Source organism: Amycolatopsis sp. lyj-90 (genome assembly GCF_046549035.1).
Classification (GTDB): domain Bacteria; phylum Actinomycetota; class Actinomycetes; order Mycobacteriales; family Pseudonocardiaceae; genus Amycolatopsis.
This window is the reverse complement of the sequence record NZ_JAJPWP010000006.1, coordinates 1-56,409: the sequence shown is the minus strand read 5'-3', so window position 1 is coordinate 56,409 and position 56,409 is coordinate 1. Positions and strand designations below refer to the sequence as shown.

Below are 56,409 nucleotides of genomic sequence, written 5' to 3'. Positions count from 1 at the left end.
CACGGCGAAGAGCAGGGCGCGAGCCGCGTTGCGCAGTGCCGGGCTTCCGGTTCGCCGGATTTCGCGCAGTTCGGGAAAATCGTCCGGCCCGGCATCTCGCAGCTCCCAGGTGTTGACGTGGTCCCCGGCGATGAGGGACTCGGCCACGGCTCTCATGTCCATGCCGCGGAGGTTAGCGACTGAGCACGACAGAAAACTCGTTGCCGTCGGGATCCGCCATTTCCACCTGTCCGCTTTCCTTGATGCCGAGGTGGGTCGCGCCGAGCGACACGAGCCGATCGATTTCCACCTGCGGGCCGAGGAGGTCGAACCGGACCCGGCTCCTCCCGGTCTTGGCGTCGAACGGCGGGCCGCCCCAGGTGATCTTCGGACCGCCGTGCGGCGAACGGATCGCGGTCTCCTGATCCCGGTCCCAGACCAGCGGCCAGTCGAGCGCCTTGCTCCAGAAATAGCCGACTTCCTGCGAACCGTCGCAGGCGAGCGCGCCGACGAAACCACATTCGGCGAGGAAGGTGTTCCCGGGCTCGATGACACAGAACTCGTTGCCCTCGGGGTCGGCGAGCACGACGTGTTCTTCCTCGGGGCCCTGGCCGATGTCGATATGACGGCCGCCGAGTTCGAGCGCCTTCGCCACGATCCGCCGCTGGTCTTCCAGGGATTCGCTCGTCAGGTCGAAATGCGCGTGGTTCTTGCGGGACTTCGTTTCCGCGGTCGCGGCGAAACGGATCCGGAAACCGGTGTCGTCGTCCGGGACCAGCGTGTCGCCGTCGGTTTCCCAGCCGAGAAGTGCGGCCCAGAAACGCGCGAGACCGCGCGGGTCGTTCGCGTCGAAACAAAGCGCGTGCAAGGTAGCGGTCATACGCGACTCTAACTCGTGAGTGGTAAGGACGGTTCTAACCGTCCTTACCACTCACGAGGGCGTCAGCAGGAGACGCCGGACCGCCCGTTCTCCACGCGTGCCGTCAGCGTCCGCAGGAACGACGGATCCCCGTCCGCGGTCACCTTCACGTCGTACCAGCCACCCGAAACCGGCCAGTCCACAGTGACCGAACGCCCGGCGCCGACCCGCACCACCCGCGTGAACCGCGAAGACGACAGCCGCAGCGTCAGCGCAGACGAGCCCGAGTTGGACAGTTTGAACTCGACACCCGAACGCCAGGTCAGGAACCGCGTCCGCACGTCGACGCCCGCGGCTGACCCGGACCGGTTCCCGCGCAGTTCCCACCACGACCGGTTCGGCCCCTGGACGACCACGCGGTAGTCGTCACCGGCCAGCTTCACGTTTTCCGAAGCCTCGCCGCGGACGTCGCGATGCGCGGGTTCGGGGAATTCGCCCTTGTACGGGTACAGCGTGAAATGCGCCGAAGACGAGCCACTGTTCGCCAGCGACAGCGCGAGGGAACCGGACTTCACGACGCCGGACACCGAGACCTGGTACGGCAGCGGGCGCGACGGCCGGTTGCCGGGCTCGGCCACGGGCAGGCTCTGCTTCGCCGGCGCGGACGGCCGCCACCGGCCGATCGGCGCGGGCACCGGGCCCGGCCGCGTCACGCGCGGCTGACGTCCGGCGCGCGAGAAGTCGAAGGCACCGGTGAGGTCGCCCGCCACGGTCCGCCGCCACTTGCTGATGTTCGGCTCGCCGATGCCGGTCCAGCGCTCCAGGAACCGCAGGACCGACGTGTGGTCGTACACCGTCGAGTCGACGTTGCCGCCGATCGACCACGGCGAGACGACCGTCATCGGGACGCGCGGGCCGAAACCGAGCGGCTGGCCGTTGAAGTGGTCCGCGTCGTTGGCGGCGTTGCCGGGCGGCATCGGCGGCGGGACGTGGTCGAAGTAGCCGTCGTTCTCGTCGAAGTTGATCAGCAGCACCGTTTTCGACCACGTGTCGCGGTCGGACGCGAGCGCGTCCAGCACCCGGTAGATCAGGTTCGCGCTGCCGACCGGGGTGGACGCGCCGGGGTGCTCCGAGTCCACCGCCGACGGCACCAGCCACGACACCGCGGGCAGGCGGCGCGCCTGGATGTCCGCCTTCAGCCGGGTCACCAGCGTCTCCGGCTCGCTGCGGTACATGGCCTTCTTGAACAGGTTCCGCTCGGCGGGCGTCAGCGTGGCGACACCGGCGTCGAACTGCTTCAGCAGCTTCGCGCGCTCCTCGGGTGTCTTCTTGAGCAGCGCGTCGTAGAACTCCTCGGTGGTGCGGAACTTCTCCTCGACCGAGGCGAGGATCTTCGTGCCGACCTTCTTGAACGGCACGAAGTACTCGACCGCGTTGTCGGTGAAGTTGTCCCACTCCTGGTAGATCTGCCACGGCACCCCGGCGGCCTCGAGGCGCTCCGGGTAGGTCGTCCAGTCGTAGCCCTTGTGGTCGTAGGAGTACGCCGCGTTCGTGACCGCGCGATTCGTCGTGCTGCCCGGTTCGAAGCCCGTGGTCCCGGTCCAGAGGAAGTTCCGGTTCGGGTTGGTCGAGCCGAAGATCGAGCAGTGGTAGGCGTCGCAGATGGTGAACGTGTCCGCGAGTTCGTACTGCAGCGCGATGTCGCGGCGCTCGTAGTACGTCATGGTGGCGGGGGTCTTCGCCGCGATCCAGCCGTTGTTCCAGCCGCGCGCCCACGCCTTGCCGCTGCCGTTCCAGCTGTGGTCGAGGTCGCCGAGGTACTGGATGTCGTCCGGTTTCCGACCGGCGAGCTCGGCCGCCTTGCGCAGGGAGAAGGGCAGCACCGTGCCGCCCGCGGGATTCGGCTGCTCGAACACCGACTTCCCCGTCGGCAATTCCAGCGGGTGGGTGTCGGAGAAGCCCCGGACGCCGCGCAGGCTGCCGTAGTAGTGGTCGAACGACCGGTTCTCCTGCATCAGCACGATCACGTGCTCGATGGCGCCGAGTCCGCCGCGGCGCATGGGTTCGGCCATGGCGGCGTGCACGGACGGCGGGAGGAGCGTGGTGGCGGCCGCGGCGCCGGTGGCGCCCAGCAACGTACGGCGTGACAGTTCAGGCATGCGCGCGACCTTTGCCGAGCAAGGTGAACGGCACAAGAACCGAACAGGTCGGGTGTGCGGCGAACAGCGTTCGCCACGCTCTCCGTCCCGCTTCACTGCGCTGAGTGACCGTCCGGCGGGGTGACACCGCTGAACGGGCGGCGGGGCGGTAACCTCACGGGCACCAAGACCGCAGACCCTTGAGGAGGGCCCGTGTCGGCAGGGCAGATCGCCGCGCTGATCGCCGCAGGAGCATTCGTCGTACTCGTCGTGCTGCTGGCGATCGTGCTGTTCAAGCTCGGCCGGACCCTGGACGAGGCCACGATCGCGATCCGCAAGGCGCACGAGAACACCGACCCGTTGTTGATCGGCGCGAACGAGACGATCACGCACGTCAACACCCAGCTCGAGCGGGTCGACGGGATCACGGCCAACGCGCAGGCCGTGTCCGGCAACGTGTCCGCGCTGACGTCGGTGTTCACCGCGACCCTCGGTGGACCGCTGGTGAAGACGGCCGCGCTGTCCTACGGCCTCAGCAAGGCCATCAAGGCCCGCCGGAAGAAGGCGGAAGCGAAGGCCGCGCGCCCGGCGAAGCGGGGCCGCAAGTGAAGCGCCTGTTCTGGCTCGGCGTCGGCGTGGTCGCCGGCGTCGCCCTGTCACGCAAAGCGACGGAAACCGCTCGCCAGGCCACGCCCGCGGGGTTAGCCTCGAACCTGGGCGACGCCGTGCGGGAACTCGCGGGCGCCGTCGGTTCGTTCGGCGCGGAGGTCCGCGCCGGGATGAGCGAACGCGAACAGGAGCTGCACGACATGGTGTCCGAACGATCCGGCTTGAGCACGGCCTCCGAAGGCCCTGCGGGCAGGCACGCGGCGTCGCCGCGGCGCCCGGCCCGGCGAGCTCGCCGGGCGGAGGGCTGATCGGGTCGCGTCCGCGACCCGAAGAGCCCGAGCCCTCCGCCGTTCCCGCCTGTCCGCATTCCTCCAGCGCCTTCGCGCGAGCCCGTACACAAGGACGATCCCGTGGAAACACACGAAATCACCCAGCGCTTCCTGAGCCATTTCGAGAACAAGGGACATACGCGCGTGCCGAGCGCGCCCCTGATCCTCGACGACCCGAACCTGCTGTTCGTCAACGCCGGCATGGTCCAGTTCAAGCCGTACTTCCTCGGTGAGGCCCCGCCGCCGTACCCGCGCGCGACCAGTGTCCAGAAATGCGTCCGCACCCCGGACATCGACGAGGTCGGCAAGACCACCCGGCACAACACGTTCTTCCAGATGGCCGGGAACTTCTCCTTCGGCGACTACTTCAAGGAAGGCGCCATCGAGGCGGCCTGGGAGCTGATCACCAAGTCCCAGGACGAGGGCGGCTACGGCCTCGACCCGAACCGCATCTGGGCGACCGTCTACGAGGACGACTCCGAGGCGGCGGGCCTGTGGAAGAAGCTCACCGGCCTGCCCGGCGAGCGCATCCAGTCCCGTGACGGCAAGGACAACTACTGGGACATGGGCGTACCCGGTCCCGGTGGCCCGTGCTCGGAGATCTACTACGACCGCGGTCCCGACTACGGTCGCGAGGGCGGCCCCGTCGCCGACGAGGACCGCTACATCGAGATCTGGAACCTCGTCTTCATGCAGGACGTGCGGGGCGAGAAGAGCCCGAAGCACGGCCACAAGCCGATCGGCGAGCTGCCGAAGAAGAACATCGACACCGGCATGGGCGTCGAGCGCGTGGCGACGATCCTGCAGGGCGTCGAGAACGTCTACGAGACCGACCTCGTCCGCCCGGTGATCGGCCGCGCCGAGGAGTTCTCCGGCCGCCGCTACGGCTCCGACCACACCGACGACGTCCGCTTCCGCGTCATCGCCGACCACGCCCGCACCGGGGTGCTGCTCATCGGCGACGGCGTCACCCCCGGCAACGACGGCCGCGGCTACGTGCTGCGCCGCCTGCTGCGCCGCATCGTCCGGTCCGCGCGCCTGCTCGGCGTGCACGAGCCGGTGCTGCCCGCCTTCGCCGCGGTCGTCCGCGACACGATGGGCCCGACGTACCCCGAGCTGCTGTCCGGTTTCGACCGCATCGAGGACGTCGTGCGCGTCGAGGAAGAGGCCTTCCTCTCGACGCTGACCAGCGGTTCGCGCATCTTCGACCTCGCGGCCGAGGAGACCAAGCGCGAAGGTGGCTCGCTGCTGGCCGGCGACAAGGCGTTCCAGCTGCACGACACCTACGGCTTCCCGATCGACCTGACCCTGGAGATGGCGTCCGAGCAGGGCCTGACCGTCGACGAAGAGGGCTTCCGCACGCTCATGAACGAGCAGCGGCAGCGGGCGAAGGCCGACGCGGCGTCGCGCAAGACCGGCCATGGTGACCTGTCCGAGTACCGCAAGGTGCTGGAGCAGCACGGCGAGACCGAGTTCCTCGGCTACCGCGATCTGCAGGCCGAAGCGAAGGTCGTCGCGCTGCTGGAAGACGGCGTCCCGGTGCGCAGCGTCGGCGCGGGCAAGAAGGCGGAGCTGGTCCTGGACCGCACGCCGTTCTACGCCGAGAGCGGTGGCCAGGTCGCCGACACCGGTGTCCTGCTCGGCGACGGCGTCGAGCTCAAGGTCCACGACGTGCAGAAGATCGTGCCGGGCCTGTTCGTGCACCGCGTCGAGGTCGTCGACGGCGAGGTCGGCATCGGCAGCGCGCTGACCGGTTCGGTCGACCAGCACCGCCGTCTGTCGATCGAGCGGTCGCACTCCGCGACGCACCTGGTCCACGCGGCCGTGCGCGGCGCGTACGGCAAGCGCGCGGCGCAGGCCGGTTCGCTCAACTCGCCCGGCCGGATGCGGTTCGACTTCACCACCTCCGGCGGGGTGTCGGCCGATGTGCTGACCGAGGTCGAGGAGGAGGTCAACGACTACCTCCAGACCAACGTCGAGGTGAACACCTTCGTCACCACGAAGGACAAGGCCCTCGAACTGGGCGCGGTCGCGCTGTTCGGCGAGAAGTACGGCAACGACGTCCGCGTCGTCGACATGGGCGAGTACTCCCGCGAGCTCTGCGGTGGCACCCACGTCGATCGCATCGGCCAGCTCGGCCTGGTGAAGCTGGTGGGCGACTCGTCCATCGGTTCCGGCGTGCACCGCGTCGAGGCGCTGGTCGGCACGGACGCGCTCAAGTACGTCCGCAAGGAGCAGTTGCTCGTCTCGCAGCTCGCGAGCACCTTCAAGGTGCCGTCGGAGCAGCTGCCGTCGCGCATCGACGACGTGCTCACCCGGCTCAAGAACGCCGAGAAGGAGATCGAGCAGCTGCGCACCCAGCAGGTGCTCGGTTCGGCGGGCTCGCTCGCGGACAAGGCCGAGGACATCGGCGGGGTCGCGGTCGTCGCGGAGAAGCTCGGTGACGGCGTCGACTCGAACGGTCTGCGCGCGCTGGCCCAGGACATCCGCGGCAGGCTCGGCAACCGCCCCGGCATCGTCGCGCTGTTCGCGCCGCAGGGCGAGAAGATCGCCTTCGTCGTCGCGACCACCAAGGCGGCCCAGGAGAAGGGCATCGCCGCGGGCAAGCTCGTCCCGTCGTTCGCCGAGGCGATCGGCGGCCGTGGCGGCGGCAAGCCGGACATGGCCCAGGGCGGTGGCACCAACCCGGCCGGTGCCGAACAGGCCATCGCCTCACTGCGCGCGGCGGTCGCCCAAGTTGGCTGACGACGCCTCTCAGCGGCGCCCGGATCGGCCTGGGGAGTCCGATCCGGGGCGCGGCAGGCGGCTTGGCGTGGATGTCGGATCCGTCCGGGTCGGGATCGCACTGAGCGATCCCGACCCCATCCTCGCCAGCCCGCTCGTTACCCTCACTCGCGACGCGGTGGCCGACAAGGACGTCGGCCAGCTCGTCGAACTCGTCACGGAACACGACGTGGTCGAAGTCGTCGTCGGCTTGCCGAGGACGCTCAAGGACCGTCACGGCCCGGCGGCCGAAGCGGCGCTGGACTACGCCGACAAGGTCGCCGCGAGGATCGCTCCGGTACCGGTGCGGCTGGCCGACGAGCGGTTGACCACGGTGACGGCATCCAGGATGCTGTCGCAGCGTGGGGTGAAGGGACGTAAGCAACGTGCCGTCGTCGATCAGGCGGCCGCGGTCGAGATCCTGCAGGCTTGGATCGACGCGGTAGCGGCACATCGCGCACGGAAGGGCGACAAATGACCGAGCCCCACGGCCGGCCCGAACGCCGTCAGGGCGGTAGACGACGGTTGCGGGAGGAACCCGAGGAGGCCCCCCGGCCCCCGGCCCCGCCGCGTCGGCGGCCCGAACCTCAGCCACCCGCGGAGCCCGTCGCCGGTCGACGGCACGTCCGGCAGGAGCCCGACGAGCTTCCCCCGCCGCCGCCGCGCCGTCGCCGGGCCGCTCCCGAGGAACCACCGCCTCCTCCGCCCCGTGTGCAGCGTCCGGCCCCGCCGAGGCGGGCTCCGGAACCCGCGGCCCCGCCGCCTCCCGCACCGCCCAGGCGGTCCCCCCAGCCGGGTGACCGGAGTCTTGGCATGCCCGCCTACGCCCAGGACGAGCCACCCCGTCCCGGCCGCCGCAGGCGCCGTGAGGACGACGGTCCGCTCCCGGACGAGCGGCCGACCGACATCATCCCCGCGATCCAGGAAGCGCCGATGGCGCGGCGTCCCGGCGCTGCCCCTCCGCCGTCCCAGGGCAGCGAAGAGGAATACAACGAGATCTTCGGCGAGGACACGTACGACGAGTACGAGGACTACGACGAGTACGACGAATACGAAGACGCGCAGGACTTCGAGGACGAAGACCGCGCCGAGCCCGAACGCATCGCGGACGAGCGCCCGGAACGCAAGGGACCGCCGCCCAAGAAGCGCAAGAAGAAGCGCGCCCTGGGCTGGGTCGCGGCGCTGGCCGTGCTCGTCCTGCTCGCCGGTGGCGCCTACTACGGCTTCACCGAGATCTTCGGCTACGAGGACTACGAAGGCGCCGGCGAGAGCGATGTCCTCGTCCAGGTGGAGAAGGGCGACTCGACGTCGGCGATCGGCAACCGGCTGCAGGCGGCCGGGGTGGTCGCCAGCGGCAAGGCGTTCGTGAAGGCGGGCGAGGACAACACCGCCGTCTCACGGCTCCAGCAGGGCTACTACGTCATGAAGACGAAGATGTCCGGCGCCAGCGCGGTCGAGAAGATGACCGCCGCCGCGTCGAAGGTGGGCCAGGTCGAAATCCGGCCGTACACCCAGTTCCACGACATCACCCAGCCCGACGGCAAGGTGACGCCCGGCGTGTACACGTTGCTGTCCAAGGCCTCTTGCGCGGAACTGAACGGCGAGAGCACCTGTATCCCGGTCGAGGAACTGAAGAAGACGATCGAGAACGCGGATCTGGCGAAGCTGGGCGTGCCGTCCTGGGCGGTCGAGTCCGCCACCAAGGCCGAGCACAAGGACCGGCGGCTCGAAGGGCTGATCGCCCCGGGCATCTTCAACGTCAAACCCGGCTGGACGGCGGAGGAACTGCTCACCGACGTCGTGAAGACCTCGGCGGGGCGCATCCTCAACGCGGGGCTGAGCGACCAGTCGAAGGGCGAGGGCAAGACGCCGTACGAGACGCTCGTCATCGCGTCGATCATCGAACGCGAGGCGGTGAAGGCCGACTTCGAGAAGATCTCGCGGGTCATCTACAACCGTGTCGACGAGAAGATGCGGCTCGAGATGGACTCGACGGTCAACTACGTCCTCGACCGGCCGACGCTGCTCACCAAACCCGAAGATCGAGAGAAGGCGGGCGCGTACAACACCTACAAATTCGTCGGCCTGCCCCCGACGCCGATCGCGGTCCCGAGCGCGGAGGCGATCCAGGCCGCGCTGAAGCCGGTGGCGGGGGAGTGGCTGTTCTTCGTCAAATGCGAGAAGAACGGGCTCTCCTGTTTCGCGGTGAACTTCGACGAACACCGGAAGAACCGAGATGACGCAGTGAGGCGAGGTGTCATCTGACCGCAAGGCGGCGATCCTCGGAAAACCGGTCGAGCACTCGCTTTCGCCCGTCCTGCACGGCGCCGCGTTCCGCGCGCTGGGCCTGGACGGCTGGACCTACGAACGCGTCGAGATGGACGGTCCCGGGCTGCCCGCGTTCGTCGGCGGTCTCGGTCCGGAATGGACCGGGCTCTCGGTGACCATGCCCGGGAAACGGGCGGCGCTGGAGTACGCCGACGAGGTCACGCCGCGCGCGGCCGCGGTCGGCGCGGCGAACACGCTGGTGCGCCGGGAAAGCGGCTGGCTGGCCGACTGCACGGACGTCGACGGCGTCACCGAGGCGCTGCGGATCGCGGGGAAGTACTCGCCCGGCGCCGACGACGCGGCCGTCGTCCTCGGGGCGGGTGGCACGGCCGCGGCGGCGGTCGTCGGGCTGGCCGCGCTCGGCGTGCGGACGGTCCGGCTGGTCGTGCGGGATCCCGCACGGGCGGCGGAAACGGTGGAGGCGGCTCAGCGGGCCGGTCTCGATGTCGAAGTCCTTCGCTGGGCCGACGCGGATTTCGGGAAGCTGGCGGCGGATTCGGCGGTGCTGGTGAACACCGTGCCCCCGGACGCCGTCCGGCCCCATCTGGCCGACCTGGCAGGCATCGGCTGCGTCCTCGACGTCATCTACCACCCCTGGCCGACCGCGCTCGCCGAAGCCGTCGCCGACCAGGGCGGACGGCTGGCCACCGGGCTGGACATGTTGCTGCACCAGGCTTTCGGGCAGTCCGAGTACTTCACCGGGCAGCCCGCTCCGCGCGCGGAAATGCGGGACGCTCTTCGGGAAGCGACCGGTGGGATCCTTTCTCTGCCGATCGGGTGACAAGATCGTCCGGATTCGATAATCTGGCCGACTGCCTCGAGGGTGGCAGCGCGGCAATCAGGTGACCTGCCGCGCGCGCCCCGGCCGCATGGCCCCGCTATCGCGGCGGCAGGGCGCCCTGAATGGGGGACGGGACGTCTGATTCCTGCCTGCGCCCTGGCGACGCGATAGCGGTCGCGCGCAGACTCGCGAGGAGTGCTGAGAAAGGAACAAGGGGTCGATGCCTAAACCCGATCGAGACGACTACACCGAAGAAGACGTCAACACCGCGTGGGTCGGCCAGGCTCCGGTGCTGAATTCCACCGTCACCCTGGCCGACTACGACCCGCGGTGGCCCGGACTGTTCGACCGGGAAGCCAAGCGCATCAGGGGGATCCTGGGGGATCGTGCGCTGGTCCTGGAGCACGTCGGCTCCACGTCGGTGCCCGGGCTCTGCGCGAAACCGATCATCGACATCATGCTCATCGTCGCCGATTCGAACGACGAGGACGCGTACGTGCCGCAGTTGGAGGCCGAGGGCTACAAGCTCGTCATCCGCGAGCCGGAGTGGGAGAAGCACCGCAGCTTCAAGGGCCCGGACACCAACATCAACCTGCACGTCTATTCGCCGGACAACGGCCAGACCGAGCGCTACCGCCTCTTCCGCGACCGGTTGATCGCGCACGAAGACGAGCTGAAGCTCTACGAGGCCAAGAAACGCGAACTGGCCGGGCGCACCTGGAAGTACATCCAGAACTACGCCGACGCCAAGACCGAGGTGATCGACGAGATCATCGAACGGGCGCGAGCAGCCCAGTATGACGGTTTCGCCCGTCTCTACGCCGCGCACGCGGAGACCAGCAGCACCAACGCTCATTACGACCGCCCGGCCATCGTCGAGCTGGCCGGGGAAGTGGCGGGCAAGCGGGTGCTCGACGTCGGCTGCGCCGCGGGTCACCTCAGCGCGCTGCTCGCGGCGAAGGGCGCGGACGTCCTCGGCGTCGATGCCAGCGAGGGCATGGTCGCCGTCGCCAGGGACAAGTTCGGAGAGGTCGCGAGGTTCGAGACGGCCGACGTTTCGCGGCCGCTGACGTTCGTCGAGGACGCTTCGATCGACGTCATCACGGCGTCACTGGTGCTGCATTACCTGAAGGAGTGGGCGCCGGCGCTCGCGGAGTTCCGGCGGATCCTGAAGCCCGGCGGACTGCTGGTGTTCTCCGTGCACCATCCCGGCGAGGACTGGCGCTGGTTCGAAAAGGACAACTACTTCCAGCTCGAACTGCTCGACGACGAATTCCCGCTGGGGGAGTACAAGCAGAAGGTCCAGTTCTACCGGCGGCCGCTGAGCTGGACGTTCGGCGCGGTGCGGGACGCCGGGTTCGCCGTCGACAGGCTGGTCGAGCCGATGCCGGAGGAGTCGATCGCCGAGTCCGATCCCCGGTGGTACGCGAACCTGCGGACGAAGCCGCGGTTCCTGTACTTCCGGACGGTGAGCGAGTAGATCGGGAGCCTGGCTCTTTGGGGAGTCCGGCGCCGTGTTATCGATACGGGCAACCGTCGAGCGGGGAAGATTCAGGACGTTCAATGTCCTGAATCTTCCCCGCTCGACCTTTGTCGGCGTGGCCAATTCCCGGTCCACTTCTCCGAAGGGCGGTGTGGGAATGGGGACGTTGGATGTCGTTATTGCCACAGCTCACCTTTAGGCATGCCGAGGGGCCCGTCGCCGGTGTGGCTGGCGGGCTCCTCGGGGTCACACATGGGTGTTGCGCCGGGATCGTCGTAGCGGGTCCAGATATTGGGGTGGGATGAACTCCGGTAGTCCATCCCCGGCCATGCGGACTTGCCAGTCGCCGTGGTGGATCAGGCGGTGGTGGAAGCCGCAGAGTAGGACGAGGTTGCGGAGGTTGGTGGGTCCGCCGTCTGCCCAGTGGTGGATGTGGTGGGCGTGGCAGTTCTTCGGTCGTCGATGACAGCCCGGGAACGCGCAGCCCCGATCACGGATGTTGAGGGCGCGGCGTTGGCCGGGGGTGACGAACCGTCTCAGTCGTCCCACGTCCAGCGGCTCACCGGCCGCGTTCATCACCACCGGCAACATGAGGCAGTCGCAGGCGGCCATGCGTGCCTCGCGGGCGGTCATGGTTCCGATGAAGTCCACGCACGCCGTACCCAGCCCCGACTTCAACTCCTCGAGGCCGATGGTGACGTGGATCAGGGTGCGGTAGCCGCTGGTCCCAGGCTGATCCGGGCACGCGATCGCCAGATCCAGCAGCTCGGCCCAGGCGTCGCCCTGGCGTTCGGCCTTCGTGCGCAGGTCGGCTTGGCCGAACTCGTCGATCGGGCGGGGTGTGGCGTGAGCTTCGAGGGCGGCGGCGGTGCGGGCCCCGGCCTCGTCGTCGAGGAGGCCGTTCAGTTTCCAGTAGCCGTCTTTGCGGCGCTCCAGGGTCAGCTCGCGGCGGGGCTGGGCGGGTTCGGGGTCTTTCGGTTCCTTGCCGTCCGGGTCGAGCCAGCCCAGCAGCTGCTCCCCGAGGTCCGATACCTGCCGAGGTCCGGCCTTCCGGGCGAGGTCGGCGAGGGTTGTCTCCGCATGTTCCCGATCCTCCACCGATACCTCGGCCGGGATTTTCCGCAGGATCTCCACGATCTGCTTGATCCGTTCCTCGCCGATCACACCCTCCGCCGCTGCCGCAGCGGTGGCGGGTGCGAAGGCCGGGATCTCGGTACCGTCCAGGGCACGCGTCGGATTCAGATCGATAGCGCGATTCACATACGGCCGGGCTTCACCCTGACTCAGCCCCGCGACATCGGCGAACCACGCCAACGTCGTCCCATAACCGTATAAGTCTTTCGCGCCACGAGAATCAATCTCCGCCAAATACCGCCCCAAACCGGCGGAGGCGACCCGCATCACCTGCAGGAACTGCTGCACGCCGTGGGCAAGCTCCAGCTTGCCAGCGCGCCACAACTCCTGCGGCAACTCGGGAAGGGTCGTCTCGGACACACCTCGATAATACCGGAATAATTCGAACAAATGTTCGTAATTTTAAGCAACATTGAATCGGCGTGTTTGCCACTGACGAGTGATTTGACGCTGAAAGACAGTGAGCCCTTTTCAGCATCCCGTCCTGGTGACATTGTGAAGGAGCGTCACGGCCTTGACGGCCCGGATTCTGGTGTGTGAGCCGGTTGGCTGCCTGCTGGCCTGCGGAGAGATTCGCCCACCGCCCCCCGCAGGGCAACAAGGTTGGGAAGTGCTCACTGCCTCCACGGGTGATGTTCCGGGCGCGATACTGGTCTCATGACTTCAGCGAACCGCCCGGACGCAGTCCACTTGAGGACGTTCACCGAGGCCGACCTCGCCTTTCTCGACCGCCTCTGCACGGATCCCGATGCGCTCGGCGAGTTCGATTGGCCCGGATTCGGTGATCCGAGGGCACGCCGCAAGCGATGGGAGATCGACGGGTATATCTCCGCCGAGTCCGCGGCGGTTGCGATCGCGCGGGCCGACGACACGGCTATCGGCATCGTCAGCTGGAAGCCCCGCGGCTTCCCCTTGGGTGTCACCTACGAGATCGGCGTGGGGGTGCTACCCGAGCATCGTGGACAGGGGGTGGGCACGGTGGCGCAGAGGCTGCTCGTGGACTACCTGTTCGGCCGCACGACTGCGAACAGAATCGAAGCCCTCACCAATGGCGGTAACCTCGGCGAGCAGAAAGCCCTCGAACGCCTGGGGTTCCGCAGGGAAGGGGTCATGCACGGCAGGTCCTTCCAGCACGGCGAGTATGTCGATGTGCTCGTCTACGGTCTGCTCCGCTCAGAGCATCGTCCCGGATCCGGCAAGGCTTCCACGCCGGCTCCAAGTACATGAAGGCCCCCATCCTTGCGCCTAAGTACAGGAAGGGGTCCTTCACGTACTCGCAGGAAACGCAACTAGAGGACTAAACGCGCCTCAGGCGGCATCGTCCCGCTTCGAAAGGTCCCGGATCAGCGAGACGATCTCCCGGCTGACCGGCCGCAGCACCCGCAGCCGCGAAAGCCCCACCAGCCGCGCGATCAACGGCACCGTCCGCTCCACCAGCACCCGGCTGCGTTTCTGCCCGGGCGACCGGTCGTGGACCCAGAACAGCACGACCCCCATCTGGTACAGCCACAGCAGATCGGGCAGGTCGTCGCGCAGGTCCGGGTCGAGTTTGGCGTCGGAGTCGGCGATGACGTCGCGCATCAGGCCGATGGAGGCGTCCCGCGCGGGCGTCGACTCCTCGCTGAACGGGCTCAGTGGCGAGTCCGGGTCGGCGGCGTTGACGAAGAACTGGGTGCCGAAGCGCTGGTACGGCTCGGCGACGTCGAGCCAGGTGAGCAGGACGGTCTTGAGTCGCGCGCTGAAGTCCCGCTCACCTTCGATCGCCTGGCGTGCCGTCGTCAGGTGCACCTTGGCGATCTCGTCGTAGAAACCCTGGATCAGCTGGTCTTTCGAGGCGAAGTAGTAGTAGGCGTTCCCGACCGACACTCCCGCTTCGGTCGCGATGGCCCGCATGGTCGTGCGGTCGTAGCCGTTCTCCGCGAACAGCCGCAACGCGGTCGCCACGATCAGCGACCTGGTTTCCTCACTCTTCGCCACCACTGCACGTTATCCGGTCAGGGCGCGGGATGCGGAGCGGGCGCCGGGTAGCCGGGGTAGGGCGGCGGCATCGGCACGGGCCGCGCGGCGCCGTTGTGCAGGTGCTTGCGCCGGATCCCGTTGAACACCAGCACGTTCCCGACGTGCATCACGCCGAGCACGAGCGCCACGGTGCCGACCTTGACCGACAGCATCTCGAAGACGTCGCGCGCGTCGAGGACGACGTCGTCGCTGGTCAGGAACAGGGTCACGAAACCCAGGCTGACCAGGTAGAAGCCGACGACGAGCAGCTGGTTGACCGAATGGGCGAGCGCCGTTTTGTCCTGGAAGACGTCCTCCAGGAACGTCTTGCCGTGCTTGCTCAGCGTCCGGGCGACCAGCACGGTCAGCGGGACGGTGATGGCCAGGTAGAGCGCGTAGGCCACGACTACGGGTTGCATGGGGACCTCCTTTTGAACGTGTTCAAGAAGGACCGTAGCCCAGATTTTGAACACGTTCAAGAGATGCTGTTCATCTGAAGCTCACCCGTGCGGCCGCCCGGGTTGCGTAAGGTCGCACCGACTCTGGGAGGTATGACCGTGAAACGCATCGCCGCCGTGCTCACCTCGGGCGCATTGCTGGCCGGGACGCTCCTGGCCGCCACCCCGGCCGAAGCCGCCGCCGGGAAGAACGTCCGCTTCGCGACGTTCAACGCCTCGCTCAACCGCGGCGCGGCGGGGCAGCTCGTGACCGACCTGTCGCAGCCGGGCAACGCGCAGGCGAACGAGGTCGCCGAGGTGATCCAGCGCAACCGGCCGGACGTGCTGCTGATCAACGAGTTCGACTACGTGCCGGAAAACCGCGCCGCGAACCTGTTCCGCGAGAACTACCTCGAGCGCGGCCAGAACGGCGCCGCGCCGATCGACTACCCGTACGCCTTCACGGCGCCGTCGAACACCGGCGTCGCGACCGGGTTCGACCTCGACCGCAACGGTCAGGTCGGCGGCGGCAACGACGCGCACGGCTTCGGTCTCTTCGAGGGCCAGTACGGCATGCTCGTGCTGTCCAAGTACCCGATCGACACCCGGAGCGTGCGGACGTTCCAGAAGTTCCTCTGGAAGGACATGCCGGGCGCGCTGCTCCCGGACGATCCAGCCACCCCGGCGCCTGCCGACTGGTATTCGCCGCAGGCACTCGACGTGCTGCGCCTGTCGTCGAAGTCCCACTGGGACGTCCCGATCCGCGTCGGCCGCTCGACCGTGCACTTCCTGGCCGCGCACCCGACGCCGCCCACCTTCGACGGTCCCGAAGACCGCAACGGCACCCGCAACAACGACGAGATCCGCTTCTGGGCCGACTACGTGACCCCGGGCAAGGGCCGCTACATCCGCGACGACCGCGGCCGTCGCGGCGGGCTGGGCGCGCACGAGAAGTTCGTCATCGCCGGAGACCACAACTCCGACCCGCTCGACGGCGACAGCGTCCCCGGCGCGATCTCCCGGCTGCTGAACGCGCCTCGCGTCATCGAGACGCGTCCGGGCAGCGAAGGCGCGGTGCGCGCCGCGCGGGACCAGGCAGGCGCCAACATCGGCCAGAAGGGCGACCCGTTCTTCGACACCGGCGACTTCAACGACAACGCGCCGGGGAATCTGCGGATCGACTACGTCCTGCCGTCGAAGGGCCTGTTCCCCTGGCGCGCCGAGGTCTTCTGGCCGCTGCCCGATTCACCGCTGGCCCGGCTCAACGACGCCTCGGACCATCACCTGGTGCGGGTCGACGTGATCGTCGGTCGCTGGTAGCCGTCAGCCGGCGCTGAGCCGTGAGGCGCCCGGGCCGGTCAAGGTGGCCAGCCCGGCGCTCCGGCCGCTCACCGCCAGGAGCAGGTCGGCGAGCGGTCCCCGCACCTCTTCGGTGCCCGCGCCGCCGGTCCACTCGGCGTCGGTGGCGATCAACCGCAGATCCTTGCAGCGTTTGCGGGCACCCCAGAACGGGCTGACGAGGAGATGCTCCAGCGCCGCGATCACCGGCTTCCCGGGCATGGGCCTGTCGATGCCCAGCGGGCGGGCGACGTCCTGACCGTGGATGAGGACGTCGGCGAGCGGGTCGATCGGCTTGGCGCCGGGGGAGCGGCGCGGCGAGGCCGCGTCGTCGCGGATCTGGGCGACGAGTTCGGCGGGGGAGAATCGCTCGGCGTAGCCGACGGCCTGGTCGACGTTCATCTTGTCCCAGTTGCCCTTGGCCTTGATGGCACCGATGAGGGTGTCCCGGAGCCGGTTCCTGGTGGACTGCGCCAGATGGGCGGCCATCGCGTGCACCGTCCACTCCGGACAAAGGGTCTTCACCGACCAGTCCTGCTCGTCCAGTCCCTCCAGCAACTCCGCGAAGCTCAGTCTTTCCGTCTCGGTCCAGGTCGAGATCTCGTCCATTTCCTGTTCCTCCCCTTCGCCGTCGACACGGCTTTCGGGCTGGACCCTAGCCGTGACCTAGCCTGGGATCCATGAAGATCGCGATTCTCGACGATTATCAGGAAGTGGCGCTCGGCTTCGGGGACTGGGACTCCCTCGGCGCCGACGTCAAGGTGTTCACCGAGCCGTTCGCGGATCCCGCGGAGGTGGTCGCCCGTCTCCGGGACTTCGACGTCGTGGTCGCGATGCGCGAACGCACCCGCTTCTCCGCCGAGGTCCTCGACCGGCTGCCCGCGCTCGAACTGCTGGTGAGCACCGGCCACCGCAACGCCGCGATCGACGTGGCCGCCGCCCGGCGCAACGGCGTGGTCGTCTGCTCCACCGGCTACATCGCGGCCCCGGCGGCCGAGCACACCTGGGCGCTGATCCTCGCCGCCGCGCGGAACGTGCCGGAAGAGTCCCGGAACATGCGTGAAGGCGGCTGGCAGACCACGGTCGGCACGATCCTGGCGGGCAAGACCCTCGGCCTGCTCGGCCTCGGCAGGCTCGGCGCCGGCGCGGCGAAGATCGGCCAGGCGTTCGGCATGGAGACCATCGCCTGGAGCCAGAACCTGACCCAGGAGAAGGCCGCACCCCACGGGGTGACGGCGGTGTCGAAGGACGAGCTGTTCGCCCGCGCCGACGTCCTGTCGGTCCACCTGGTGCTCGGCGACCGCAGCCGCGGGCTCGTCGGCGCCCCGGAACTCGCCGCGATGAAGCCGACGGCGATCCTGGTCAACACGTCGCGCGGTCCGATCGTGGACGAGGCCGCCCTGGTGGACGCCTTGCGCCGCAAGGAGATCGCGATCGCCGCGCTGGATGTCTACGACGTCGAGCCGCTGCCCTCGGAGCATCCGCTGCGGACACTGGACAACGTCGTGCTCACCCCGCACATCGGCTACGTCACCCGGGAGACCTACGAGATCTTCTACCGCGACGCGGTCGAGGACATCGCGGCCTTCCAAGCGGGTTCGCCGGTTCGCGTCATGGAGTGACGCCGCGCAGTTCCGAGAGGACGGCGTCGGTGAAGGGCGGCCACACTTCGGCCGCCCACGGACCGAAAGCGCGGTCGGTGAGCGCGACGCAGGCGGCACCGGCCTCGGGGTCGACCCAGAGGAACGTGCCGGACTGCCCGAAGTGGCCGAAGGTCCGCGGCGAGCTCGACGAGCCGGTCCAATGCGGACTCTTGTGGTCGCGGATCTCGAAGCCGAGGCCCCAGTCGTTCGGCTTCTGGTGGCCGAAGCCGGGCAGGACACCGGAAAGTCCGGGGAAGACCACGGATGTCGCCTCGCGCACCGTTTCGGCGGCGATGAGCTTCGGGGCCTGCAGTTCGGCGGCGAAGGCGACCAGATCGTCCACAGTGGACTCCGCGCCGGAGGCGGGGGAACCGGTCAGCCGGGTCGACTTCATGCCCAACGGCTGGAAAAGCGCCTCCGCCTGGTAGTCGGCGAAGGGGATACCGGAGTGCTCGGTGAGCGCGTCGGCCAGCTGCTCGAACCCGGCGTTGGAGTACAGGCGCCGGTTGCCCGGTTCGGCCATCTGCTTGTGCTCGTTGAAGGCCAACCCGGAGGTGTGCGCGAGCAGGTGCCGGATCGTCGAGCCTTCCGGCCCGGCGGGGGTGTCGAGTTCGACGACGCCCTCTTCGATGGCGATCAGCGCGGCGTAGGCCGTCAGCGGCTTCGTCACCGACGCCAGCTTGTAGACCTTCGTCGTGTCGCCGTGCGTGCCCAGCACGTCACCGGCGGCGGTCACCACGGCCGTGGCGGCGTTGTCCACCGGCCACTGTTCGATTTCGCGCACGCTTTCCATGTCCCACACCCTACGAAGCCCGGGCCGGTCGGGGCGGCCCGGGCTTCGCAGGGATGGGGATCAGGCGTCGAGGTCGGTCGCCACCAGCTCGGCGATGGCGTCGACGGCCGCCTCGGCACCTTCACCCTCGGCACTGATGATGACCTCGTCGCCGTAACCGGCGGCGAGCGTCATCAGGTTCAGCACGCTGCCGGCCGCGACCGGGTCGCCGCCCGCCTTGGCGATGGACACCGCGACGGGCTGCGCCGCGGCCGCCTTGGCGACCGTCGCCGCGGGCCTGGCGTGCAGGCCCACCTTGCTGGCCACGGTGACGCGTTTCTCCGGCATGTTCTTTCCCTTTCGTGCCTTTGTTCCTTGAAGCTGAAACTACTTGACGGGCTTCGCCGCGGTGGCTTCGAGATCGGCCTCGATCGCGTCGTCCTCACGGCCCGGGGTGCGCAGGTTCCACTTGGTGATCACGAACCGGAAGATCACGTAGTAGACGACCGCGTAGGCCAGGCCGATCGGGATGAGCAGCCAGACGTTGCTGCTCGCCGCCGGGTGGCTGAAGTTGAGCCCGAAGTCGATCGCACCGGCGGAGAAGCCGAAGCCGAGGTGGATGTCGAGCGCGTTCACCAGGGCGAGCGAGGTACCGGTCAGGACCGCGTGGATCAGGTACAGCGGCCACGCGACGTACATGAACGAGAACTCGATCGGCTCGGTGACACCGGTCAGGAACGAGGTCAGCGCACCGGCGATCATCACACCGCCGACGATCTTCTTCTGGCTGGGCTTCGCGGTCTGCCAGATCGCCAGCGCCGCGGCGGGGATGGCGAACATGAAGATCGGGAAGAACCCGGTCATGAAGGTGCCGCGGGTCGGGTCGCCCTTGAAGAACTGGGTCAGGTCGCCACCGTCGAAGATGAACCACACCGGCACGTTCAGCAGCTGGTGCAGACCGACCGGGATCAGGAGCCGGTTGAGGAAGCCGTAGATACCGCCACCGACCACGGGCGCGCCGGTGACCGCTTCACCGGCGGCCTGGATGCCGTCGTTGACCCAGTGGAAGACCAGGCCCAGCGGCACCGCGAGGACGAGCAGCACCAGGGCGGTGATGATCGGCACGAACCGGCGGCCACCGAAGAAGGCCAGGTACGGCGGCAGCTTGATGCGGTAGAACTTCTGCCACAGCAGCGCGGTGACGAGGCCGACGATCACACCGGCCAGCACGCTGTAGGGCCATTTGATCGGGTTGAGCATCAGGCCGGCGGGCTTTGCGGGGTCCCAGCCGGGAAGCTCCTCGAACGGCGCGAAGACGCGAAGGACGCTGGTGAAGACGAAGAAACCGACCACGGCGGCGAGGCCCGTGGCACCGTCGCTCTTCCGGGCGAACCCGACCGCGATACCCACCGCGAACAGGAGCGGCAGCCAGTTGAACAGCGAGTCCCCCGCGGCACCGATGGCCGCGGCGGCCTTGTCCCAGCCGAGGCCGTCCGCGCCGAGCAGGTCAGGCTGACCGAGCCTGGACAGGAGCGCTGCGGCGGGCAGGGCGGCGATGGGGAGCATGAGGCTGCGGCCGAAGCGCTGAAGGCCGGCAAGTCCCTTGCCCTTGCCTTTGCTCTTCGCCCCCTCGGCGGTGGTGGAGCTCATCGGGTACCTCCGTAGTGAGGATGGTGACCGGAATCCGGGGTGTTCCGGTCCAGCTGCATGGTGACCTGGTAGTGATCGCCCCGGTACCAGGAAGTCATGTCTTCGATCGGTTCCCCGTTGACGCTGGAGACCCGGCGGAAGACAAGAAGCGGACTGCCGGCGCGCATGCCGAGCAGGCGCGCCGTTTCGCGGTCCGCGGATTCCGCCCAGACTGTCTGCCACGCGTGGTCCGGGCGGAGGTCGTACGACTGGGCGAGTTGGACGTACAACGATCGAGTGAGATCGAGGTCGAGCAGACCGGGCATCCGCCCGGCGTGATACCAGCCGCGTTCGACCGCCAGCGGCACCCCGTCGGCACGGCGGAGCCGCACCAGCCGGTGCGCCGGGGTTCCGGCGGTCAGGCCGAGGGCGTGTGCCGAAGGGGCGGGCGGGACCTCGGTGGCGGTCTTGACGACCTCCGTGGTCGGGGTCATCCCGCGGCGGCGCATGTCCTCGGTGAAGGACATCAGGTAGAGCTGCAATTCCATCCGCCTCGCGGCGGTGAACGTCCCCTTGCCGCGCACTCGCGACAAGAGTCCTTCTTCGACCAGCTTGCCGATCGCGGACCGGACCGTGAGCCTGGACACCTGATAGGTCTCGGCCAGGTCACGTTCCGAGGGGATCGGTGAGCCGGGGGGTAGCTCACGCTCCACCGTGCGGCGCAGAATCTCCCGCAGCTGGGCGTGTTTGGGCGTCGGTCCGTTGATCACACGGTCGGACGGCGGCAGCTGCGCCGAAGCGCTCATGACGGTCACCGTCCTTTCGGTCCGTTCGGTTGGGTACCCGTACTCGCATCTGGTCCGGAAGATTGGTACGTTCCGGTCTAGACCAATGATCCGATGGGGCAGGATGCTCCGTCGCACGAGCGGGTGTCAACCACCGTTACGCGTTCGTGGCCAGGGATGGCGTGCGAGTCGGCGAACGGCGTAGTACAGCTGGTTCGCATGTGGGAAACCGACAGGGAACAGGGAGACCGCGATGGCGGATGACAGGCCGGAAAAGATCCTCGCGGCGCTCGGCGGCGCCGAGAATGTCATCGAGGTGGAAGGGTGCATCACCCGGCTGCGCTGTGAGCTCGAAGACATGAGCCTGCTCGACGAGGCGGCGCTGAAGGCCGCCGGCGCGATGGGCGTCGTGCGCATGGGTGCCGGTGTCCAGGTGATCGTGGGGCCGGAGGCCGACACGATCGCCAGCGACATCGAGGACTTGATGTGAGTCTCGAAATTCTGAGCCCGGTCAGCGGTAAGACGACCGCTATGACCGAAGTGCCCGATCCGGTCTTCGCGCAGGCGATGGTCGGCCCCGGCCTCGCGGTCCTGCCCTCGGGCGGGCGCCAGGACGCGGTCTCGCCGGTCGACGGGACGGTCGTGACCCTGCACCCGCACGCTTTCGTGGTGGCCACCGAAGACGGCCGCGGCGTGCTGGTCCACCTCGGGATCGACACGGTCAAGCAGAAGGGCGAGGGGTTCACCCTCCACGTCGTCAAGGGTGAGACCGTCCGCGCCGGGCAGCCGGTCGTCGAATGGGATCCCGAGGCCGTCGTGGCCGCGGGCTACTCGCCGATCGTGCCCGTGGTGGCGCTGGACGCGAAGGCCGAGGTCCTTTCAGGACTGCTCACCGGCGGCGATGTCGAGTCGGGCGACCCGATCTTCACCTGGGACAGCTGAAAAGTTCTACCCGAAAGGGTCCCTTTAGGACGAACCTCGTCCTGAAGGGACCCTTCTCGCGTTCGTCAGGCCGTGACGACCTGGCCGTTGGTGACCTTGACCGCGATCGAAGGCAGCGGCTGGTCCGCGGGCCCCTTTTTGACCGCGCCGGTCTTCGCGTCGAAGATCGAGTTGTGGCAAGGACACTTGAGTTCCGCGCCCTCCGGGACGACCGCGCAGCCCTGGTGCGTGCAGATCGCGCTGAACGCGGCCGCGGTGCCTTCGGCGGTCCTGGTGACGATGACGTCCTTGCCGTCGGCGGTCTTGGCGGCCTTCGCCTGGCCGACCTCGATGTCGGAGAGCGCGGTCAGGGTCTCGCCCGGCGCCGCGGCGGGTGGTGCCGCGGCCGGGCCGGCCGACGGTTTGTCGCTTCCGCAGGCCGTGAGGGCCACGGCACCGACGGCCGCGCCGGCGACGGCGGCCCCGGTGGACAGGACGGTGCGGCGGGAGTGGAGTTCGGCAGTCATGCCCATACACACGTCCGGAGCGGCCGACCGGTTCAATTTCGCCGACCATCGGGTGCCGGATTGAACCGGAAGCCCCTCTTTTCCGTGTTCAAAGGCATAGGGGAACCGAACACGCGGAAAGAGATACGGACATGATCCGGTGGTTGTTGCGGGCGGTGGTGGCGGCGGGCCTGCTCGGCTCGGCGTGGGTGCATTACGTCGTATGGCAGGACTGGGCGTCCGAAACGGCGGTGGTCGGTCCGCTCTTCCTGGTGAACGTGGTGGCCGGCGTGGTCATCGCGGTCGCCGTCCTGGTCTGGCACCACTGGCTTCCCGTGCTCGCGGCGGTCGGCTTCGGCTTGGCGACGCTGGGTGCGTACGTGCTTTCGCTGACGACAGGGTTCTTCGGCGTCTCCGAGCGCTTCACCACCCAGGCCGAGCTCTGGGGCCTGATCACCGAGGTGGCTTGCGTGGTCTTCGCCCTCCCGCTGCTCTTCAACCGCGAAAGCACGGATCGGTGAAGGAATTCGCGGAGGACCGGCTGATGCGGGCCTTGCACGAGGAGCACGCCGCGGCGCTCTGGTCCTACGCACTGCACCTGACCAGCGGAGACCGGGTCCGCGCCGAGGACGTCGTCCAGGAGACGCTGCTGCGGGCCTGGCGCAACGCCAAGGTGCTCGACCAGTCCGAGGGGTCGGCGCGGGGCTGGCTGTTCACCGTCGCGAGACGGATCGCCATCGACGACTGGCGCGCCGCCGAGGCGCATCCGGAGGTGGTGACCGGCGAACCACCCGAAACGTCGGTCACGGACGGCACGGAGCGGGCGGTCCAGGGCTGGCTGGTCGCCGAAGCCCTCGGCGAGCTTTCGCCGAGACATCGGGACGTGCTCGTCCTGTGCTATTTCCAGGGTTACTCCGTCGCCGACGCTGCGAAGCGGCTGGGTGTGGCCGAAGGGACGATCAAGTCGCGGACGCACTACGCCTTGCGGGCGTTGCGGCTGGTATTGGAGGAAAGAGGGGTGACTCAATGACCGACCCCTTCGCCACTTACGACGCGGCCTACGTGCTCGGGGCGTTGTCCCCGGAAGACCGGTTCGCGTACGAGAAACACCTTCGCGTGTGCGACCGGTGCGCCGCTTCGGTCCGCGATCTGGCCGGGATCCCCGGTCTCCTCGCGCAGGCCGGCGCCCCCGCGCTGCTGGAGGAGGAACCGGCGCCCTCGCCGGAACTGCTGCCGACCGTGCTCAAACGGGTCCGCCGGGGAAGGCGGATCCAACGGGCGATCACCACCGCGGCCACCGGGGTGGCCGTCGCGGCCAGCGTCACGCTCGCGGTCGTCCTGACCGGGCCGATCGCGGCCGCCGGGAACCCGATGACCCTGCTCGGCGACTACCCGGTGACCGCCGAGGTCGCCATGTTCGCCACGGACACCGGCACGAAGGTCGACATGACCTGCAGTTACGGCGGCAACCGCACCGGGGACTACATCCTGGTCGCCGTCGACGCCGACGGCGGCACCAGCGAACTGGCGTCCTGGCGCGCGATGCCCAAGGACACCGCACACATCGTGGTCGGCACCGCGATGCGCGCCGGCGACATCAAGGCGTTGGAGATCCGCACGCCCTCGGGTCTCCCGCTGCTGCGGATGAACCCCTGATCCCGGTGTCATGACAGGCCTTCGGTGCCGGAAGCGGGAGGGATTGGGGCTGGAGCGGAAAAGTTCCGGACGGGGTGGGAGCTGAAGGACGCTTTCCCCGCATGACATGCGGCGAAAGCTCCCATCGTCGCATCGCATGCGGCGAAGGGCCCCTTCAGCCCCCGCCCGTCCTGCCGAAAGTGCGTGAAAGTCCCTGTCACGAAAAGAAATCCTTGCCTCACCGAGTGCGACGGGCGCACTCTTGATCTTGTGTTCCTGCCGATCGCCTTCACGGTGGCGGGCGCCGGATCGGCGCTCGCCACGCGCTCCTGCCTGCGCCGGGCGGGAGCGCCGGTGACGGCGTGGGCGGCGGGCCTCACGGCCGCGCTGCTCCTCGCGGTCAGCCTGCGTCACCAAGCGGGAGCGTGGCCGTCGTGGTGGCTCGCGGTCCCGGCCGTGCTGACCGTTTTCGCGGTCCCGCTCGCGCTCGCCGACCTCAAGTACCGCCGCCTGCCCGACGTCCTGACCCTGCCCGCGTACCCGGCCCTCGCCGCCGCGCTCGCGGTCGCCGCCGCCGGGGGAGGGGCGGGCATCGCCTGGCGGGCCGTCCTCGGCGCGCTGGTCTTCGGCGGGGCGCACGCGCTCGTCCACGCGCTGTCGCCGCGCTCGCTCGGCGCCGGTGACGTGAAGCTCGCCGGCAGCCTGGGCGCGGTCCTCGCCGCGGCGGGCTGGCCGTCGGTCGTGCTCGGCGCCGTCGCCGCGGCGCTGTTGAGCGTGGCACTCGCGGTGGGCGGGCCCCGGCATCCGACCGTGCCGCACGGGCCCGGTCTCCTGGTCGCGGCGTGGGCGCTGGCCGTCTTCGCCGGACCCGGTCCGGGATAGCCCGGCCTGTCCTGGGACGGAGAGGAGGTTGTGACAGGATCTATCAGGTGTTGCGCTGGATAACCGCAGGGGAATCGCACGGACCCGCCCTCGCCGCCATCCTGGAAGGGATGCCAGCCGGGGTCGAGGTCACCACCGCCGAAGTGGGCGAGCAGCTCGCGCGACGGAGGCTCGGCTTCGGCCGCAGCCCCCGGATGGGCTTCGAGACCGACCACATCGAGTTCACCGGTGGCGTCCGGCACGGGCTGACCCAGGGTGGCCCCGTCGCGGTCCAGATCGAGAACGCCGAGTGGCCCAAGTGGGAAAAGGTCATGTCGGCCGATCCCGTGCCCGCCGAGGAACTGGACGGCCTGGCGCGCAACGAGCCGCTGACCCGTCCCCGTCCCGGCCACGCGGATCTGCCCGGCATGCAGAAGTACGGCTTCCCCGAGGCCCGTCCGGTGCTGGAGCGCGCGAGCGCCCGCGAGACAGCCTCGCGGACGGCGCTCGGCACGGTGGCCCGCGCGTACCTCAAGCAGCTGCTCGGGGTCGAGATCCTCAGCCACGTCGTGTCGATCGGCGGCGCCTCGGCGCCGGAGGGCCCGCTGCCCGTGGCGTCGGACCTGCCCGCCATCGACGAGAGCCCGGTCCGCGCCTTCGGCCAGGAGGGGACCGACGCGATGGTCGCCGAGGTCGACGCCGTGCGGAAGGCGGGTGACACCGTCGGCGGCGTGATCGAGGTGATCGCCTACGGCCTGCCGCCGGGCCTCGGCTCGCACGTGCACTGGGACCGCAGGCTCGACGCCCGCCTCGCCGGCGCGCTCATGGGCGTGCAGGCGATGAAGGGCGTGGAGGTCGGCGACGGCTTCACCACGGCCAAGCGCTGGGGCAGCCAGGCCCACGACGAGATCGACCGCGGCACCGGTCCGGTCGGGGTGACCCGCCGGTCCAACCGCGCGGGCGGGCTCGAAGGCGGTATCACCAACGGCGAGCCGCTGCGCGTGCGCGTCGCGATGAAGCCGATCTCGACCGTCCCCAAAGCACTGTCCACTGTGGATGTCACCACCGGCGAGCCCGCGGTCGCCATCCACCAGCGTTCCGACGTCTGCGCGGTACCCCGCGCCGGTGTCGTGCTGGAGTCGGTGGTCGCGCTGGTCCTCGCGGACGCCGCGCTGGAGAAGTTCGGCGGGGACTCGCTGGCCGAGGGCAAGCGCAACGTCGAGGGCTACCTGAAGGCGCTCGAGGAGCGCTGGTGACCCCTCGCGTGGTGATCATCGGGCCGCCGGGTTCGGGCAAGAGCACGGTCGGCCCGGCGCTCGCCGCCACCTTGGGTCTCGCCTTCCGCGACAGCGACGACGACATCGTCGCGAGCGCGGGCAAGCCCATCACCGACATCTTCGCCGAGGAGGGCGAGCCCGCCTTCCGCGCGCTGGAGGAGGAGATGGTCGCGAAGGCGCTGGCCGAACACGACGGTGTCCTCTCCCTGGGCGGCGGAGCCCCGATCACCCCGGGCACCCGCGAGCGGCTGGCCGGGCACACGGTGGTCTTCCTCAACGTCGGGATGGCCGCCGGGGTGCAGCGCGCCGGGCTGTCCACCGCCCGCCCGCTGCTGGCCGGGGTCAACCCCCGCGCCACCTACAAGGCGCTGCTCGACGCTCGGCTGCCGGTGTACCGCGAGGTGGCCACGTTCGAGATCGAAACCGACCAGCTGACGCCCGACGAGGTCGTCAAGGCCGCCGTCATCGGACTGGCCGAGATCAGCAAGGAGCAAGCATGAAGCGCACCACCGCCGGTGTCCTCCTCGCCGTCTTGGCCTTGAGCCTGACCGCCTGCAGCGAGGAAAAGCAGCCCCCGGGCTCGGACGTGATCCAGACCAGTGCCGCGGAGACCGGCGCGGCCACCGCTTCGGCCGCGCCCGAAGCCGATGTCGCCGCCGACGTCCAGGTCCTGAAGTGCGAGAGCACCAGCTACACCCCGAAGGTCACCATCGAGGTCACGAACAGCACCGGTGAGGACGCGCGCTACGCCGTCACCATCGCGATCAAGGACGCCGAGGGCAAGGCCTCCGGTGAGGCGCTGTTCGCCAAGAACCGGATGACGCCGGGCCAGAAGGTGACCGAAGAGATCCCGGGGGACACCCCGGTCAAGGGCAAGATCTCCTGCGAGGTCGCCAGGGCCAAGCGGCTTCCGCCGAAGTGAGGGAAACGATGACCGAGCCGGTTCGCATCACCGTCAACACCGCCAAGCCGTACGACGTCGTCATCGGGCGCGGCCTGCTGGGCGAGCTCACCGAGCAGCTCGCCGACGCCTCCAAGGTCGCGCTGATCCACCCGCCGACGCTGACGACCACCGCCGAGGCCATCCGCGACGAACTGGCCGAGGCCGGGATCGACGCGCACCGGGTCGAGATCCCCGACGCCGAGGACGGCAAGGCGCTCACCGTCGCCAGCTTCTGCTGGGAGGTCCTCGGCCGCATGGGCCTGGACCGCCAGGGAGTGGTCGTCGGGCTCGGCGGCGGCGCCGTGACCGACCTGGCGGGCTTCGTCGCCGCGACCTGGATGCGCGGCGTCCGGCTGGTCAACGTCCCCACCACCCTGCTGGGCATGGTCGACGCCTCGCTCGGCGGGAAGACCGGCATCAACACCGAGGCGGGCAAGAACCTCGTCGGCGTCTTCCACGAGCCGAGCGCGGTCCTGGTCGACCTCGCGACGCTGGAAACGTTGCCGCCCAACGAACTCGTCGCCGGGATGGCCGAGGTCGTCAAGGCCGGGTTCATCGCGGACCCGCGCATCCTCGAACTCGTCGAGCAGGACCCGGCCGCGGCACTGGACACCACCGGCGAGGTCATCGGCGAGCTGGTCCGCCGCTCGATCCAGGTCAAGGCCGACGTCGTCGCCGCGGACCTGCGCGAGTCGGACCTGCGCGAGATCCTCAACTACGGCCACACCCTCGCCCACGCCATCGAACGCCGCGAGAAGTACCGGTGGCGCCACGGTGCCGCCGTCAGCGTCGGCCTGGTGTTCGCCGCCGAGCTCGCGCGCCTGGCCGGCCGTCTCGACGACGCCACCGCGGAGCGGCACACGGCCGTGCTCAAGCTGCTGGGCCTGCCGACCACCTACGACCCGGACGCGCTCCCGCACCTGCTGGAGACGATGAAGGGCGACAAGAAGACCCGGTCGGGCGTGCTGCGCTTCGTCGTCCTGGACGGGCTCGCCAAGCCGGGCAGGCTGGAAGGCCCCGACCCGGCGCTGCTCGCGGCGGCGTACTCGGTGGTGGCGGGCGAGGCTCCCAAGGCCGGCGGGAGCGTGCTGCTGTGAAGGTGCTCGTCCTCAACGGTCCCAACCTCGGCAGGCTCGGCCTGCGCGAACCCGGCATCTACGGTTCCGCGACGCACGCCGATCTGGCCGAGACCTGTGTCGGGACCGGCAAGGAACTCGGGATCGACGTCGAGGTCCGCCAGACCGACCACGAGGGCGAGATGGTCGGCTGGCTGCACGAAGCCGCCGACGCGGGCTGGCCGGTGGTGCTCAACGCCGCCGCGTGGACGCACTACTCGATCGCGGTCCGCGACGCCGCCGCCCAGCTCGAGGCGCCGCTGATCGAACTGCACATCTCCAACGTGCACAAGCGCGAGCAGTTCCGGCACCACAGCGTGCTTTCGGATATCGCCACCGCCGTCATCGCCGGGCTCGGGGTCGACGGCTATCCGCTCGCCCTGCGCTGGATGGCCGCGAACGCGGCATGAACAACCCGCCCGAAATCACGACATCGCGGCTGCGGCTGCGCGCGCTGACCGAGTCCGACACCGAGGAGATCGTCAAGCTCTTCGCCGATCCGGCGTTGAGCGCGCATTTCGCGGTTCCGCTCACCGACCCGGACCTCGTCCGCGAGATGGTCGGACGGCGGCTGGCGTACCGCGGCCCGGCCGGGATGGGGCACTGGACGATCGAACGCGACGGCGAGGTGATCGGCCTCGCGCATCTGCGGCCGTCGGAAGAGCTGCCCGGCGGGGTTCCGGAGATCGGCTACTACCTGGCGCGTGCGCACGGCGGGCAGGGTTTGGCGACCGAGGCCGCGCGAGCCCTGCTGGAGCACGGGCTCGCCGGGCTCGGCCTGTCGTCGGTGTGGGCGCTGGTCGGTGAGTCCAATGTGGCCAGTCTGAACCTGGTGCGGCGCTTGGGTTTCCTGGACGTCGGCAGCGGTGACCACTACGGCAGCGGTCCGCATCGCGTGCTCGTCGCGTTGCCGTCGGAGCACGGGCGGGCCCACCACATCGAACTGTGGGTGCCGGATCTCGCCCGCGCCGAGGAGAGCTGGGGCTGGCTGCTCGGCGAACTCGGCTGGCGGGAGTTCCAGCGCTGGCCCGCCGGCGTGAGCTGGAAACTCGGCTCGACGTACCTCGTCGTCGAGCGTTCTCCCGCGCTCAGCGGCGAAAAGCACGAGCGCACCGCGCCGGGCCTGAACCACCTCGCGCTGCACGTCGCCTCAGGCGATCGGGTGAACGAACTGGCTTCGAAGGCCGTCGAACATGGCTGGTCGCCGATGTTCGCGGACAAGTTTCCGTATGCGGGGGGTGATCACCACTACGCCGCCTACCTCGAAAACGCCGATGGCTTCGAAGTGGAATTGGTCGCCCTACCGGGGAGTGACGTCACCCAGCTGGGTTAAGTCTCGCTACACTCGGCCATCATGCGCCTTTTTCGTGGGGGTCGGCGACCCGCCCGTGTCGTGGTGGCCCTCCTCGCGGTCGGCGCGGTCCTCGTGGCGTGCAGCGACGGCCACACGCAGTCCCAGGCCGACGGCAAGGGTGGCGGGATCGGCGGAGTCCAGCTGACGCCCGGTGAGAAGCCCCGGCCGATGGACGTCGAACTCGCCACGGGCGACCCTCGCGCCAGTGGCGGCGTGGTCGCGGCCGGCGATCAGGACGCGGTCTACAACTACGGCCCGACCGTGATGCGGGACGGCGGCAAGCTCCGGATGTGGTGGTGCAGCCAGTACGGCAGCGCCCAGCCTCCCGGTGACGACGTCCTCTACGCGCAGTCGCCCTCGCTCGACGGTCCCTTCACCGGCCCGTCCGGTGGCGGCCCCGCGGCGGTGTTCTCCGGCGCGCCCGGCGGTTTCGACGGGATGCACACCTGCGATCCCTCGGTGATCAAGGTCGGCTCGACCTACTACATGTACTACACCGGCGCGGCGGGCGACCACGCGCTCGGCAACTCGATCGGGCTCGCCACCAGCCCGGACGGCCTCAAGTGGACCCGGGCGGCAGGCGGGCAGCCGATCATCGGCCCCTCGCACGACGTGCACCGCGCCAACAACGTCTACGGCGCCGGCCAGCCCTCGGCGGTGTACCTCGACGGCTGGTTCTACGTGCTCTTCACCGACACCACGGCCAAGGCCGCCGGGTGGAACGGCGCCGGTCAGTTCCTGCTGCGCGCCAAGGACGCGGCCTTCAGCCAGGGCGTGGAGACGCTGGGGGAGCAGGGCTTCGTGCCCAAGCCCAGCACGATCTCGCCGCGCACCCGCTCGCTGGTCGACGGGTTCAGCACCGATCTGATGTGGGTCGGCTCGCTCGACGCCTTCGTGATCGCGCACGAGACCGACACCGGCACCACGCTCACCTTCTGGACCAGGGATTTCAGCGCGCAGCCGTACCGGCCGGTGGTCATCCCCGGCGCGTGGAAGGAGGGTCCCGGCCTGGTCCGGCGGCCCGACGGGCACGCGCCGCTCTCCTCGGGCGACGTCTGCGACAGGGTCCCGTTCGACGTCGTCCGGGCCACGATCGTCGGCGGCGCGGGGGCGCCGACCGACCTCAAGCATTTCGGCCTGGACGTCCGCGGCTCGCGGGCCTGCGACGGCGACGCCCGGACCCGGACCGCGTTCGAAGGCGTCGCGATGCCTTCACCGCAGCGGACCATCGACCTGGTCGCCGACGGCAAACTGGTGCGGGTCGACCGGCGCTCGGTGGCGGCGGCGCTCGCGGGCGAGGTGCTGGACCAGCGGCTCAAGGTCGTCGAGAAGTTCCCGCAGGCCGCGCGCCTGAGCGCCGGGGCGAAGATGGTGCGCGCTCCCGGCCGCGGGATCGGTGTGGTGCTCGATGGCAAGTTGTTCGCCGTGCCGGACGCAGGGGCCGCCGCGCTGAACGACTCGACCGTCGAAGAGATCAGCGATCAGGCCTGGGACGGCTTCCCGGCCGGTTTCCCGCTCGCGGGCTGATCCTCGTCGTCGTCCTCCGGGGCGGCCTTGGTGATGCGGCCGCCGACGAACAGGCCGAGCCCGGCCGGGAGGAGCACCAGCAGGGCCGAGAAGGCGGCGCCACCGGTGAGCGCGCCGGCGAGTTCCGAGGCGCCGGTCTGGTCGACGAACACCGCGCGCCCGATCACGTACAGCACGCCCGAGACCGGGCCCGCGATCAGCGCCGCGATGAACCAGTTCCGGCCGCTGTCGGGTTTGCCCCGCCAGGCGTCCACGGCGCTCCAGCCCGCCGCCGCGCCGACCAGGATCGCGAGGGCGAGGGAGGTGACGAGGGTCTTGTCGGTGGGGTTGAAGACCTCGTACTTGGCCAGCACGGTGACGGCCACGCCGTGCAGCAGCGCCATCACGAGTCCACGAGTCAGCCACGGTGCCATGGGGCGAGTTTAACTCGCGAGTAGCGACAGTCACCCCCACCCGCGCGGGTCGCGTTTAGTCCTCTGGTTGCGATCTTGGCGGGCCCGCCCGTACGACCTGGAGGCTCCGGCCTCGCGAACGGTCACGAGAACCTGGCCACGTACCGCCACCGGGTGGCGAGGCAGAGGTCCGTGAAGGTCTCCTTCCCTACTTTCAAGGTCAGGGTCTCGGCAAAGTCGGCTATCCGCACGTGTCAGGTTTCGAGGGTTCCAGCGGGTCGTGAGTGATAAGAAGCGTTAGAACGACACTTACCGCTCACGACCACGAGACGCGCGGTGAGCGTCCGGCAGCGGCCCGCCGGGAGAGCGCCCACCCCCTAAACTCCATCCCGTGCGTGAATACTTCTCTCGCCGCCGCGCGGCGCTGCGTTCCCTGCTGGCCGACTCCGGCGTGGACGCGCTGCTGGTCACGGACCTGCTCAACATCAGGTACCTGACCGGCTTCACCGGGTCCAACGCCGCTCTCCTGGTCCACGAGGGCGGTGACGACAAGACGATCTTCTGTACCGACGGCCGCTACACGGTCCAGTCGGCGACCGAGGTGCCCGACCTCGAGCGGGTGCTGGACCGCGCGAGCGCGGCCAAGCTCGCCGACCTGGCGGCCGAGAAAGACTTCGGCAAGACCGGGTTCGAGAGCCAGCACGTCAGCGTCGAGCAGCACGAGGACCTCAAGGTGCGCTTCGACCGCGTCCAGCTGGTCCGGACGCCGGGTCTCGTCGAGCAGTTGCGGCTGGTCAAGGACGAGCAGGAGATCGAGGCGCTGCGCCAGGCGTGCGCCGCGGCCGACAGGGCACTGGAGGACCTGGTGTCCGCCGGTGGGCTCCGGCCGGGCCGCACCGAGCTCGACGTCGCCCGTGACCTGGAGAATCGCATGCTCGGCCACGGGTCGACAGGGCCGTCGTTCGACACGATCGTCGCGGCGGGCGTCAACTCCGCGATCCCGCACCACCGGCCGACCCCGGCCGTGCTCGCGACCGGCGACTTCGTCAAGATCGACTTCGGCGCCACGGTCGACGGCTACCACTCCGACATGACCCGCACGTTCGTGCTCGGCAAGCCCGCGGCGTGGCAGGAAGAGATCTACGAGCTGGTCCAGCGCGCGCAGGCGGCGGGCTGTGACGCCGTTCTTCCCGGCGCCGAAGTGTCCGAAGTGGACAAGGCGGCCCGTGGCGTGATCGTCGGCGCGGGGCGCGGCGAGGAGTTCGGCCACGGTCTCGGCCACGGGGTCGGACTGCAGGTGCACGAGGCGCCCAGCCTCGCCACCACCGGCGTCGGTACACTGTCCGCCGGTATGGCCGTCACCGTCGAACCTGGTGTGTATCTGCCCGGACGCGGAGGCGTGCGCATCGAGGACACGCTGGTCGTGCGGGAAGGTACGCCCGAACTCCTCACGCTGAGCACCAAGGAACTCGTGGTCGTCTGACGGCGGCCCGGAAGATCGACACAGGAGACTGCACACTCGTGGCCACCACCAACGACCTGAAGAACGGGCTCGTCCTCAACCTCGACGGCCAGCTCTGGACCGTCACCGCGTTCCAGCACGTCAAGCCGGGCAAGGGCGGCGCGTTCGTCCGCACCACGCTCAAGCACGTGCTGACCGGCAAGGTCGTCGACAAGACCTTCAACGCGGGAACGAAGGTCGAGACGGCCACCGTCGACCGCCGCAACATGACGTACCTGTACAAGGACGGCGCGGACTTCGTGTTCATGGACTCGGAGACCTACGACCAGATCACCGTGCTGGCCGAGACCGTCGCCGACAACGCGAACTACCTCCTCGAGAACTTCGAGGTCCAGGTCGCGGTGCACGAGGGCACGCCGCTGTACATCGAGCTGCCGACCTCGGTCGAGCTGATCGTCCAGCACACCGACCCCGGCCTGCAGGGCGACCGTTCCACCGGTGGCACCAAGCCGGCCACCCTGGAGACCGGCGCCGAGATCCAGGTGCCGCTGTTCCTCACCACCGGCGAGAAGATCAAGGTCGACACCCGTGACGGCCGCTACCTGGGCCGCGTCTCCAACTGATGGCTGACTCAGGCAAATCCGGCAGCAAGTCGCCGAACCGCGGTGGGCCGATCAGCCGGCGGCAGGCGCGCAAGCGTGCCGTCGAGATGATGTACGAGGCCGCCCAGCGCGGTGCCGACGCCGTGACGCTGCTGGCGGACAGGGTCGGTTCGGTCGAGGTCGACCCGATCGCGGACTACACGATCTCGCTGGTCGAGGGCGTCACCGGGCGGAAGACCCAGATCGACGAGCTGCTCTCGGAGCACGCTCAGGGCTGGACACTGGACCGGATGCCGCCGGTGGACCTGGCGGTGCTGCGGGTCGGTGTCTACGAACTGCTGTGGGCCACGGACGTGCCGGACCCGGTCGCCATCGACGAGGCCGTCGGGCTGGCGAAGGAGCTGTCGACCGACGACTCGCCGCGGTTCGTGAACGGTGTGCTCGGCCGCATTGGCACGATCGCCGACCGTCTCCGAGCGGTTCTCTAGAAGACGTACCACAACGGGCCGTGTCCTCTGCCGAGGGCACGGCCCGTTTTCATGCTCGATGGTGCGGGTTGGCGTTTCCGGTCCCCCCGGACCGAAAACGTCGCCATCTCTAGTCCTCTTTGGACGGTCGAGCCTCGGGCGGCAGCACACCCCAGTCGATCAGCTGCTCGGTGAGTTCACCGGGGGTCATGTCGTAGATGATCGCCAGTGAACGCAGGTCCTCGGTGCGGATGGAGAGCACCTTGCCGTTGTAGTCGCCGCGCTGGCTCTGGATGGTGGCCGCGTAGCGGGCGAGCGGTCCGACCTTCTCCGCCGGGAGCTGCTGTAGGCGCTCCAGGTTTATGACGATCTTCGTGGCGGGCTCGGCACCCGACGGCACCCGGCCCTCCGGCAGCAGTTCCACCACCGGCACGCCGTAGAAGTCGGCCAGCTCGGCGAGCTTCTGCACGGTGACGGCGCGGTCGCCGCGCTCGTACGAGCCGACGACGACGGCCTTCCAGCGGCCTCCGGACTTCTGCTCGACCCCGTGCAGGGACAGGCCCTGCTGCTGGCGGATCCCCCGGAGCTTGGCCCCGAGCGCCTTGGCGTAATCGCCCATCTGGTGGTTCTCCGTTTCCTCACCCCCAACCGGTCGAAGTGACCGGTCCAGGGGACTCTAGAGTCGAATACTCAGAGTAATGGTTACGCATAGTTGTCACCAGGTCAAGCGGGTGCTTTCGAGAGGCGTTCGTCACCTGGGGCGCGCCACCCATAAGACTGAGGTCCCGCTCCTGCTAGTGTCGATTCGATTTCCTCGCCACGCAGGAAGTCGACGTCCTTTAAGGACCCGTCCAGAGAGGCGGGGAAGGAGGTCCGCCTTGTCGTCACGTCCCCGTGGCGCGGCGGAACCGGCGGGAGAGCGCGAGCTGCTCTCGTCCGGGGATGTCGCGCGCACGATCGCCCGAATGGCCCACCAGGTCATCGAGAAGACCGCTCTCGGTGCCGGTGGCTCGACTCCGCCCGTGTTGCTGGGCATCCCCACCCGGGGTACCCCGCTCGCCCTGCGGCTCGCGGACAAGATCGCCGAGTTCTCCGGCATCCGTCCGCCGACCGGCGCGCTGGACATCACGCTCTACCGTGATGATCTCCGCCGCCGCCCGCCCCGCGCGCTCGAACATTCGCAGCTGCCGCCGACCGGTATCGACGACGCGGTGGTGATCCTGGTCGACGACGTGCTGTTCTCCGGCCGCACCATCCGCGCCGCCCTCGACGCCCTGCGCGACCACGGCCGCCCGCGCGCGGTCCAGCTGGCCGTGCTGGTCGACCGCGGCCATCGCGAACTGCCGATCCGCGCCGACTACGTGGGCAAGAACGTGCCCACCTCGCGTGCCGAGGGGATCGAGGTCCTGCTGTCCGAAGTGGACGGACGGGACTCGGTTCTGCTGCGGGCGCAAGCAGAAGGAGACCGATCGTGAAGCACCTGCTCGCCACCGACGGGCTCGACCCGGCGCTCGCGACAGCCGTGCTGGACACCGCCGAAGAGCTCAAGCACACCCTGCTGGGCCGCGAGGTCCGGAAACTGCCGACGTTGCGCGGCCGCACCGTCATCACGTTGTTCTACGAGAACTCGACCCGCACCCGCGTCTCGTTCGAGATCGCGGGGAAGTGGATGAGCGCCGACGTGATCAACGTCTCCGCGTCCAGTTCCTCGGTCAACAAGGGCGAATCACTGCGGGACACCGCGCTGACGCTGGCCGCGGCGGGCGCCGACTGCGTGATCATCCGGCACCCCGCATCCGGTGCGGCACAGCGGCTTTCGGGCTGGCTCGCCGAAGCGGGAACGGCGGTCGTCAACGCGGGTGACGGTACCCACGAGCATCCGACGCAGGCGCTGCTCGACGCGGCGACCCTGCGGGAGCGGCTCGGCTCGCTGGAGGGCCGCCGGATCGCCATCGTCGGCGACGTCCTGCACAGCCGGGTCGCGCGGTCGAACATCCACCTGCTGTCCTCGCTGGGCGCCGAAGTGGTGCTCGTCGCGCCGCCGACCCTGCTGCCCGCCGGGGTGGAAAGCCTCCCGGTCACGGTGTCGCACGAACTCGACGCCGAACTGCCCGCGGTCGACGCGGTCATGATGTTGCGGGTGCAGGCGGAACGTATGCACGGGGGCTTCTTCCCCTCGGCGCGTGAGTACTCGATCGCGTACGGCCTCAACGAGCGGCGGATGAAGCTGCTGCCCGAGCACGCCGTCGTCCTGCACCCCGGCCCGATGCTGCGCGGGATGGAGATCGCCTCGGCGGTCGCCGACTCCCCGGCCTCGGCCATCACCGAACAGGTCCGCAACGGCGTCCACGTGCGCATGGCGGTCCTTTACCACCTGCTCGCGAGCGAAGGAGCCACCGCGTGACCACCGTCCTGATCAAGGGCGCCCGACCCTACGGCGAGGGCGACCCGGTCGACGTACTCGTCGAGGACGGGGTCATCACCGACATCGGTGCCCTGGACACCCCCGAAGACGCCGAGGTGATCGACGCGGGCGGCCAGGTGCTGCTCCCCGGTTTCGTCGACCTGCACACCCACCTGCGGGAACCCGGCCGCGAGGACACCGAGACCATCGCCACCGGTTCGGCCGCGGCCGCGCTCGGCGGCTACACCGCGGTGTTCGCCATGGCCAACACCGACCCGGTGGCCGACAACGCGGTGATCGTCGACCACGTGTGGCGGCGCGGCCAGGAGGCCGGGCTGGTCGACGTGCACCCGGTCGGCGCGGTCACCGTGGGCCTCAAGGGCGAGAAGCTCGCCGAACTGGGCACCATGGCGAAGTCCGAGGCCCAGGTGAAGGTCTTCTCCGACGACGGCCTGTGTGTCGCGGACCCGCTGCTGATGCGCCGCGCGCTGGAGTACTCGACGGCGCTCGGTGTGGTCATCGCCCAGCACGCCGAGGAGCCCCGGCTGACCGTCGGCGCGCAGGCGCACGAAGGCGAGCACTCCGCGCGCCTGGGCTACACCGGCTGGCCCGCCTCGGCGGAGGAGTCGATCGTCGCCCGTGACTGCCTGCTCGCCCGGCACGCGAACGCGCGGCTGCACGTCTGCCACGTCTCGACCTCGGGCACGGCCGACATCCTGAAGTGGGCCAAGGAGCGCGGCACCAAGGTCTCGGCCGAGGTCACCCCGCACCACCTGCTGCTGACCGACGAGCGGCTCGCCACCTACGACCCGGTCAACAAGGTCAACCCGCCGCTGCGCACCGGGTCCGACGCCGAGAAGCTGCGCGCCGCGCTGGCCGAGGGCGTCATCGACTGCGTCGCCACCGACCACGCGCCGCACGCGGTCCAGGACAAGGACTGCGAGTGGAACTCCGCGCGCCCCGGCATGCTCGGTCTGCAGACCGCGCTGTCGATCGTGGTCGAGACCATGGTCCGCACCGGCCTGCTGGACTGGCGGGGCGTCGCGCGCGTGATGAGCGAGCGGCCCGCCGAGATCGGGAACCTGTCCGACCACGGCCGTCCGATCGAGGTCGGCGAACCGGCCAACCTGACACTGGTGGACCCGGACACCGAATGGACCGTGCGGGGCGCCGAGTTCGCGAGTATCGCGGCGAACACCCCGTACGAAGGAATGCGGCTCCCCGGCGTGGTGACGGCGACGTTGCTGCGCGGGCGGATCACCGCGCGGGAAGGGAAGATCACCCCATGAGCGACCGGATCCTGCTGACCCTGGCGGTCTTCGCCTTCTTCCTCGTCTGCGTCCTCCTGATGTGGCGCGGCTGGCGGCGGAAGTCCCGCGCGCAGAGCGTCCAGGTGCCGCCGTTCGCCGAGATCCCGGCGGAGCCCGGCGACGCGCTGATCGAGTCGACCGGCGTCTACATCAGCACGACGACGGCGGGGCACTGGCAAGAGCGGGTCGTCACCCGCGGCGCGGGCTTGCGCACCGGCGCGGTCTGGCGCCTGCACGCCGACGGCATCGCCATCGAACGCGGCGGCGCCCCGGACTTCTGGATCCCGCGTGCCTCCGTCACCGGCGTCCGCAAGGACAAGGGCATGGCCGGGAAGGTGATGGGCATCGACGCGCTGCTCGTCATCACCTGGCTCGCCGGTGACGTCGCACTGGACACCGGATTCCGCGGCGACGACGTCGACGACTATCCACAGTGGATCGAAGCTTTGCAAGACGTTCACAACGACATCAAGGGAGGTGCCTGATGAGCACCACGAACGGTTCCAGGACCCCCGCCGCGCTGGTCCTGGAGGACGGCCGCGTGTTCCGCGGCTCCGCGTACGGCGCCCGTGGCCGCAGCCTGGGCGAGGCGGTGTTCTGCACCGGCATGACCGGCTACCAGGAGACGCTGACCGACCCCTCCTACCACCGGCAGATCGTGGTCCAGACCGCGCCGCAGATCGGCAACACCGGCTGGAACGACGAGGACGACGAGTCCTCGCGCATCTGGGTTTCCGGCTACGTCGTCCGCGACCCCGCGCGCACCCCGTCCAACTGGCGCTCGAAGCGCACGCTGGACGAGGAACTGGAGCGCCAGGGCGTCGTCGGGATCTCCGAAGTGGACACCCGCACGCTGACCCGGCACCTGCGCGAGCAGGGCGCCATGCGGTCCGGCGTCTTCTCGGGTGACGCGCTGGGCAGCGACGAGCAGATGCTCGCCGAGGTGCAGGCCAGCCCGCAGATGAAGGGCGCCGACCTCGCCGGCGAGGTGAGCACCAAGCAGACGTACGTGGTCGAGGCGCAGGGCGAGCGGAAGTTCCGCGTGGCCGCGCTGGACCTGGGCATCAAGTCCAACACCCCGCGCATGATGGCCGCGCGCGGCATCGAGGTGCACGTGCTGCCCTCTTCATCCACTGTGGACGAACTGCTCGCGGTCGAGGCGGACGGCGTGTTCCTGTCCAACGGCCCGGGCGACCCGGCGACCACCGCGCACGCGACCGAGCTGACGAAAGCGGTGCTGCAGCGGGAAATCCCGTTGTTCGGCATCTGCTTCGGCAACCAGATCCTCGGCCGCGCGCTGGGGCTGGGCACCTACAAGATGCGTTACGGCCACCGCGGGATCAACATCCCGGTGATCGACGTGGCGACGAAACGGGTCGCGATCACCGCGCAGAACCACGGATTCGCCCTCGAAGGCGAGCCGGGCCAGCGGTTCGAGACGCCGTTCGGCGCCGCCCAGATCTCGCACTACTGCCCGAACGACGACACCGTCGAAGGTGTCCGCGCGTTCGACGTCCCCGCGTTCTCGGTGCAGTACCACCCCGAGGCCGCCGCCGGCCCGCACGACGCGGCCCCCCTGTTCGATGAGTTCGTCGCTTTGATGGAGAAGGCCAAGTAATGCCGAAGAGGACAGACATCCAGCACGTGCTGGTGATCGGCTCCGGGCCGATCGTGATCGGCCAGGCGGCGGAGTTCGACTACTCCGGCACCCAGGCCTGCCGCGTACTCCGCGAAGAGGGACTGCGCGTCTCGCTGGTGAACTCGAACCCGGCGACCATCATGACCGACCCCGAGTTCGCCGACGCGACCTACATCGAGCCGGTCACCCCGGAATTCGTCGAGAAGGTCATCGCCGAGGAGCGCCCCGACGCGATCCTCGCGACACTCGGCGGGCAGACGGCCCTGAACTGCGCCGTCGCCCTGCACGAGCGCGGTGTCCTGGAGAAGTACGGCGTCGAGCTGATCGGCGCCGACGTCGACGCCATCCAGCGCGGTGAGGACCGGCAGAAGTTCAAGAACATCGTCGCCGAAATCGGCGCCGAGACCCCGCGCAGCCGCGTCTGCCACACGATGGACGAGGTCCGCGCGACCGTCGCCGACGTCGGCCTCCCGGTCGTCATCCGGCCGTCGTTCACCATGGGCGGGCTCGGTTCGGGCATGGCGCACACCGACGAGGAGCTGGAGCGGCTCGCCTCCACCGGTCTCGACGAGTCGCCGGTCACCGAGGTGCTCATCGAGGAGAGCGTCCTCGGCTGGAAGGAGTTCGAACTCGAGCTCATGCGCGACCGGCACGACAACGTGGTGGTCGTCTGCTCGATCGAGAACATCGACGCGATGGGCGTGCACACCGGCGACTCGGTCACCGTCGCGCCCGCGATGACCCTGACCGACCGCGAGTACCAGCACATGCGCGACGTCGGCATCGACGTGCTGCGCGCGGTCGGCGTCGACACCGGCGGCTGCAACATCCAGTTCGCGATCAACCCGGCCGACGGCCGCATGGTCGTCATCGAGATGAACCCGCGCGTCTCCCGGTCGAGCGCGCTGGCGTCGAAGGCGACCGGCTTCCCGATCGCCAAGATCGCCGCGAAGCTCGCCATCGGCTACACGCTCGACGAGATCCGCAACGACATCACCGGCGAGACCCCGGCGGCCTTCGAGCCGACGCTGGACTACGTCGTGGTGAAGGTGCCGCGGTTCGCCTTCGAGAAGTTCCCCGGCGCGGACCCCACGCTGACCACGACGATGAAGAGCGTCGGCGAGGCGATGTCGTTCGGCCGCAGCTTCCCCGAGGCGCTCGGCAAGGCCCTGCGGTCCATCGACACCAAGGCCACCGGTTTCTGGACCCGCCCCGATCCCGAAGGCGCGACGCTGGAGTCTATTTTGGACGCCCTGCGCACGCCGCACGACGGCCGGATCTACGAGGTCGAGCGGGCGCTGCGGTTCGGCGGCACCGTCGAGCAGATCCACGAGGCTTCGGGCATCGACCCGTGGTTCATCGACCAGATCGCCCTCATCGGCGAGGTCGGTTCCGAGGTCCGCGACGCCCAGGTGCTCGACGAGCCGCTGCTGCGGCGCGCCAAGCGCACCGGTCTCTCCGACCGCCAGATCGCCGCGCTGCGGCCGGAACTGGCGGGCGAGGACGGCGTCCGCGCGCTGCGCCGCCGTCTCGGCGTGCGGCCGGTGTACAAGACCGTCGACACCTGCGCGGCCGAGTTCGCGGCCAAGACGCCGTACCACTACTCGGCCTACGAGACCGACCCCGCGGCGCAGTCGGAGATCACCGCGCAGACCGAGAAGCCGAAGGTCCTGATCCTCGGTTCCGGGCCGAACCGCATCGGGCAGGGCATCGAGTTCGACTACTCGTGCGTGCACGCCGCGATCGCCCTGCGCGAGGCCGGTTTCGAAGCCGTCATGGTCAACTGCAACCCCGAGACCGTCTCCACCGACTACGACACCTCGGACAGGCTCTACTTCGAGCCGCTGTCGTTCGAGGACGTCCTGGAAGTGGTCAACGCCGAGCAGGAGTCGGGCACCGTCGCCGGGGTCATCGTGCAGCTGGGCGGCCAGACGCCGCTTTCGCTCGCGAAGCGCCTCGCCGACGCCGGCGTGCCCGTGATCGGCACCTCCCCGGACGCGATCCACCTCGCCGAGGACCGCGGCGCGTTCGGCGAGGTCCTCACCGACGCCGGGCTGCCCGCGCCGAAGTACGGCACGGCGACCTCGTTCGAGGGCGCCAAGCGGATCGCCGACAAGATCGGCTACCCGGTCCTGGTGCGGCCGTCCTACGTACTGGGCGGGCGCGGCATGGAGATCGTCTACGACGAGGAGTCGCTCGCCGGCTACATCCACCGCGCCACCGAGGTCACCCCCGAGCACCCGGTGCTGGTGGACCGCTTCCTCGACGACGCCATCGAGATCGACGTCGACGCGCTGTTCGACGGCGACGAGCTCTTCCTCGGCGGCGTCATGGAGCACATCGAGGAGGCCGGGATCCACTCCGGCGACTCCTCGTGCGCGCTGCCGCCGATCACGCTGGGCCGGACCGACATCGAGACGGTGCGCCGCTCGACCGAGGCCATCGCGCGCGGTGTCGGCGTCCGCGGGCTCCTGAACGTCCAGTACGCGCTCAAGGACGACGTCCTGTACGTCCTGGAGGCCAACCCGCGCGCCTCGCGGACGGTGCCGTTCGTGTCGAAGGCGACCGCGGTGCCGCTGGCCAAGGCCGCGGCGCTGATCATGACCGGCTCGTCGATCAAGGACCTGCGCGAGTCCGGTGTCCTCCCGGCCGAGGGTGACGGGGGCCACATGCCCGCCGATTCGCCGGTCGCGGTCAAGGAGGCGGTCCTGCCGTTCCACCGCTTCCGTACCCCCGAGGGCCACGGTGTCGACTCGCTGCTCGGCCCGGAGATGAAGTCGACCGGCGAGGTCATGGGCGTCGACGTCTCCTTCGGGAAGGCGTTCGCCAAGTCCCAGGCCGGGGCCTACGGTTCGCTGCCGACGTCGGGCAAGGTGTTCGTCTCCGTCGCCAACCGCGACAAGCGCTCGCTGGTGTTCCCGGTGAAGCGGCTGGCGGATCTCGGGTTCGAGATCCTCGCCACCTCGGGTACGGCGGAAGTGCTGCGGCGCAACGGGATCGCCTGCACCGTCGTGCGCAAGCACTACGAAGGTTCCGCCGAAGGCGAGCAGAACGTCGTGGATGTCATCCTCAGCGGCGAAGTGCAGATGGTGATCAACACTCCTTACGGGAACAGCGGTCCGCGCATCGACGGCTACGAAATCCGTACCGCCGCGGTGTCGCGCGACATCCCCTGCATCACCACGGTGCAGGGCGCCGCGGCGGCCGTGCACGGGATAGAGGCCGTCATCAAGGGCGACATCGGCGTCCGCTCGCTGCAGAGCCTTCAGGCGGCGCTGAAGGCCAAGGCATGAGCGAGCGGTTCGGGGCGAGGCTGGCGCGGGCGGTCGCGGAGAAGGGGCCGCTCTGCGCCGGGATCGACCCCCATCCCGGGTTGCTCCAGGCGTGGGGTCTTCCCGCGGACGCGGGCGGTTTGGAGAAGTTCGCCCTCACGGCCGCTGAGACGATCGCGCCCGAGGTCGCGGTGATCAAGCCCCAGTCGGCCTTTTTCGAGGCCTACGGGCCTCCTGGGGTCGCTGTTCTGGCCAAGACGATGAAGGTGTGCCGGGAAGCGGGCGCGCTCGTCCTGCTGGACGTCAAGCGCGGCGACATCGGCTCCACGATGGCGGCGTACACGGCGGCCTTCCTGCCGTCGGGGGCGGAACTCGAGGCCGACGCCATAACGGTGTCCCCATACCTCGGCTTCGGCTCGCTGGCCCCCGCGCTCGACGTTGCGCAGGCGCAAGGCAAGGGGCTGTTCGTCCTCGCGCGGACCTCCAACCCGGAGGCGCAGGGACTGCAGAACGCCTTGCTGCCCAACGGAAAGACCGTCGCGCAGGACATCGTCGACACGGCGGCCGGGTACAACGCCGGTGTCGGGCCGCTGGGTGACATCGGTGTCGTCGTCGGTGCCACCATCGCGCCGGGAGAGCTCGATCTGAGCAAGCTGAACGGTCCCGTGTTGGCACCCGGTTTCGGGGCTCAGGGGGCCACTCCGGCCGATTTGCGGGCACTTTTCGGGCCGGCGCTGCCCGGTGTGCTCCCGGCGTCTTCCCGCGACGTGCTCAAGCACGGGCCGGATCCCGAAGCGTTGCGTGCGGCCGTTCGGAGGACACGGGATTCCCTCGGTTCCCTGGAAAACGGCCAATAGCAGGCCCGGGAATCCGTCATGACCAGCCACCCCCGCATTGTGGGCCGAGGTAACGGGTGGGTACCGTCGCCACACCCACCCAGATTTGAGAACTACCGGAGGAAAACGTGGCACTTCCCCAGCTGACAGAGGAACAGCGCGCTGCGGCGCTGGAGAAGGCCGCCGCCGCCCGCCGCATCCGTGCTGAGCTGAAGGAGCGGCTGAAGCGGGGCGGTACCACTCTGGTCGACGTGTTGAAGCAGGCCGAGGAGAACGAAGTCCTCGGCAAGATGAAGGTCTCGGCTCTGCTCGAGGCTCTTCCGGGCGTCGGCAAGGTCCGTGCCCAGCAGACCATGGAACGACTGGAGATCGCACCCAGCCGTCGTCTTCGCGGCCTCGGCGACCGGCAGCGCAAGGCGCTGCTGGCCGAATTCAGCGGCGAGTGAGCGGCACCGGTCAGGACCACCCGGTGATCCCGGGCGCTGACCGCGGCGGTGAGCCGGTGGCGGGAGTTTCTTCCCGGCACCGGCTCACGGTCGTATCAGGGCCTTCGGGGGTCGGGAAGTCGAGCGTGGCGGGGGAGCTGCGCAAGCTGGATCCGGAGATCTATTTCAGCGTCTCGGTGACCACCAGGAAGCCGAGGCCGGGTGAGGTGGACGGCGAGCACTACCACTTCGTCGACCGCGCCGAGTTCGACCGCATGGTCGCCGCGGGCGAGCTGCTGGAGCACGCCGAGTTCACCGGTAACTGCTACGGCACCCCGCGTGAGCCCGTCGAGCGGGCTTTGGCCGCCGGGCGCAACGCCGTGCTGGAGATCGAACTCCAGGGCGCGCGGCAGGTCCGCAAGGCGATGCCGGAGGCGCGGCTGGTGATGCTGATGCCGCCGTCGTGGGACGAACTGGTCGGCAGGCTGACCGGCCGCGGCACCGAGAACGAGGCCGCGGTGAAGGCCAGGCTGGCCGAGGCCGAGCGCGAACTCGCCGCAGCCGGGGAGTTCGACGAGCGCGTCGTCAACGCCGACGTGCGAGACGCCGCCGAGCAGTTGCTAAACTTGATAACCGGCGACCAGTAACACCGAAGATTCGGAGCACCACGAGTGACGACTCAGGCCACGCTGCACGAAGAGCTCGAAGGCATCACCAACCCGCCCATCGACGACCTCCTCGAGAAGGTCAGCTCGAAGTACGCGCTGGTGATCTACTCGGCCAAGCGCGCTCGCCAGATCAACGACTACTACGCCCAGCTGGGCGAGGGCCTGCTGGAGTACGTCGGCCCGCTGGTCGAGCCGGGCCCGCGCGAGAAGCCGCTGTCCATCGCCCTGCGCGAGATCCACGGTGGCCTGCTCGAGCACACCGAGGGTGAGTAGGCCCCGGGTCGTTCTGGGCGTGGGCGGCGGGATCGCCGCTTACAAGGCCTGTGAGGTCCTGCGCGGACTGACCGAATCCGGTCACGACGTCCGCGTGGTCCCCACCGAAGCCGCGCTGAACTTCGTCGGCGCGGCCACCTTCGAGGCACTGTCCGGGAACCCGGTGCACACCGGCGTCTTCACCGAAGTGCCCGAGGTCCAGCACGTCCGCGTCGGCAAGGAAGCCGATCTGGTGATCGTCGTGCCCGCCACGGCGAACCTGCTCGCCAAGGCCGCGCACGGCATCGCGGACGATCTGCTGACGAACACCCTGCTCACCGCCCGGTGCCCGGTCGCCTTCTTCCCGGCGATGCACACCGAGATGTGGGAGCACCCGGCCACCCGTGACAACGTGGCGCTGCTGCGCTCGCGCGGCCTGGTCGTCGCCGAACCCGCCGCGGGCAGGCTGACCGGCAAGGACACCGGCAAGGGACGGCTCGCCGACCCGGCCGAGATCGTCGACCTGGCCCGGCTCCTGCTCGCCGTGCCGGACGCCCTCCCGCGCGACCTCGAAGGCGTGCGCGTGGCGATTTCCGCGGGCGGCACCCGTGAGCCGCTCGACCCGGTCCGCTATCTGGGCAACCGTTCGTCGGGCAAGCAGGGCTACGCGCTGGCCCGCGTCGCCGCCCAGCGCGGCGCCGAGGTCACCCTGGTCACCGCGCACACCATCGCGCTGCCGGATCCGGCGGGCGCGAAGGTCGTCCACGTGTCCACCGCCGAGGAACTGCGCCAAGCGATGCACGCCGAGGCCGCGTCCGCCGACGTCGTCGTGATGGCCGCCGCCGTCGCCGATTTCCGGCCGTCGAACCGGGCCGAACACAAGATCAAGAAGTCCGACGATTCGCCGGACCCGGTCGTCGAACTGGCCCGGAACGCGGACATCCTGGCCGAACTGGTGCGCAACCGGATCGACGGCCAGCTGGTCGTGGGATTCGCCGCGGAAACCGGCGACGACAAGGGCGGTGTCCTCGACCACGCCCGGGTCAAACTGAAGCGCAAGGGCGCGGACCTGCTGGTGGTGAACGCCGTCGGCGAGGGAAAGGCGTTCGGGACCGAGGACAACTCGGGCTGGCTGCTCGGGGCGGACGGGACCGAGATCCCGATCCCGCTCGGCGCCAAGGCCGAGCTGGCGTCCACATTGTGGGACGCTGTTGTGACCTTGATGAAGCGTTGAGAGGCCTTTCACCGATAGTCAGTAGGCTTGAGCATCAAGCTGGGGGTGCCTAACTTTGTGGGCACCAGACGTCTAGGTGAGGGAGTGACGGCCACCGTGACCGCGTCCACGAGCAGACTGTTCACATCGGAATCGGTGACTGAGGGTCATCCCGACAAAATCTGTGATGCCATCAGCGATTCGATCTTGGACGGCTTGCTGGCCAAGGACCCGCGCAGCCGGGTCGCGGTCGAAACGCTCATCACCACCGGACAGGTGCACGTCGCCGGTGAGGTGACCACCGAGGCCTACGCGGACATCCCGACCATCGTCCGCGACGTGATCCTGAAGATCGGCTACGACTCTTCGGCCAAGGGCTTCGACGGCAACTCGTGCGGCGTCAACGTCGCGATCGGCTCGCAGTCGCCCGACATCGCGCAGGGTGTCGACACCGCGTACGAGTCCCGCGTCGAGTCCGACGAGGACGAGATCAACCGCCAGGGCGCCGGCGACCAGGGCCTGATGTTCGGCTACGCCTGCTCGGACACCCCCGAGCTGATGCCGCTGCCGATCGCGCTGGCGCACCGGCTCTCGCAGCGGCTGACCCGGGTCCGCAAGGACGGCGTGCTGCCGTACCTGCGCCCGGACGGCAAGACCCAGGTCACCATCGAGTACGCCGGCGACCAGCCGGTGCGGCTCGACACGGTGGTCGTGTCCACCCAGCACGCGGACGGCATCGACCTGGAGCAGATGCTCGGCGTCGACGTCCGCGAGCACGTGGTCGCCCCGGAGCTCGCCGAACTCGGTCTCGACACCTCCAACGTGCGGCTGCTGGTCAACCCGACCGGCCGCTTCGTCATCGGCGGACCGATGGGTGACGCCGGCCTGACCGGCCGCAAGATCATCGTCGACACCTACGGCGGCATGGCCCGTCACGGTGGCGGCGCGTTCTCCGGCAAGGACCCGTCCAAGGTCGACCGCTCGGCCGCGTACGCGATGCGCTGGGTGGCGAAGAACGTCATCGCCGCCGGTCTCGCCACGCGCGCCGAGGTCCAGGTCGCGTACGCGATCGGCAAGGCGGCCCCGGTGGGCCTCTTCGTCGAGACGTTCGGCACCGAGACGGTCGACCCGTCGAAGATCCAGAGCGCCATCACGCAGGTCTTCGACCTGCGCCCGGCCGCGATCATCCGCGACCTCGACCTGCTTCGCCCGATCTACGCGCCGACGGCCGCGTACGGCCACTTCGGCCGTCCCGAGCTGGGTCTCCCGTGGGAGAGCACGGCGCGGGCTGCGGACCTGAAGTCGGCCGCGGGCGCCTGATCGCTTCGGTCCAGTAGTGCTATGAAAGGCCCGTTACTTGCAAAATTTGCAAGTAACGGGCCTTTCATTGCACGCGGTGACGGAGAGCGGCGAGCGAGTCTGGTAGAGATCACCGGGTGAGCAGCAGTTCCGAACCGACCCCTCTGTGGGACCTTCCGGAGCCTCCGAAGGCCGAGCCGGCGCGGAAGGCCAAACCGTCCCGCGCGAAAACCGCCAGCCGCCGCGGAGCGCAGAACCCCGCGCCCGAGAACCCGGTCGCGCGGATCGTCGTGGACATCCCGCTCACGCATCTCGACCGGACCTTCGACTACCGGATCCCCGAGAAGCTGCACGAGACCGCCGTGCCCGGCTGCCGGGTGCGCGTCCGGTTCGCGGGCCAGCTCGTCGACGGGTATCTCGTCGAGCGCGCCGACACGACGGAGTTCACCGGCAAGCTCGCGTACATCGACAGGGTGACGTCCAGCGAGGCCGTCCTGCCCCCGGCGTTGCACACGCTCTGCCGGTCGGTCGCGGACCGGTACGGCGGCACGCTCAGCGACGTCCTGCGGCTGGCGATCCCGTCGAGGCACGCGAAAGTCGAGGGCGAGCCGTCCGCCGAGCCCGCGCCGACGCCGGAGGCGCCCGAAACCACCGCCTGGGAGAAGTACCAGAGCGGTCCGGCGTTCCTGGAGGCCGTCGCGGAACGGCGTCCGGCCAACGCCGTCTGGCAGGCCTTGCCGGGGGAGGACTGGCCGCGACGGCTCGCCGAAGCCGCCGCGGTGGCGGCCGCGGCCGGACGAGGTGTCGTGATGGTCGTCCCCGACCACCGTGATCTCACGCGGCTGCACGACGCCTGTTCCCAGCTGATGGGAGCCGATGCAGTGGTCGCGCTGATCGCCGGGCTGGGCCCCGCCGAGCGGTACCGCCGCTGGCTCGCGGTGCTGCGCGGCGCGGTGCGCGTCGTCGTCGGCACCCGCGCGGCGATGTTCGCGCCGGTCGCCGATCCCGGCCTGTTCGTGGTGTGGGACGACGGCGACGACGTCCACCTCGACCAGCACGCGCCGTATCCGCACGTCCGCGACGTGCTGATGGACCGCGCGCACGCCGCGAAGGGGTCGATGCTCGTCGCCGGTTTCGCGCGGACCGCGGAGGCGCAGTTCCTGGTGGAGTCGGGCTGGGCGCAGCCGCTCCTGGCGGCCCGTCCCGAACTGCGGGCGGCCGCGCCGCGGGTCACGCCGGTCGGCGAGGACTTCGACGTCGCCCGGGACGAAGCGGCGAAGGCGGCACGGCTCCCGTCGGTCGCTTTCGAGGCGGCACGGCAGTCGTTGGCGGGCGGATTCCCCGTCCTGGTCCAGGTTCCGCGTCGCGGGTACGTTCCGGGACTCGCCTGCGGCAACTGCCGGACGTCCGCGCACTGCCGTCGCTGCGCGGGCCCGCTTTCCTTGCCGGGCGGGCTGATCGACGGCGCGCCGAGGCCGCCCGCCTGCCGGTGGTGCGGTGTCCCCGAGACGAACTTCCATTGCGCCGCTTGCGGTTCCGTCCGCCTGCGGGCGGTCGTCGTCGGTTCCAAGCGGACCGCGGAGGAACTGGGCCGCGCGTTCTCCGGATTCCCGGTGCGGACCTCGGGCGCGACGGAGGTTTTGGCGTCGGTGCCCGGAAAACCGGCGCTGATTGTGTGCACGCCCGGGGCCGAGCCGGTCGCGGAGGGCGGCTACGGCGCGGCACTGCTGCTGGACGGCTGGGCGTTGCTGGGACGGCAGGATCTGCGCGCGGGTGAGGAGACCCTGCGCCGCTGGATGGCGGCCGCGGCCCTGGTGCGGCCGGGGACCGAAGGCGGTCGCGTGTTCGTCGGCGCGGAAGCGGGTCTCTCGGTCGTGCAGGCGCTGGTGCGCTGGGACCCGGGCTGGCACGCGAGCCTGGAACTGGCCGAGCGGCGCGAACTCGGCTTCCCGCCCGCGATGCGGATGGCGAGTATCGAAGGCACCCCGGACGCGGTCGCCGGGTTGCTCGACGACCTCCCCCTGCCGGAGACGGGCGAGGTGCTGGGCCCGGTGCCGCTCGGCGAAGTCGACGAGGACGGCAACGCCGAACGTGAGCGGGCCCTGGTCCGCGTCGCGCGTCCGGACGGGAAGGCGCTCGCCGCCGCCGTCCACGCCGCCGCCGCGAGACGGGACGCGCGCAAGGCCCCCGAACCCATCCGGATCCAGCTCGACCCGCTCGAACTCATCTAGCCCTCCGCTCGCCCGCGTTTCGTCCTCTAGTTGCGGTAGTTCGACGCTGAACTACCGCAACTAGAGGACGAATTGCAGGGGGCTAGAGGGTCGTGCCGGGGGTCGCGAGGACCTCGGCGCGGGGCGAAGCGCCCGTAGCGGGCGTAGCGGGCTTCGTGGCGGAGCCGCCGAGGGCGGCCGTGAGCAGGGAGACGATCTGCGACGAGATCGCCGCCCGCCGCGCCTCGAAATCGGCGTCGGTCAGGGCCGCCGGATCGGCCGGGGTGCCGAGCACGGGCGTGTGCAGGTGCCCGCCCGCGATCCCGGTCAGGCCGAGTCCCGTCCGCAGCCGGTTGCTGCGATACATCGATTCATTCGACAGATAGTTGCCGCCGCCGCCGGAAGCCGCGATCTCGCCGGGCTTCGGCGCGTCCGTCCGGCAAACGGCCGTTCCGGTCCCCGGCAGGCCACTGTCCGGCCAGACGCAGAACGCCTGGTTGTACAAGACCTGGTATGCCCCGGCGGGCGCGGCGAGCATCTTTTCGTACGGCAGCGTGGTTTCGATGAACTGGGCGTCCGGCTGCGGCCAGCCGGTGGCGGGCGGGACAGGGCCGCGGACGGGCTCGTCGAGGTTGTCCGGCGAACCACCGCGCCAGGCACCGGCCCAGCGCTCGATGTCGAACCGGCCGGGACGGCCCTGGCTGATCGTCATGATCAGTTCCGGACGGCGGAAGCGGTCCTTGAACGCCTTGCCGTACGCCGCCTCGACGATCCCGGCGTCGAAGTAGCTCCACACCACCGGGAACGACACGGCCTGCACCAGCGCGGGACCGGTCGGCGTCGGGATCACCTTGCCGTCCAGGTGCAGCGCGGCCGCGCCCGACGGGTTCGCGATGCGGACGCCGGCGCCGTTGAGGGTGAACGGGTCGAATCCGCTCACCAGCACCCGGCGCAGCTTCGGACCGGAGGGGAAGCGGGAGTCGTCGAGGCCGCGGGCACCGACGTCGAACGTCTTCAGCAGGTCTGCCCGGGCGGGAGCCGACAGCGGGAAGCGCGGCGTCCACTGGCGCAGTGCCTTGCTCATCTGCAGGCGCGCCCAGTACAGCGGCCGGTCGTCGGCCTTGTCGATGCCGCCGAGATCGGGACGGCGGCCCTGCGCGCGGTCGACGGCGGTCCGCCAGAGCCCGTCACCGGCGGTCTCCGCGAGCTTCTCCGCGCGCGGAGCGGTCTTCGTCCCGCAGAGGCGCGTCGTGAACTCGGAGACGAGCTTGTCGAATCCGGCGAGCCGGACGAGTTCCGGGCCGACCGCGGGGCCGCCCGAGGGCATCGTCGCGGTCAGCCGCTTCTCCTCGACGGTGATCGCCGCCGAGTCGTCGAAGCAGCCACGTGCGCTTTCGGCTTGCGCGACGCCGGGGACCGCGAGGACGGGGAGAGCGACGAGCAGCGGCAGGAGCGCGCTCCATCGCTTGCCGGGAGTCTTCATGGACCGCATTCTGCTCATCCGGGCAGGGCCGCACTACCGACGTTCGCAGGTCTGGACGGGTCTTGTCCGGGGTGGACAGGCGAGGCAGACTCGCGCCATGGCCGCGCACAGAAGCACTCCGGTACGCATCACCGCAGTCACCGCGATAGCCGCCCTGGTCGGTGTCGCCGCACCGGGGATCGCCTCGGCGGGTCCACCGACGCCACCGAAATCGCCGATCGCCGTCGGCTACCTGGGAGCCGTCTCGAGTATCGACGTCGACGCGACCGCGATCGGCACGAAGATCCTGCGCGAGGGCGGCAACGCCGTCGACGCGGCCGTCGCGACCGCCGCCGCGCTGGGCGTCACCGACCCGTTCTCCGCCGGTGTCGGCGGTGGCGGCTTCTTCGTCTACTACGACGCGCGCAGCGGCAAGGTCCACACCCTCGACGGCCGTGAGACCGCGCCGTCGTCGGCGAACGAGAACCTCTTCGTCGAGAACGGCAAGGCGATCCCGTTCGCCGAGGCCGTCACCAGCGGGTTGAGCGTCGGGGTGCCCGGCACGCCCGCCACCTGGCAGGAAGCCCTGCGCAAATGGGGGACCAAGTCGCTGGCGAAGGCGGTCAAACCCGCCGAAGAACTGGCTCGCAAGGGTTTCACCGTCGATCAGACCTTCAATACCCAGATCGCCAACAACGCCGCCCGTTTCTCGGCGTTCCCGTCCACCCGGTCGCTGTACCTGCCCGGCGGGGCGCCGCCCGCGGTCGGCACGACGTTCAAGAACCCGGACCTCGCGGGCACGTACGCGCAACTCGCCGCGAAGGGCACCGACGCGCTCTATCGCGGGCCGATCGGCGCGGACGTCGTCGACACCGTGCGGAAACCGCCAGTCGACCCGGCCTCGGCACTGAACGTGCGGCCCGGTGACCTGACCGCGGCCGACCTCGCCAAGTACCGCGTCGTCGAGCGGAAGCCGACCAAGACCGAGTACCGGGGCCTCGACGTCTACGGCATGCCCGCGCCGTCGTCCGGCGGGCTGACCGTCGGCGAGGCGCTGAACATCCTCGAGAACAAGAAGCTGAGCAAGCTGGAGAAGGCCGACTACCTGCACTACTTCCTCGAGTCGACCCGCTACGCCTTCGCCGACCGCAACCGGTGGATCGGCGACCCGGCCTTCGTGGACGTCCCGGCGAAGGAACTGATCAGCCAGAAGTTCGCCGACAGCCGCGCGTGCCTGATCGACCCCGCGAAGGCCGGGACGAGCCCGGTCGCGCCCGCCGACCCGCGCAAGCCGGTGCCGTGTGTCGCGGGGACGAACTCCGCGCCGACGCCGTACGAGGGCGAGAACACCACGCACCTCACGGTCGCCGACCGGTGGGGCAACGTCGTCGCCTACACGCTGACCATCGAGCAGGAGGGCGGCAGCGGCATCGTCGTGCCGGGCCGCGGGTTCCTGCTCAACAACGAACTGACCGACTTCTCCTTCACCCCGGTGACGCCGGGCGTGCCCGACCCGAACCTGCCGGGCCCGGCCAAGCGGCCGCGGTCTTCGATGGCGCCGACCATCGTGCTCGACCACGGCAAGCCGCTGCTCGCGGTCGGTTCACCCGGTGGGGCGTCGATCATCACCACCGTGCTGCAGATCCTCACCGGCCGGATCGATCGCGGCCTGAAGCTGGTCGACGCGATCGCCGAGCCGCGCGCGTCGCAGCGGAACTCGGCGGCCGCGCAGGTCGAGCAGTCGTTCCTCGACCAGGCCGACGTGCTCGCGATCCTGAAGGGCAAGCAGCAGGGCTTCTCGACGGCGCCCGCGGAGATCGGGGCCGCGACCGGCGTCGAACGGCTGCGGGACGGCCGGTGGCTCGCCGCCGCCGAACCGACCCGGCGGGGTGGCGGCTCGGCGGCCGTCGTCCTGCCCTGGCCACACCGATAGGGACTCACGCGCTTCCGTGGTCGGTGCCGGAGGTGCAATGAAAGGCCCGTTACTTGCAAAATTTGCAAGTAACGGGCCTTTCATTGCACGCGCGGGGGCGCAGGGGGACAGCGAGCGCGCCGGGTGAGTGGGGCCCTTCTAGACTGAGCGGCGATGTTCGCCCAGTCAGAGGTACCCGTCCCCCCGGTGGAGGTGCGTTGATGCGCCTCGTCTTCGCCGGTACCCCAGAACCCGCCGTCCCGTCGCTGCGCGCGCTCCTCGCGTCCGAGCGGCACGAGGTCGTCGCTGTCGTGACCCGTCCGGACGCCCAGGCGGGCCGCGGCCGCCGCGTCGTCCGGTCCCCGATCGGCGCGCTGGCCGACGAGCACGGGATCGAGGTGCTGACCCCGCCGAAAGCGAGCGACCCCGCGTTCCTCGCCCGGCTCGCGGAGATCGCCCCCGACGCGTGCCCCGTCGTCGCGTACGGGGCGCTGCTGCCCCAGGCGGCGCTGGACATCCCGGAGCACGGCTGGGTCAACCTGCACTTCTCGCTGCTGCCCGCGTGGCGTGGCGCCGCGCCGGTCCAGGCCGCGATCCGCGCCGGGGACGAGATCACCGGCGCCTCGACGTTCCGGATCGTCAAGGAACTCGACGCGGGCCCGGTCTACGGGGTGATCACCGAGCAGATCGCCGCCACCGACACCGCCGGGGAGCTCCTCGGCAGGCTGTCGGAGTCCGGGGCGAAGCTGCTCGTGTCCACGATGGACGGAATCGCCGACGGCACGCTGCGCGCCGTCGAGCAGACCGGGGACGGCGTGAGCTACGCGCCCAAGGTGACCGTCGAGGACGCGCGCGTCTCGTTCGCCGACCCGGGCACGGCCGTCGACAGGCAGATCCGCGCGGTCAGCCCGGAACCGGGCGCGTGGGCGGAGTTCCGGGGCGAGCGGCTGAAGCTCGGCCCGGTGACGGTCGTCGACGAGCCGGGGCCCCCGCCCGGCGAAATGGTCGTGGAGCGCAAGCGGGTCCTGGTTGGCACGGCGTCGAAACCGGTGCGGCTGGGCGAAGTGCAGGCGCAGGGGAAGAAGCGGATGGCGGCCACCGACTGGGCGCGCGGTACGAGGATCGAACAAGGAGAGCGCCTGCAGTGAACGAGCGTAGGGAACGCCGGCCGTCGAGGCCGGAGCGCGGCCGTCCGGGCCCGCGTAAGGAAGGGCCCAGCCGCCCGCCGCAGATCGACCCGGCCCGCCAGGTCGCCTTCGACGTGCTGCGCGCCGTCCGTGAAGAGGACGCGTACGCGAACTTGGTGCTGCCGCAGCTGCTGCGCAACCGCCGGATCTCCGGCCGGGACGCCGCGCTGGCCACCGAACTGACTTACGGCACCTGCCGCGCGGTCGGCATGCTGGACGCCGTCATCGAGGCATGCCTCGTCGACCGCCCGCTGGCCAAGGTCGACGCCGTGGTGCTGGACGGCCTGCGCCTCGGCGCGTACCAGCTGCTGCGCACCCGCATCCCCGAGCACGCCGCCGTCGGGTCCACTGTGGACCTGGTTCGCGCCGAAGTCGGTTCCTGGATCGCGGGTTTCGTCAACGCCGTGCTGCGCTCGGTGTCCGAAAAGGACGAAGAGACCTGGCTCGACGAGCTGGCTCCGGACGAGGCCGTCGATTCGATCGGTGCCTACGCGCTGCGGACCGCGCACCCGCGCTGGGTCGCCCGTTCCTTCGCGGAAGCGCTGGGGGACAAGGGAGCCGAGCTGAAGGCGGCGCTGGAAGCCGACGACGAGCGCCCCGACGTGCACCTGGTCGCCCGCCCCGGCGAGATCAGCGCCGACGAGCTGGCCGCCATCACCGGCGGCGACGTCGCGCCGTACTCGCCCTACGGCGTCCGGATGCCCGCGGGCTCCGGTGACCCCGGCGATGTCGAGCCGATCAAGGAAAAGCTGGCCGCGGTGCAGGACGAGGGCAGCCAGCTGTGCGCCGTCGCCGTCACCAAGGTGCCGCTCAAGGGCTCCGACGAGCGCTGGCTGGACCTGTGCGCCGGGCCGGGCGGAAAGGCCGCGCTGCTGGGCGCGCTCGCGTCGATCGGCGGCGCGACCGTGGACGCCGTCGAGAAGGCGCCGCACCGCGCGAAGCTGATCGAGAACGCCGTCCAGGGGCTCCCGGTGACCATCCACGTCGCCGACGGCCGCGAGACCGGCCTCGAACCGGGCTACGACCGCGTCCTGGTCGACGCGCCGTGCAGCGGGCTCGGCTCGCTGCGCCGCCGCCCGGAGGCGCGCTGGCGCCGTCAGCCCAGCGACATCTCGGACCTGACGAAACTGCAGGGCCAGCTGATCACCGCGGCGCTGGACCTGGTCCGCCCCGGCGGCATCGTCACCTACGTCGTGTGCTCGCCGCATCTGGCCGAGACCGAAGGCGTCGTGGGGGAGACCGCGCGCCGCGCCGGCGCCGAGATCGTGGACGCGCGGCCGTTCTTCCCGGACGTCCCGCAGCTCGGCAACGGCCCGTACGTCCAGCTGTGGCCGCACCGTCACGGCACCGACGCGATGTTCTGCGCCGTCCTGCGGAAGCCGGAAACCGCCGGGTGACCAGGGTCCTCGGCCTGGTCGCGAGCTCGTGCGGCGGACTGGACACCCGGTTCGCCGCGCAGCTCGCGCAACCGGCCGCGGACCGCGGCTGGGAGCTCGCGATCACGCTGACCCCCACCGCGGCGCGCTGGCTGGAGAAGACCGGCGGGATCGGTGACCTGGAGAAGAGCACCGATCTGCCGGTCCGCAGCACCTCCCGGCTGCCGGGTGAACCCCGGCCGCATCCGGATCCCTCGGTGTTCCTGTTCGCGCCCGCGTCCGCGAACTCCGTGGCGAAACTGGCGCTGGGCATCGCCGACAACCAGGCGCTGACCCTGCTCGGTGACGTCCTCGGCACGCCGGGGATCACGATCGTCCTGGGGTATCAGATCCAGGACACACGGGTGCACCATCCGGCGTGGCGACGCCATCTCGACACGCTCGCCTCCGCCGGTGTCACCACCGCGAGGCTCACTCCGGACGAGCCCTGGACTTCCGTGCTGGACCTGCTCCCTTAGCCCTAGCGGGTGCGGGGCACCTAGCTCGAGGTGGTCGTGAGTGGCGATTAGCGTTCTAATCGGGGAGAAGTGGCACCGACCGTGTGGATTCTGGTGCGTTGGATGACCGGAAATCCACACACCCCTCCCTCAGCGACACCTCGCGCTCGCCCACGTGACGTACGAGGTGACCACTGGCGGCCTTGAGACCGGCAGGCGCTGTTCAAGGACTTGCCACCCGACAGGGCATGTTGCGAAAGCCACTCAGTGTCAGGGTTGGTGTGACCGCTTGTTGTGTGGTTAGGGTCCGGTCTTGGTCGCGTGGTGACTCAGAAAGCCACTGCCTTGCTGGCTTGTGAAAGAACTGTCCAGCGTGATCA

56 protein-coding genes and 2 pseudogenes (1 of these 58 only partly in view) are annotated in these 56,409 nt (G+C 69.7%); 43 read left to right on the top strand and 15 right to left on the bottom strand.

What is annotated here, in order from left to right:
* The 3 genes from ACLJPX_RS23460 to ACLJPX_RS23450 form a co-directional block, all read right to left on the bottom strand.
* Window positions 1-162, bottom strand: the start of a protein-coding gene (locus ACLJPX_RS23460; RefSeq protein ID WP_410601970.1) for a hypothetical protein. The gene continues 918 nt to the left of window position 1, outside the view; 162 of the gene's 1,080 nt are visible here — the first part of the coding sequence; the start codon lies at window positions 160-162; its stop codon lies off the left edge, out of view.
* 10 nt (window positions 163-172) lie between these two features.
* Window positions 173-859, bottom strand: a complete 687-nt coding sequence (locus tag ACLJPX_RS23455) for a VOC family protein (protein ID WP_410601969.1) — start codon at window positions 857-859, stop codon at window positions 173-175.
* 62 nt (window positions 860-921) lie between these two features.
* On the bottom strand, window positions 922-2,997 hold the full coding sequence (locus tag ACLJPX_RS23450) for a phosphocholine-specific phospholipase C (RefSeq protein ID WP_410601968.1): 2,076 nt from the start codon (window positions 2,995-2,997) through the stop codon (window positions 922-924).
* A 192-nt stretch (window positions 2,998-3,189) separates the two neighbouring features.
* Between ACLJPX_RS23450 and ACLJPX_RS23445 the strand changes: the two genes are divergently transcribed.
* From ACLJPX_RS23445 to ACLJPX_RS23415, 7 genes are all read left to right on the top strand, one after another.
* Complete coding sequence (locus tag ACLJPX_RS23445) at window positions 3,190-3,585, top strand: DUF948 domain-containing protein (RefSeq protein WP_101606704.1); 396 nt, start codon at window positions 3,190-3,192, stop codon at window positions 3,583-3,585.
* A complete protein-coding gene (locus tag ACLJPX_RS23440; RefSeq protein ID WP_101606705.1) occupies window positions 3,582-3,893 on the top strand; it encodes a hypothetical protein in 312 nt (103 codons plus the stop codon). Before ACLJPX_RS23445 ends, ACLJPX_RS23440 begins: the two co-directional genes overlap by 4 nt.
* 102 nt (window positions 3,894-3,995) lie before the next feature.
* Window positions 3,996-6,659, top strand: coding sequence for an alanine--tRNA ligase (gene alaS, locus ACLJPX_RS23435; RefSeq protein WP_410601967.1), 2,664 nt, complete (start codon window positions 3,996-3,998; stop codon window positions 6,657-6,659).
* 67 nt (window positions 6,660-6,726) lie between these two features.
* Window positions 6,727-7,155, top strand: coding sequence for a Holliday junction resolvase RuvX (ruvX, locus tag ACLJPX_RS23430; RefSeq protein WP_410601966.1), 429 nt, complete (start codon window positions 6,727-6,729; stop codon window positions 7,153-7,155).
* A 335-nt stretch (window positions 7,156-7,490) separates the two neighbouring features.
* Window positions 7,491-8,942 (top strand): endolytic transglycosylase MltG, encoded by a 1,452-nt coding sequence (gene mltG / locus ACLJPX_RS23425; RefSeq protein WP_410601964.1) that lies wholly within the window; start codon window positions 7,491-7,493, stop codon window positions 8,940-8,942.
* 13 nt (window positions 8,943-8,955) lie between these two features.
* Window positions 8,956-9,786, top strand: coding sequence for a shikimate dehydrogenase (locus ACLJPX_RS23420; RefSeq protein WP_410602554.1), 831 nt, complete (start codon window positions 8,956-8,958; stop codon window positions 9,784-9,786).
* A gap of 220 nt (window positions 9,787-10,006) precedes the next feature.
* On the top strand, window positions 10,007-11,266 hold the full coding sequence (locus ACLJPX_RS23415) for a GrpB family protein (RefSeq protein ID WP_410601963.1): 1,260 nt from the start codon (window positions 10,007-10,009) through the stop codon (window positions 11,264-11,266).
* Between the two features lie 249 nt (window positions 11,267-11,515).
* Here the strand turns inward: ACLJPX_RS23415 and ACLJPX_RS23410 are convergent, their stop codons facing one another.
* Window positions 11,516-12,763: a DUF222 domain-containing protein gene (locus tag ACLJPX_RS23410; protein ID WP_410601962.1), complete on the bottom strand. Its 1,248-nt coding sequence runs from the start codon at window positions 12,761-12,763 to the stop codon at window positions 11,516-11,518.
* Between the two features lie 297 nt (window positions 12,764-13,060).
* Here ACLJPX_RS23410 and ACLJPX_RS23405 point away from each other — a divergent pair, with 297 nt between their 5' ends.
* Entirely contained in the window at window positions 13,061-13,630 is a 570-nt protein-coding gene (locus tag ACLJPX_RS23405; RefSeq protein WP_233224113.1) for a GNAT family N-acetyltransferase, read from the top strand.
* Between the two features lie 81 nt (window positions 13,631-13,711).
* Here ACLJPX_RS23405 and ACLJPX_RS23400 read toward each other — a convergent pair whose 3' ends face one another.
* Window positions 13,712-14,380, bottom strand: coding sequence for a TetR/AcrR family transcriptional regulator (locus tag ACLJPX_RS23400; protein ID WP_101613073.1), 669 nt, complete (start codon window positions 14,378-14,380; stop codon window positions 13,712-13,714).
* A 17-nt stretch (window positions 14,381-14,397) separates the two neighbouring features.
* Window positions 14,398-14,820 (bottom strand): hypothetical protein, encoded by a 423-nt coding sequence (locus tag ACLJPX_RS23395; RefSeq protein ID WP_410601961.1) that lies wholly within the window; start codon window positions 14,818-14,820, stop codon window positions 14,398-14,400.
* Window positions 14,821-14,958: 138 nt separating this feature from the next.
* On the opposite strand from ACLJPX_RS23395, the gene ACLJPX_RS23390 reads away from it, so the two are divergent.
* Window positions 14,959-16,158 (top strand): endonuclease/exonuclease/phosphatase family protein, encoded by a 1,200-nt coding sequence (locus tag ACLJPX_RS23390; protein WP_410602552.1) that lies wholly within the window; start codon window positions 14,959-14,961, stop codon window positions 16,156-16,158.
* A gap of 3 nt (window positions 16,159-16,161) precedes the next feature.
* Here ACLJPX_RS23390 and ACLJPX_RS23385 read toward each other — a convergent pair whose 3' ends face one another.
* A complete protein-coding gene (locus ACLJPX_RS23385; RefSeq protein WP_410601960.1) occupies window positions 16,162-16,785 on the bottom strand; it encodes a maleylpyruvate isomerase family mycothiol-dependent enzyme in 624 nt (207 codons plus the stop codon).
* A 71-nt stretch (window positions 16,786-16,856) separates the two neighbouring features.
* Between ACLJPX_RS23385 and ACLJPX_RS23380 the strand changes: the two genes are divergently transcribed.
* Window positions 16,857-17,798 carry a D-2-hydroxyacid dehydrogenase family protein gene (locus ACLJPX_RS23380; RefSeq protein WP_410601959.1) on the top strand — a complete coding sequence of 314 codons (942 nt, stop codon included), beginning with the start codon at window positions 16,857-16,859 and terminating at the stop codon, window positions 17,796-17,798.
* Here ACLJPX_RS23380 and ACLJPX_RS23375 read toward each other — a convergent pair.
* From ACLJPX_RS23375 to ACLJPX_RS23360, 4 genes are read right to left on the bottom strand one after another with little or no spacing between them, the layout of a single operon-like run.
* On the bottom strand, window positions 17,788-18,612 hold the full coding sequence (locus ACLJPX_RS23375) for a serine hydrolase domain-containing protein (RefSeq protein WP_410601958.1): 825 nt from the start codon (window positions 18,610-18,612) through the stop codon (window positions 17,788-17,790). The genes ACLJPX_RS23380 and ACLJPX_RS23375 overlap by 11 nt on opposite strands.
* 60 nt (window positions 18,613-18,672) lie before the next feature.
* A complete protein-coding gene (locus tag ACLJPX_RS23370; protein ID WP_076163675.1) occupies window positions 18,673-18,939 on the bottom strand; it encodes an HPr family phosphocarrier protein in 267 nt (88 codons plus the stop codon).
* A gap of 39 nt (window positions 18,940-18,978) precedes the next feature.
* Window positions 18,979-20,241, bottom strand: a complete 1,263-nt coding sequence (locus ACLJPX_RS23365) for a PTS transporter subunit EIIC (RefSeq protein ID WP_410601957.1) — start codon at window positions 20,239-20,241, stop codon at window positions 18,979-18,981.
* Window positions 20,238-21,026, bottom strand: a complete 789-nt coding sequence (locus tag ACLJPX_RS23360; protein ID WP_076163796.1) for a GntR family transcriptional regulator — start codon at window positions 21,024-21,026, stop codon at window positions 20,238-20,240. Before ACLJPX_RS23360 ends, ACLJPX_RS23365 begins: the two co-directional genes overlap by 4 nt.
* A 223-nt stretch (window positions 21,027-21,249) precedes the next feature.
* On the opposite strand from ACLJPX_RS23360, the pseudogene ACLJPX_RS23355 reads away from it, so the two are divergent.
* Both ACLJPX_RS23355 and ACLJPX_RS23350 read left to right on the top strand, forming a co-directional pair.
* Window positions 21,250-21,495: pseudogene (locus ACLJPX_RS23355) on the top strand (glucose PTS transporter subunit EIIB); the annotation flags it as partial.
* Complete coding sequence (locus ACLJPX_RS23350; RefSeq protein WP_410601956.1) at window positions 21,492-21,947, top strand: PTS glucose transporter subunit IIA; 456 nt, start codon at window positions 21,492-21,494, stop codon at window positions 21,945-21,947. The pseudogene ACLJPX_RS23355 and the gene ACLJPX_RS23350, both read left to right, overlap by 4 nt.
* A 65-nt stretch (window positions 21,948-22,012) precedes the next feature.
* Here ACLJPX_RS23350 and ACLJPX_RS23345 read toward each other — a convergent pair whose 3' ends face one another.
* Entirely contained in the window at window positions 22,013-22,453 is a 441-nt protein-coding gene (locus ACLJPX_RS23345; protein WP_410601955.1) for a ubiquinol-cytochrome c reductase iron-sulfur subunit, read from the bottom strand.
* Window positions 22,454-22,584: 131 nt separating this feature from the next.
* Between ACLJPX_RS23345 and ACLJPX_RS23340 the strand changes: the two genes are divergently transcribed.
* From ACLJPX_RS23340 to ACLJPX_RS23290, 11 genes are all read left to right on the top strand, one after another.
* The gene (locus ACLJPX_RS23340) at window positions 22,585-22,953 is read left to right on the top strand and encodes a hypothetical protein (RefSeq protein WP_101606720.1); all 369 of its coding nucleotides are present in this window, start codon (window positions 22,585-22,587) and stop codon (window positions 22,951-22,953) included.
* Window positions 22,950-23,462, top strand: coding sequence for a sigma-70 family RNA polymerase sigma factor (locus ACLJPX_RS23335; protein WP_410601954.1), 513 nt, complete (start codon window positions 22,950-22,952; stop codon window positions 23,460-23,462). The genes ACLJPX_RS23340 and ACLJPX_RS23335 overlap by 4 nt, the downstream gene beginning before the upstream one ends.
* Window positions 23,459-24,088 (top strand): anti-sigma factor family protein, encoded by a 630-nt coding sequence (locus ACLJPX_RS23330; protein ID WP_410601952.1) that lies wholly within the window; start codon window positions 23,459-23,461, stop codon window positions 24,086-24,088. The genes ACLJPX_RS23335 and ACLJPX_RS23330 overlap by 4 nt, the downstream gene beginning before the upstream one ends.
* 249 nt (window positions 24,089-24,337) lie before the next feature.
* A complete protein-coding gene (locus ACLJPX_RS23325; protein ID WP_410601951.1) occupies window positions 24,338-24,949 on the top strand; it encodes a prepilin peptidase in 612 nt (203 codons plus the stop codon).
* A gap of 47 nt (window positions 24,950-24,996) precedes the next feature.
* Window positions 24,997-26,184 (top strand): chorismate synthase, encoded by a 1,188-nt coding sequence (gene aroC, locus ACLJPX_RS23320; RefSeq protein WP_101606724.1) that lies wholly within the window; start codon window positions 24,997-24,999, stop codon window positions 26,182-26,184.
* Complete coding sequence (locus ACLJPX_RS23315; RefSeq protein ID WP_410601950.1) at window positions 26,181-26,705, top strand: shikimate kinase; 525 nt, start codon at window positions 26,181-26,183, stop codon at window positions 26,703-26,705. The genes aroC and ACLJPX_RS23315 overlap by 4 nt, the downstream gene beginning before the upstream one ends.
* Window positions 26,702-27,127 carry a hypothetical protein gene (locus ACLJPX_RS23310; protein WP_410601949.1) on the top strand — a complete coding sequence of 142 codons (426 nt, stop codon included), beginning with the start codon at window positions 26,702-26,704 and terminating at the stop codon, window positions 27,125-27,127. The genes ACLJPX_RS23315 and ACLJPX_RS23310 overlap by 4 nt, the downstream gene beginning before the upstream one ends.
* Before the next feature lie 8 nt (window positions 27,128-27,135).
* Window positions 27,136-28,245: a 3-dehydroquinate synthase gene (aroB, locus tag ACLJPX_RS23305; RefSeq protein WP_410601948.1), complete on the top strand. Its 1,110-nt coding sequence runs from the start codon at window positions 27,136-27,138 to the stop codon at window positions 28,243-28,245.
* Window positions 28,242-28,673, top strand: coding sequence for a type II 3-dehydroquinate dehydratase (gene aroQ, locus ACLJPX_RS23300; RefSeq protein WP_410601947.1), 432 nt, complete (start codon window positions 28,242-28,244; stop codon window positions 28,671-28,673). Before aroB ends, aroQ begins: the two co-directional genes overlap by 4 nt.
* The gene (locus ACLJPX_RS23295) at window positions 28,670-29,596 is read left to right on the top strand and encodes a GNAT family N-acetyltransferase (RefSeq protein ID WP_410601946.1); all 927 of its coding nucleotides are present in this window, start codon (window positions 28,670-28,672) and stop codon (window positions 29,594-29,596) included. Before aroQ ends, ACLJPX_RS23295 begins: the two co-directional genes overlap by 4 nt.
* Before the next feature lie 60 nt (window positions 29,597-29,656).
* Complete coding sequence (locus ACLJPX_RS23290; RefSeq protein ID WP_410602550.1) at window positions 29,657-31,144, top strand: beta-xylosidase; 1,488 nt, start codon at window positions 29,657-29,659, stop codon at window positions 31,142-31,144.
* On the opposite strand, the gene ACLJPX_RS23285 is transcribed toward ACLJPX_RS23290, so the two are convergent.
* Window positions 31,099-31,527 carry a B-4DMT family transporter gene (locus tag ACLJPX_RS23285; RefSeq protein WP_410602548.1) on the bottom strand — a complete coding sequence of 143 codons (429 nt, stop codon included), beginning with the start codon at window positions 31,525-31,527 and terminating at the stop codon, window positions 31,099-31,101. The two genes, ACLJPX_RS23290 and ACLJPX_RS23285, sit on opposite strands and share 46 nt — an antisense overlap.
* A gap of 400 nt (window positions 31,528-31,927) precedes the next feature.
* On the opposite strand from ACLJPX_RS23285, the gene ACLJPX_RS23280 reads away from it, so the two are divergent.
* Genes ACLJPX_RS23280 through nusB form a run of 3 tightly spaced genes read left to right on the top strand, consistent with a single transcriptional unit; the run spans window position 31,928 to window position 34,088 of the window.
* Window positions 31,928-33,019 carry a M24 family metallopeptidase gene (locus tag ACLJPX_RS23280; RefSeq protein ID WP_101606732.1) on the top strand — a complete coding sequence of 364 codons (1,092 nt, stop codon included), beginning with the start codon at window positions 31,928-31,930 and terminating at the stop codon, window positions 33,017-33,019.
* Between the two features lie 38 nt (window positions 33,020-33,057).
* Window positions 33,058-33,621, top strand: coding sequence for an elongation factor P (gene efp, locus ACLJPX_RS23275; protein WP_101606733.1), 564 nt, complete (start codon window positions 33,058-33,060; stop codon window positions 33,619-33,621).
* Entirely contained in the window at window positions 33,621-34,088 is a 468-nt protein-coding gene (gene nusB, locus ACLJPX_RS23270) for a transcription antitermination factor NusB (protein WP_410601945.1), read from the top strand. Before efp ends, nusB begins: the two co-directional genes overlap by 1 nt.
* A 109-nt stretch (window positions 34,089-34,197) precedes the next feature.
* On the opposite strand, the gene ACLJPX_RS23265 is transcribed toward nusB, so the two are convergent.
* Window positions 34,198-34,686: a transcriptional regulator gene (locus ACLJPX_RS23265; protein WP_003096372.1), complete on the bottom strand. Its 489-nt coding sequence runs from the start codon at window positions 34,684-34,686 to the stop codon at window positions 34,198-34,200.
* Window positions 34,687-34,945: 259 nt separating this feature from the next.
* On the opposite strand from ACLJPX_RS23265, the gene pyrR reads away from it, so the two are divergent.
* The 13 genes and pseudogenes from pyrR to ACLJPX_RS23200 all read left to right on the top strand — a co-directional run bounded on the left by pyrR (window position 34,946) and on the right by ACLJPX_RS23200 (window position 49,616).
* Window positions 34,946-35,542, top strand: coding sequence for a bifunctional pyr operon transcriptional regulator/uracil phosphoribosyltransferase PyrR (gene pyrR / locus ACLJPX_RS23260; protein WP_410601944.1), 597 nt, complete (start codon window positions 34,946-34,948; stop codon window positions 35,540-35,542).
* Window positions 35,539-36,471 (top strand): aspartate carbamoyltransferase catalytic subunit, encoded by a 933-nt coding sequence (locus tag ACLJPX_RS23255; protein WP_410601943.1) that lies wholly within the window; start codon window positions 35,539-35,541, stop codon window positions 36,469-36,471. Before pyrR ends, ACLJPX_RS23255 begins: the two co-directional genes overlap by 4 nt.
* The gene (locus ACLJPX_RS23250) at window positions 36,468-37,760 is read left to right on the top strand and encodes a dihydroorotase (RefSeq protein ID WP_410601942.1); all 1,293 of its coding nucleotides are present in this window, start codon (window positions 36,468-36,470) and stop codon (window positions 37,758-37,760) included. The genes ACLJPX_RS23255 and ACLJPX_RS23250 overlap by 4 nt, the downstream gene beginning before the upstream one ends.
* On the top strand, window positions 37,757-38,266 hold the full coding sequence (locus tag ACLJPX_RS23245) for a transporter (protein ID WP_410601941.1): 510 nt from the start codon (window positions 37,757-37,759) through the stop codon (window positions 38,264-38,266). The genes ACLJPX_RS23250 and ACLJPX_RS23245 overlap by 4 nt, the downstream gene beginning before the upstream one ends.
* Window positions 38,266-39,399, top strand: coding sequence for a glutamine-hydrolyzing carbamoyl-phosphate synthase small subunit (carA, locus tag ACLJPX_RS23240; RefSeq protein WP_410601940.1), 1,134 nt, complete (start codon window positions 38,266-38,268; stop codon window positions 39,397-39,399). The genes ACLJPX_RS23245 and carA overlap by 1 nt, the downstream gene beginning before the upstream one ends.
* Window positions 39,399-42,713 carry a carbamoyl-phosphate synthase large subunit gene (gene carB, locus ACLJPX_RS23235; protein ID WP_410601939.1) on the top strand — a complete coding sequence of 1,105 codons (3,315 nt, stop codon included), beginning with the start codon at window positions 39,399-39,401 and terminating at the stop codon, window positions 42,711-42,713. The genes carA and carB overlap by 1 nt, the downstream gene beginning before the upstream one ends.
* Window positions 42,710-43,549 carry an orotidine-5'-phosphate decarboxylase gene (gene pyrF / locus ACLJPX_RS23230; RefSeq protein WP_410601938.1) on the top strand — a complete coding sequence of 280 codons (840 nt, stop codon included), beginning with the start codon at window positions 42,710-42,712 and terminating at the stop codon, window positions 43,547-43,549. Before carB ends, pyrF begins: the two co-directional genes overlap by 4 nt.
* A gap of 107 nt (window positions 43,550-43,656) precedes the next feature.
* On the top strand, window positions 43,657-43,974 hold the full coding sequence (mihF, locus tag ACLJPX_RS23225; RefSeq protein ID WP_003096398.1) for an integration host factor, actinobacterial type: 318 nt from the start codon (window positions 43,657-43,659) through the stop codon (window positions 43,972-43,974).
* Window positions 43,971-44,628: pseudogene (gene gmk / locus ACLJPX_RS23220) on the top strand (guanylate kinase). Before mihF ends, gmk begins: the two are co-directional and overlap by 4 nt.
* Window positions 44,625-44,894, top strand: a complete 270-nt coding sequence (rpoZ, locus tag ACLJPX_RS23215) for a DNA-directed RNA polymerase subunit omega (RefSeq protein WP_005152353.1) — start codon at window positions 44,625-44,627, stop codon at window positions 44,892-44,894. The pseudogene gmk and the gene rpoZ overlap by 4 nt, the downstream one beginning before the upstream one ends.
* Complete coding sequence (gene coaBC / locus ACLJPX_RS23210) at window positions 44,887-46,107, top strand: bifunctional phosphopantothenoylcysteine decarboxylase/phosphopantothenate--cysteine ligase CoaBC (RefSeq protein WP_410601937.1); 1,221 nt, start codon at window positions 44,887-44,889, stop codon at window positions 46,105-46,107. Before rpoZ ends, coaBC begins: the two co-directional genes overlap by 8 nt.
* A gap of 96 nt (window positions 46,108-46,203) precedes the next feature.
* Window positions 46,204-47,406, top strand: a complete 1,203-nt coding sequence (gene metK, locus ACLJPX_RS23205; protein ID WP_168214541.1) for a methionine adenosyltransferase — start codon at window positions 46,204-46,206, stop codon at window positions 47,404-47,406.
* Between the two features lie 116 nt (window positions 47,407-47,522).
* Window positions 47,523-49,616: a primosomal protein N' gene (locus ACLJPX_RS23200; RefSeq protein WP_101606742.1), complete on the top strand. Its 2,094-nt coding sequence runs from the start codon at window positions 47,523-47,525 to the stop codon at window positions 49,614-49,616.
* An 82-nt stretch (window positions 49,617-49,698) separates the two neighbouring features.
* On the opposite strand, the gene ACLJPX_RS23195 is transcribed toward ACLJPX_RS23200, so the two are convergent.
* Complete coding sequence (locus ACLJPX_RS23195) at window positions 49,699-51,078, bottom strand: hypothetical protein (RefSeq protein WP_410601936.1); 1,380 nt, start codon at window positions 51,076-51,078, stop codon at window positions 49,699-49,701.
* 97 nt (window positions 51,079-51,175) lie between these two features.
* On the opposite strand from ACLJPX_RS23195, the gene ggt reads away from it, so the two are divergent.
* The 4 genes from ggt (at window position 51,176) to ACLJPX_RS23175 (ending at window position 56,050) form a co-directional block, all read left to right on the top strand.
* Window positions 51,176-52,990 carry a gamma-glutamyltransferase gene (gene ggt, locus ACLJPX_RS23190; RefSeq protein WP_410601935.1) on the top strand — a complete coding sequence of 605 codons (1,815 nt, stop codon included), beginning with the start codon at window positions 51,176-51,178 and terminating at the stop codon, window positions 52,988-52,990.
* Between the two features lie 200 nt (window positions 52,991-53,190).
* Window positions 53,191-54,117 carry a methionyl-tRNA formyltransferase gene (gene fmt, locus ACLJPX_RS23185; RefSeq protein WP_410601934.1) on the top strand — a complete coding sequence of 309 codons (927 nt, stop codon included), beginning with the start codon at window positions 53,191-53,193 and terminating at the stop codon, window positions 54,115-54,117.
* Window positions 54,114-55,553, top strand: coding sequence for an RsmB/NOP family class I SAM-dependent RNA methyltransferase (locus ACLJPX_RS23180; protein ID WP_410601932.1), 1,440 nt, complete (start codon window positions 54,114-54,116; stop codon window positions 55,551-55,553). Before fmt ends, ACLJPX_RS23180 begins: the two co-directional genes overlap by 4 nt.
* Complete coding sequence (locus ACLJPX_RS23175) at window positions 55,550-56,050, top strand: flavoprotein (RefSeq protein WP_410601931.1); 501 nt, start codon at window positions 55,550-55,552, stop codon at window positions 56,048-56,050. Before ACLJPX_RS23180 ends, ACLJPX_RS23175 begins: the two co-directional genes overlap by 4 nt.
* Window positions 56,051-56,409: the final 359 nt, after the last annotated feature.

Bases quoted from the DNA above. Each gene is read 5' to 3' on its own strand.
- ACLJPX_RS23455 (WP_410601969.1), bottom strand. From the start codon at position 859: ATGACCGCTACCTTGCACGCGCTTTGTTTCGACGCGAACGACCCGCGC.
- ACLJPX_RS23450 (WP_410601968.1), bottom strand. From the start codon at position 2,997: ATGCCTGAACTGTCACGCCGTACGTTGCTGGGCGCCACCGGCGCCGCG.
- mltG (WP_410601964.1), top strand. From the start codon at position 7,491: ATGCCCGCCTACGCCCAGGACGAGCCACCCCGTCCCGGCCGCCGCAGG.
- ACLJPX_RS23415 (WP_410601963.1), top strand. From the start codon at position 10,007: ATGCCTAAACCCGATCGAGACGACTACACCGAAGAAGACGTCAACACC.
- ACLJPX_RS23405 (WP_233224113.1), top strand. From the start codon at position 13,061: ATGACTTCAGCGAACCGCCCGGACGCAGTCCACTTGAGGACGTTCACC.
- ACLJPX_RS23395 (WP_410601961.1), bottom strand. From the start codon at position 14,820: ATGCAACCCGTAGTCGTGGCCTACGCGCTCTACCTGGCCATCACCGTC.
- ACLJPX_RS23385 (WP_410601960.1), bottom strand. From the start codon at position 16,785: ATGGACGAGATCTCGACCTGGACCGAGACGGAAAGACTGAGCTTCGCG.
- ACLJPX_RS23380 (WP_410601959.1), top strand. From the start codon at position 16,857: ATGAAGATCGCGATTCTCGACGATTATCAGGAAGTGGCGCTCGGCTTC.
- ACLJPX_RS23375 (WP_410601958.1), bottom strand. From the start codon at position 18,612: ATGGAAAGCGTGCGCGAAATCGAACAGTGGCCGGTGGACAACGCCGCC.
- ACLJPX_RS23370 (WP_076163675.1), bottom strand. From the start codon at position 18,939: ATGCCGGAGAAACGCGTCACCGTGGCCAGCAAGGTGGGCCTGCACGCC.
- ACLJPX_RS23365 (WP_410601957.1), bottom strand. From the start codon at position 20,241: ATGAGCTCCACCACCGCCGAGGGGGCGAAGAGCAAAGGCAAGGGCAAG.
- ACLJPX_RS23360 (WP_076163796.1), bottom strand. From the start codon at position 21,026: ATGAGCGCTTCGGCGCAGCTGCCGCCGTCCGACCGTGTGATCAACGGA.
- ACLJPX_RS23345 (WP_410601955.1), bottom strand. From the start codon at position 22,453: ATGACTGCCGAACTCCACTCCCGCCGCACCGTCCTGTCCACCGGGGCC.
- ACLJPX_RS23340 (WP_101606720.1), top strand. From the start codon at position 22,585: ATGATCCGGTGGTTGTTGCGGGCGGTGGTGGCGGCGGGCCTGCTCGGC.
- ACLJPX_RS23330 (WP_410601952.1), top strand. From the start codon at position 23,459: ATGACCGACCCCTTCGCCACTTACGACGCGGCCTACGTGCTCGGGGCG.
- ACLJPX_RS23310 (WP_410601949.1), top strand. From the start codon at position 26,702: ATGAAGCGCACCACCGCCGGTGTCCTCCTCGCCGTCTTGGCCTTGAGC.
- aroB (WP_410601948.1), top strand. From the start codon at position 27,136: ATGACCGAGCCGGTTCGCATCACCGTCAACACCGCCAAGCCGTACGAC.
- ACLJPX_RS23295 (WP_410601946.1), top strand. From the start codon at position 28,670: ATGAACAACCCGCCCGAAATCACGACATCGCGGCTGCGGCTGCGCGCG.
- ACLJPX_RS23285 (WP_410602548.1), bottom strand. From the start codon at position 31,527: ATGGCGCTGCTGCACGGCGTGGCCGTCACCGTGCTGGCCAAGTACGAG.
- nusB (WP_410601945.1), top strand. From the start codon at position 33,621: ATGGCTGACTCAGGCAAATCCGGCAGCAAGTCGCCGAACCGCGGTGGG.
- ACLJPX_RS23265 (WP_003096372.1), bottom strand. From the start codon at position 34,686: ATGGGCGATTACGCCAAGGCGCTCGGGGCCAAGCTCCGGGGGATCCGC.
- ACLJPX_RS23245 (WP_410601941.1), top strand. From the start codon at position 37,757: ATGAGCGACCGGATCCTGCTGACCCTGGCGGTCTTCGCCTTCTTCCTC.
- carA (WP_410601940.1), top strand. From the start codon at position 38,266: ATGAGCACCACGAACGGTTCCAGGACCCCCGCCGCGCTGGTCCTGGAG.
- carB (WP_410601939.1), top strand. From the start codon at position 39,399: ATGCCGAAGAGGACAGACATCCAGCACGTGCTGGTGATCGGCTCCGGG.
- pyrF (WP_410601938.1), top strand. From the start codon at position 42,710: ATGAGCGAGCGGTTCGGGGCGAGGCTGGCGCGGGCGGTCGCGGAGAAG.
- ACLJPX_RS23195 (WP_410601936.1), bottom strand. From the start codon at position 51,078: ATGAAGACTCCCGGCAAGCGATGGAGCGCGCTCCTGCCGCTGCTCGTC.
- ggt (WP_410601935.1), top strand. From the start codon at position 51,176: ATGGCCGCGCACAGAAGCACTCCGGTACGCATCACCGCAGTCACCGCG.
- fmt (WP_410601934.1), top strand. From the start codon at position 53,191: ATGCGCCTCGTCTTCGCCGGTACCCCAGAACCCGCCGTCCCGTCGCTG.